45 protein-coding genes and 1 pseudogene (1 of these 46 running past the window's edge) are annotated in these 49,344 nt (G+C 32.6%); 26 read left to right on the top strand and 20 right to left on the bottom strand.

Annotated elements, in window-relative coordinates; genetic code table 11:
* Positions 1-39 precede the first annotated feature (39 nt).
* Together HMPREF3134_RS10140 and HMPREF3134_RS10135 are read right to left on the bottom strand one after the other, a co-directional pair.
* Positions 40-1,389, bottom strand: coding sequence for a carboxylesterase family protein (locus HMPREF3134_RS10140; RefSeq protein ID WP_033079727.1), 1,350 nt, complete (start codon positions 1,387-1,389; stop codon positions 40-42).
* Positions 1,390-1,516: 127 nt separating this feature from the next.
* On the bottom strand, positions 1,517-3,181 hold the full coding sequence (locus tag HMPREF3134_RS10135) for an APC family permease (protein ID WP_011274928.1): 1,665 nt from the start codon (positions 3,179-3,181) through the stop codon (positions 1,517-1,519).
* Between the two features lie 185 nt (positions 3,182-3,366).
* Between HMPREF3134_RS10135 and HMPREF3134_RS10130 the strand changes: the two genes are divergently transcribed.
* Positions 3,367-3,966, top strand: coding sequence for a YdeI/OmpD-associated family protein (locus tag HMPREF3134_RS10130; RefSeq protein WP_011274929.1), 600 nt, complete (start codon positions 3,367-3,369; stop codon positions 3,964-3,966).
* A gap of 95 nt (positions 3,967-4,061) precedes the next feature.
* On the opposite strand, the gene HMPREF3134_RS10125 is transcribed toward HMPREF3134_RS10130, so the two are convergent.
* Positions 4,062-5,105: a 2,3-butanediol dehydrogenase gene (locus tag HMPREF3134_RS10125; RefSeq protein WP_011274930.1), complete on the bottom strand. Its 1,044-nt coding sequence runs from the start codon at positions 5,103-5,105 to the stop codon at positions 4,062-4,064.
* A 431-nt stretch (positions 5,106-5,536) separates the two neighbouring features.
* Here HMPREF3134_RS10125 and HMPREF3134_RS10120 point away from each other — a divergent pair, with 431 nt between their 5' ends.
* From HMPREF3134_RS10120 to HMPREF3134_RS10105, 4 genes are read left to right on the top strand one after another with little or no spacing between them, the layout of a single operon-like run.
* Complete coding sequence (locus tag HMPREF3134_RS10120; protein WP_016930761.1) at positions 5,537-6,844, top strand: betaine/proline/choline family ABC transporter ATP-binding protein; 1,308 nt, start codon at positions 5,537-5,539, stop codon at positions 6,842-6,844.
* Positions 6,844-7,479 carry an ABC transporter permease gene (locus HMPREF3134_RS10115; RefSeq protein WP_011274932.1) on the top strand — a complete coding sequence of 212 codons (636 nt, stop codon included), beginning with the start codon at positions 6,844-6,846 and terminating at the stop codon, positions 7,477-7,479. Before HMPREF3134_RS10120 ends, HMPREF3134_RS10115 begins: the two co-directional genes overlap by 1 nt.
* Before the next feature lie 24 nt (positions 7,480-7,503).
* On the top strand, positions 7,504-8,451 hold the full coding sequence (locus tag HMPREF3134_RS10110; protein WP_011274933.1) for an osmoprotectant ABC transporter substrate-binding protein: 948 nt from the start codon (positions 7,504-7,506) through the stop codon (positions 8,449-8,451).
* On the top strand, positions 8,451-9,137 hold the full coding sequence (locus HMPREF3134_RS10105) for an ABC transporter permease (RefSeq protein ID WP_011274934.1): 687 nt from the start codon (positions 8,451-8,453) through the stop codon (positions 9,135-9,137). The genes HMPREF3134_RS10110 and HMPREF3134_RS10105 overlap by 1 nt, the downstream gene beginning before the upstream one ends.
* A gap of 59 nt (positions 9,138-9,196) precedes the next feature.
* Here HMPREF3134_RS10105 and lrgB read toward each other — a convergent pair whose 3' ends face one another.
* From lrgB to HMPREF3134_RS10080, 4 genes are all read right to left on the bottom strand, one after another.
* Positions 9,197-9,898 carry an antiholin-like protein LrgB gene (gene lrgB, locus HMPREF3134_RS10100; RefSeq protein ID WP_011274935.1) on the bottom strand — a complete coding sequence of 234 codons (702 nt, stop codon included), beginning with the start codon at positions 9,896-9,898 and terminating at the stop codon, positions 9,197-9,199.
* Positions 9,898-10,353, bottom strand: coding sequence for an antiholin-like murein hydrolase modulator LrgA (gene lrgA, locus HMPREF3134_RS10095; protein ID WP_011274936.1), 456 nt, complete (start codon positions 10,351-10,353; stop codon positions 9,898-9,900). The genes lrgB and lrgA overlap by 1 nt, the downstream gene beginning before the upstream one ends.
* Before the next feature lie 272 nt (positions 10,354-10,625).
* On the bottom strand, positions 10,626-11,396 hold the full coding sequence (locus HMPREF3134_RS10085) for a response regulator transcription factor LytR (protein WP_011274937.1): 771 nt from the start codon (positions 11,394-11,396) through the stop codon (positions 10,626-10,628).
* Complete coding sequence (locus HMPREF3134_RS10080) at positions 11,397-13,151, bottom strand: sensor histidine kinase (RefSeq protein ID WP_046464668.1); 1,755 nt, start codon at positions 13,149-13,151, stop codon at positions 11,397-11,399.
* A 434-nt stretch (positions 13,152-13,585) separates the two neighbouring features.
* Between HMPREF3134_RS10080 and HMPREF3134_RS10075 the strand changes: the two genes are divergently transcribed.
* The 4 genes from HMPREF3134_RS10075 to HMPREF3134_RS10060 all read left to right on the top strand — a co-directional run bounded on the left by HMPREF3134_RS10075 (position 13,586) and on the right by HMPREF3134_RS10060 (position 17,758).
* Complete coding sequence (locus HMPREF3134_RS10075) at positions 13,586-14,980, top strand: MFS transporter (RefSeq protein WP_011274939.1); 1,395 nt, start codon at positions 13,586-13,588, stop codon at positions 14,978-14,980.
* A 183-nt stretch (positions 14,981-15,163) separates the two neighbouring features.
* A complete protein-coding gene (locus tag HMPREF3134_RS10070) occupies positions 15,164-16,096 on the top strand; it encodes a 2-dehydropantoate 2-reductase (RefSeq protein WP_016930758.1) in 933 nt (310 codons plus the stop codon).
* A 282-nt stretch (positions 16,097-16,378) separates the two neighbouring features.
* Complete coding sequence (locus tag HMPREF3134_RS10065; protein WP_037550159.1) at positions 16,379-16,852, top strand: DUF1440 domain-containing protein; 474 nt, start codon at positions 16,379-16,381, stop codon at positions 16,850-16,852.
* A 66-nt stretch (positions 16,853-16,918) separates the two neighbouring features.
* Positions 16,919-17,758 (top strand): NAD-dependent epimerase/dehydratase family protein, encoded by an 840-nt coding sequence (locus HMPREF3134_RS10060; protein WP_070442637.1) that lies wholly within the window; start codon positions 16,919-16,921, stop codon positions 17,756-17,758.
* Between the two features lie 262 nt (positions 17,759-18,020).
* Here the strand turns inward: HMPREF3134_RS10060 and yidC are convergent, their stop codons facing one another.
* Positions 18,021-18,854, bottom strand: a complete 834-nt coding sequence (yidC, locus tag HMPREF3134_RS10055) for a membrane protein insertase YidC (protein ID WP_053025067.1) — start codon at positions 18,852-18,854, stop codon at positions 18,021-18,023.
* 98 nt (positions 18,855-18,952) lie between these two features.
* Positions 18,953-20,446, bottom strand: coding sequence for a serine hydrolase domain-containing protein (locus HMPREF3134_RS10050; protein WP_070442634.1), 1,494 nt, complete (start codon positions 20,444-20,446; stop codon positions 18,953-18,955).
* A gap of 278 nt (positions 20,447-20,724) precedes the next feature.
* On the opposite strand from HMPREF3134_RS10050, the gene HMPREF3134_RS10045 reads away from it, so the two are divergent.
* Positions 20,725-22,551 (top strand): APC family permease, encoded by a 1,827-nt coding sequence (locus HMPREF3134_RS10045; RefSeq protein ID WP_011274946.1) that lies wholly within the window; start codon positions 20,725-20,727, stop codon positions 22,549-22,551.
* Between the two features lie 60 nt (positions 22,552-22,611).
* Here HMPREF3134_RS10045 and HMPREF3134_RS10040 read toward each other — a convergent pair whose 3' ends face one another.
* Both HMPREF3134_RS10040 and HMPREF3134_RS10035 read right to left on the bottom strand, forming a co-directional pair.
* Entirely contained in the window at positions 22,612-24,819 is a 2,208-nt protein-coding gene (locus tag HMPREF3134_RS10040) for a cation:proton antiporter domain-containing protein (RefSeq protein WP_070442632.1), read from the bottom strand.
* Between the two features lie 305 nt (positions 24,820-25,124).
* The gene (locus HMPREF3134_RS10035) at positions 25,125-26,525 is read right to left on the bottom strand and encodes an amino acid permease (protein ID WP_070442629.1); all 1,401 of its coding nucleotides are present in this window, start codon (positions 26,523-26,525) and stop codon (positions 25,125-25,127) included.
* Between the two features lie 310 nt (positions 26,526-26,835).
* Between HMPREF3134_RS10035 and HMPREF3134_RS10030 the strand changes: the two genes are divergently transcribed.
* Positions 26,836-27,654, top strand: coding sequence for a metallophosphoesterase (locus tag HMPREF3134_RS10030; protein ID WP_070442626.1), 819 nt, complete (start codon positions 26,836-26,838; stop codon positions 27,652-27,654).
* Between the two features lie 58 nt (positions 27,655-27,712).
* Here HMPREF3134_RS10030 and HMPREF3134_RS10025 read toward each other — a convergent pair whose 3' ends face one another.
* The gene (locus HMPREF3134_RS10025; RefSeq protein WP_070442623.1) at positions 27,713-28,336 is read right to left on the bottom strand and encodes a C39 family peptidase; all 624 of its coding nucleotides are present in this window, start codon (positions 28,334-28,336) and stop codon (positions 27,713-27,715) included.
* Between the two features lie 140 nt (positions 28,337-28,476).
* Here HMPREF3134_RS10025 and HMPREF3134_RS12565 point away from each other — a divergent pair, with 140 nt between their 5' ends.
* Both HMPREF3134_RS12565 and HMPREF3134_RS12560 read left to right on the top strand, forming a co-directional pair.
* Entirely contained in the window at positions 28,477-28,626 is a 150-nt protein-coding gene (locus HMPREF3134_RS12565) for a hypothetical protein (RefSeq protein ID WP_240556345.1), read from the top strand.
* 24 nt (positions 28,627-28,650) lie between these two features.
* On the top strand, positions 28,651-28,971 hold the full coding sequence (locus tag HMPREF3134_RS12560; RefSeq protein WP_240556347.1) for a GyrI-like domain-containing protein: 321 nt from the start codon (positions 28,651-28,653) through the stop codon (positions 28,969-28,971).
* 98 nt (positions 28,972-29,069) lie between these two features.
* On the opposite strand, the pseudogene HMPREF3134_RS10015 reads toward HMPREF3134_RS12560, so the two are convergent.
* The 5 genes and pseudogenes from HMPREF3134_RS10015 to HMPREF3134_RS09995 all read right to left on the bottom strand — a co-directional run bounded on the left by HMPREF3134_RS10015 (position 29,070) and on the right by HMPREF3134_RS09995 (position 34,108).
* Positions 29,070-29,833: pseudogene (locus tag HMPREF3134_RS10015) on the bottom strand (class I SAM-dependent methyltransferase).
* An 11-nt stretch (positions 29,834-29,844) separates the two neighbouring features.
* The gene (gene scdA, locus HMPREF3134_RS10010) at positions 29,845-30,513 is read right to left on the bottom strand and encodes an iron-sulfur cluster repair di-iron protein ScdA (protein ID WP_070442619.1); all 669 of its coding nucleotides are present in this window, start codon (positions 30,511-30,513) and stop codon (positions 29,845-29,847) included.
* A gap of 272 nt (positions 30,514-30,785) precedes the next feature.
* Positions 30,786-31,985 (bottom strand): putative multidrug effflux MFS transporter TcaB, encoded by a 1,200-nt coding sequence (locus HMPREF3134_RS10005; protein ID WP_070442616.1) that lies wholly within the window; start codon positions 31,983-31,985, stop codon positions 30,786-30,788.
* A gap of 159 nt (positions 31,986-32,144) precedes the next feature.
* The gene (locus tag HMPREF3134_RS10000) at positions 32,145-32,945 is read right to left on the bottom strand and encodes a hypothetical protein (protein WP_070442613.1); all 801 of its coding nucleotides are present in this window, start codon (positions 32,943-32,945) and stop codon (positions 32,145-32,147) included.
* 17 nt (positions 32,946-32,962) lie between these two features.
* Positions 32,963-34,108, bottom strand: coding sequence for a glycerate kinase (locus HMPREF3134_RS09995; RefSeq protein WP_070442610.1), 1,146 nt, complete (start codon positions 34,106-34,108; stop codon positions 32,963-32,965).
* Between the two features lie 146 nt (positions 34,109-34,254).
* Here HMPREF3134_RS09995 and HMPREF3134_RS09990 point away from each other — a divergent pair, with 146 nt between their 5' ends.
* From HMPREF3134_RS09990 to HMPREF3134_RS09980, 3 genes are all read left to right on the top strand, one after another.
* Entirely contained in the window at positions 34,255-35,727 is a 1,473-nt protein-coding gene (locus HMPREF3134_RS09990; protein WP_070442607.1) for a hypothetical protein, read from the top strand.
* A gap of 31 nt (positions 35,728-35,758) precedes the next feature.
* Positions 35,759-36,139, top strand: coding sequence for a GtrA family protein (locus tag HMPREF3134_RS09985; RefSeq protein ID WP_070442604.1), 381 nt, complete (start codon positions 35,759-35,761; stop codon positions 36,137-36,139).
* A 216-nt stretch (positions 36,140-36,355) separates the two neighbouring features.
* Positions 36,356-37,222 carry a cation diffusion facilitator family transporter gene (locus HMPREF3134_RS09980; RefSeq protein WP_053025054.1) on the top strand — a complete coding sequence of 289 codons (867 nt, stop codon included), beginning with the start codon at positions 36,356-36,358 and terminating at the stop codon, positions 37,220-37,222.
* Between the two features lie 624 nt (positions 37,223-37,846).
* Here HMPREF3134_RS09980 and HMPREF3134_RS09975 read toward each other — a convergent pair.
* Positions 37,847-38,425, bottom strand: a complete 579-nt coding sequence (locus HMPREF3134_RS09975; protein ID WP_070442601.1) for an aggregation-promoting factor C-terminal-like domain-containing protein — start codon at positions 38,423-38,425, stop codon at positions 37,847-37,849.
* A 430-nt stretch (positions 38,426-38,855) separates the two neighbouring features.
* Between HMPREF3134_RS09975 and HMPREF3134_RS09970 the strand changes: the two genes are divergently transcribed.
* Positions 38,856-39,542, top strand: a complete 687-nt coding sequence (locus HMPREF3134_RS09970; RefSeq protein ID WP_037550112.1) for a 2,3-diphosphoglycerate-dependent phosphoglycerate mutase — start codon at positions 38,856-38,858, stop codon at positions 39,540-39,542.
* A gap of 210 nt (positions 39,543-39,752) precedes the next feature.
* Here HMPREF3134_RS09970 and HMPREF3134_RS12100 read toward each other — a convergent pair whose 3' ends face one another.
* On the bottom strand, positions 39,753-39,866 hold the full coding sequence (locus HMPREF3134_RS12100) for a putative metal homeostasis protein (protein ID WP_107609856.1): 114 nt from the start codon (positions 39,864-39,866) through the stop codon (positions 39,753-39,755).
* Between the two features lie 167 nt (positions 39,867-40,033).
* Here HMPREF3134_RS12100 and HMPREF3134_RS09965 point away from each other — a divergent pair, with 167 nt between their 5' ends.
* From HMPREF3134_RS09965 to HMPREF3134_RS09950, 4 genes are all read left to right on the top strand, one after another.
* Positions 40,034-41,485 (top strand): MDR family MFS transporter, encoded by a 1,452-nt coding sequence (locus HMPREF3134_RS09965; protein WP_070442598.1) that lies wholly within the window; start codon positions 40,034-40,036, stop codon positions 41,483-41,485.
* Between the two features lie 251 nt (positions 41,486-41,736).
* A complete protein-coding gene (locus tag HMPREF3134_RS09960) occupies positions 41,737-42,537 on the top strand; it encodes a transporter substrate-binding domain-containing protein (protein WP_037550106.1) in 801 nt (266 codons plus the stop codon).
* A complete protein-coding gene (locus tag HMPREF3134_RS09955) occupies positions 42,518-43,237 on the top strand; it encodes an amino acid ABC transporter permease (RefSeq protein ID WP_037550342.1) in 720 nt (239 codons plus the stop codon). Before HMPREF3134_RS09960 ends, HMPREF3134_RS09955 begins: the two co-directional genes overlap by 20 nt.
* Positions 43,234-43,965: an amino acid ABC transporter ATP-binding protein gene (locus HMPREF3134_RS09950; protein WP_070442595.1), complete on the top strand. Its 732-nt coding sequence runs from the start codon at positions 43,234-43,236 to the stop codon at positions 43,963-43,965. The genes HMPREF3134_RS09955 and HMPREF3134_RS09950 overlap by 4 nt, the downstream gene beginning before the upstream one ends.
* Positions 43,966-44,029: 64 nt before the next feature.
* On the opposite strand, the gene HMPREF3134_RS09945 is transcribed toward HMPREF3134_RS09950, so the two are convergent.
* A complete protein-coding gene (locus HMPREF3134_RS09945) occupies positions 44,030-45,274 on the bottom strand; it encodes an aminoacyltransferase (protein ID WP_070442592.1) in 1,245 nt (414 codons plus the stop codon).
* 254 nt (positions 45,275-45,528) lie between these two features.
* Between HMPREF3134_RS09945 and HMPREF3134_RS09940 the strand changes: the two genes are divergently transcribed.
* The 5 genes from HMPREF3134_RS09940 to HMPREF3134_RS09920 all read left to right on the top strand — a co-directional run.
* A complete protein-coding gene (locus HMPREF3134_RS09940; protein ID WP_053025049.1) occupies positions 45,529-45,888 on the top strand; it encodes a DUF4467 domain-containing protein in 360 nt (119 codons plus the stop codon).
* A gap of 23 nt (positions 45,889-45,911) precedes the next feature.
* Positions 45,912-46,508 carry a DsbA family protein gene (locus HMPREF3134_RS09935; RefSeq protein ID WP_070442589.1) on the top strand — a complete coding sequence of 199 codons (597 nt, stop codon included), beginning with the start codon at positions 45,912-45,914 and terminating at the stop codon, positions 46,506-46,508.
* Between the two features lie 291 nt (positions 46,509-46,799).
* A complete protein-coding gene (adcA, locus tag HMPREF3134_RS09930; protein ID WP_070442586.1) occupies positions 46,800-48,350 on the top strand; it encodes a zinc ABC transporter substrate-binding lipoprotein AdcA in 1,551 nt (516 codons plus the stop codon).
* Positions 48,351-48,487: 137 nt separating this feature from the next.
* Entirely contained in the window at positions 48,488-49,003 is a 516-nt protein-coding gene (locus tag HMPREF3134_RS09925) for a YceI family protein (RefSeq protein ID WP_053025047.1), read from the top strand.
* 150 nt (positions 49,004-49,153) lie between these two features.
* Positions 49,154-49,344 carry the beginning of an SRPBCC family protein gene (locus HMPREF3134_RS09920; protein WP_070442581.1) on the top strand. Its footprint extends 289 nt past the window's final position, so the window shows 191 of its 480 coding nt (coding positions 1-191); the start codon lies at positions 49,154-49,156; its stop codon lies off the right edge, out of view.

Raw genomic sequence — 49,344 nt, 5'->3', positions numbered from 1 at the left:
ACGACGAATTTAAAAAGAATTCTGTCCCACTCCCTTTCTTTATTTATTTACATGTGGTTCTAAGTTATTTATCGAGTAAGGTTCATAGGGCATGGTGCCTGTTCTAGCGTAATGAACTAAGTCACTTATCATACGTTTGCTTAATTCGAACTCATTGTTTGAAAGTTTAATAGAGTGACCCTGTAGTATATCCATCTTACCGAACCAGAAGACTAAATCTAAAATATGATAAGCACTTGCAAAATGAACATGTTCAGGTCGAGCCCAATCAAAGCGTAACAACCAACGATAAGAATTATTACTCATTTGTTGAAGTAACGTGAATGTTGGCTGTTTAAAATATAATTCCGTCACGACATGTGCTTGTTGTTTTCCAGTTTGAACACGACTGAAATCGACGTGAATATGATTTAATTTCATGACATCAACGAAACGTTGAGGGCTCAGTTTTCGTGATTCATTTCGGATATAACAATCACCTTCATCTTTCGTATAGCTTAATACAATGGGTTTGTTGAATTCAGTTAGAGGCCTACACATCTTGCTATCTTTAATCGGTTGATATATCAATTCTAAGCCTTTAGATTTGCCACGTGCTTCCGCGTCATATGCCATTAATTGTAGAATTGCTTGATCATCTAAATCGTTTATACTTTTTCCGGAAAAGTGTTGTTGCATTAAATCATCAAAATGTTGTGCTTTCATCATGCCAGTTTTTGCTGAATCTAACTGCAATATGCCACTTAATAACATCACTTGATGATAATAGTGGTCAAGTTGTGGTTGCTGCATCAATGCTTGAATACTCATACTGCCTGCTGATTGACCCCATAATGTAACATTGTCAGGATCTCCACCAAAATACTTAATAAAATGTGCAACCCACTTTAATACCGCAATTTGATCAGACAGACCGTTATTTTTATCGTAGTGCGCGTTAAAGTAAGACCAATCTAGAAATCCCAATGCACCTAATCGATAGTTGAACGTAATCACAATGACATCATATTGCTCAACAATATGTTCTGGAGTATATAATTCTGCTGAACCATGACCATTTATAAAGCCACCACCATAAAAGTAAATGATTACAGGTTTCTTTGCTTTGCCAGTAGATTGACGCCAAATGTTTAAATGTAGGCAATCTTCATTAGGTTGAAATTTCTGTTTCGTAGTTGAAAAGAAAGTTTCTAATTTATTGAATGGTTGTGGAGGGATTGCTCTGAATTGTGTAGCATCAACCAATGTATCATAACTATAGATAGGACTAGCGTGTTTAAAACGACGATGTCCAATAGGGGGATATGCATAAGGAATGCCTAGAAATAAATCTAAATTCTTATGTGTCAAACCTTCGAAAGAACCATATTTCGTATTAATTATTACCATCAGATTATCACCCAACATTTATCAATTACTTTAACTATAGCATTATTTTATAAGTTGAAAGATATTGAATACTGTTCTATTCTAAAAAAACCTAAGTATGAACGTAGTCACACTTAGGTTTACAATATTAATCATTATGTTGTTGGATTGCTTCTTTTCTTTCAGGTTCCTGTTGTTCTGCTTCCAATGTATCTTCTTTCATTTGTTTATTAATCTTCTTAGCGCGTTTGTAATATACACTCTTGAAGTGGCTTGTAATACCAATTCTATAAAAGACAAGTGCTAAAACAATTATAACTAGGAAATCGTAAGGGTAGTGTATTAGGTTAATACCTTTAAACTCTTTACTACCGATAAATGACATACAAGCTAATAAGATTAAGTAGACAATAATCCACATACTTCCACCGATTTGTTTTTTAGTGTTTTTCCAATTCATTTTATATTCATAGAAGAAATAAATTGGTAATCCTAAAATAATAATCAATATAACTTCAGCTGTGGTTGGCCACATCGCCCAATAAATTGCTAATGAAGCAAGTACAAAAGATAATGGCGCCATTACTTTTAACATCGTGCCTCGGAATGGTCTGTGTAATTTAGGTCCCATTTCACGTAACGACATTACCGTAGTTGGTCCTGTTAAGTATGCGACTAATGTTGCTGTTGAAATAACAGCGGCTAATACACCCCAATCACGGAATAAGGTCACCATAACCATACTGATGATCGCATTAAATACGATGGCTACACGTGGAATATTATAAGTTGTATTAATTTTACCTAAGAACTTAGGAATATGACCATTACGTTCCATTGCATTTAATACACGACCAGTAATCGCAACAAATGATACGCCTGTACCAAATGGTGAAACAACCGCTTCGATGTATAGCAAAATAGCTAACCAGTTGATACCTAATAAGATTGCCATGTCTGCGAATGGTGAATTGAAGTTGATACCACTCCATCCATGCTCATGAATCATTGATTGTGGCATAGATGTAATAAATGTACTTTGTAGTATGATGTACAGAATTGCGCTCAACGTTAATGAAATTGCAATTCCACGTGCAATATTCTTTTCAGGATTTTTAATTTCAGATCCCATATTAATGATTGTTTGGAATGCATTAAATGAGAAGATGATTCCTGATGTTGTTGTTGCTGCAAAGATTGGTGCGCTACCGTACGGCATAAATTCGCCAATAGATGAACCGTAGTTACTAGTGTCGAAACCTGAAAGCATTAACATGATGATTGTTAGTAACGGTACACCTAATTTAAAGAACGAAATTAAACTAGTGAAAGACGTTAATAATTTAACTGACCAATAGTTTAATAAAGAAAAAATAATGATAATGACATAGACAGCGAATAATCCTGTCGTACTGATTGAACCATTATGCATTAATGCAGAAGTTGGTTTTGCCCAATCCCATGGCCATGAACTGATGTATTGTACAGCAGATACTGCTTCAATTGGAATGATAGTAACTAATGATACCCAGTTTGCCCATGCGGCAATAAATCCTAACAATGAACCGTGTGAGTATTGAGCATAGTTACTCATACCACCAGATTGCGGAAACATTGTTCCTATTTCGATATAGTTATAAGAAATCGTTCCTATAACTATAAACCCGATAATCCAAGATAAAATGGCTGCAGGACCAGCTGCAGAAGAAGCTTCCCATGCACCAAATAACCAACCTGAACCAATTAAACTTCCTAGTCCTAATAATACAAGTTGGACCAGATTGATCTTACCTTCGTTATTATTTTGTCCCATAAATACTCCTTTATGTTGTTTTAATATTCATCAAAAATGATACGTTATAATTATACGCTTATCATTTCATTAGTCAATTCATGATTTTGTAAATTTACAAATGATTGTGTAATTAATAGTTATTTATTGACTTAAATAATATAATGATTGTATTGTTATCAAACTAATGATATGAGGTGACTAAGGTGCCAGAGAAACAATCCGATAAACAGGTATTAGCTTTTTTAGAAAAAGAAAGTCAATGGAAGGAATCTTATCAATATTTAAGAAATTTAATATTTGATGAGTCAGAATTAGAAGAAGCATATAAATGGATGCATCCAACATATACCATTAATGATAAAAATGTTATAACGATTCATGGTTTTAAACATTATGTAGCGTTACTATTTCATAAAGGTGCAATTATAGAAGATAAATATGAAACGCTAATTCAACAAACAGAGCGAGTTCAAGCAGCAAGACAGATACGCTTTAAAACACTGGAAGAAATTAAAGAACGTCGAGATGAAATTTTATATTATATTAATGAAGCCATTGAAGTTGAAAAGGATGGCAAGAAAGTTGAAATGAAGAAGACAGAGGACTATGAAATACCTGAAGAATTACAGCAAGCATTCAATGATAATCCTAATTTAGAAGAGGCATTTTACAAATTAACGCCTGGTAGACAGCATCAATACATATATCACATTTCACAAGCTAAGCGTAGTCAAACAAGACAAAGCAGAGTTGAAAAATATATTGATCATATTCTTGATGGTAAAGGGATGCACGATAAATAGATTTAGAATGAAAGAAGCATTTAATCAACATCGCTAAAGATGAAGATTAAATGCTTTTTAAATGATGTTAACAATAGTTCAAATTAGATAGTCAATTAACCATTTAATTTAACTAAAATTTTAGCTTGAGATTTATCGTTTACTAATTGTTCGAATCCAGATTCAACAATGTTTTCTAATTCGATTTCATCTGTTACTACGCTCTTAACATCTAAACTACCGTTCGCAATTAAATCAATTGTTTGTTGGAATGTAGTAGGAGAGTATGCAATTGTAGAAGTTAATTGAACACCTGAGTTAGTTAATAACATTGGATCGAAATCTACTGCATGAGCAAAGATTGATACGATGACAACTGTACCTCTTGGACGCGTAACTTGTACAGATTGAGATAATGTTACACCAACACCAGCAACTTCAAATGTAACATCTACACCATTTTCTGTATGTTCGTTAATAAAGTCTACAGGATTTGTATTACCAGAGTTAACTACATGCGTAGCGCCGACTTCTTTAGCTTTAGCTAAACGTTCTTCAGATAAATCAAATACGAAGATTTTACTTGCACCAGCTGCTTTAGCTGCAACAATTGTTAATAAACCAATTGGGCCAGCACCAAATACTGCTACTGTATCACCAAATAATAATTTACCTTCTTTAACTGCTTGAACCGCAACTGCAGTAGGTTCTACTAAAGCACCTTCTTTATCAGATACACTTTCAGGTAATGCATATACATTTTCTTCTGGCGCATTTGTAAATTCGGCAAAGCCACCATCAGAGCCTAAACCGATAAATGAATAGCCATCATATAAATCAACGCTTTCATCTTTCTCGTGTTTAGATACAGTTGGGTTAACAACTACGCGGTCACCTTTTTTATATTTAGTAACGTCTTTACCAACTTCTTCAACAACACCAGCAAACTCATGTCCTAAAGTAACAGGTGCTTTTTGTCCAAGTAGTGGATCAGGTTTATCTGTAGAGATGAAGACTGGTCCTTCTAAGTATTCATGTAAATCAGTTCCGCAAATACCTGCCCATGAAACTTTTACTTTAACTTCATTGTCTTTTAATTGCTTAGGTTCACGATCTTCCACGCGAACATCTTTTTGACCATACCATACTGCTGCTTTCATTTTTACAACATCCCTTCAATAAATACTTATTACACCTATAGACTAATACTATTAATTTTGGAATGCAATTTTGAATTCAGCTTCAAATTATTTACTTAGAAAAGTTTGACAATTTGATGAATTTTATTGTGAGCAACTTTATTTTCGACAGTTTTTTAACTTGATCATGCTTGAAACAACTTTAAAAAAATGTAATTGTGAATTTTTTTAATCTTTTCATATAAGAAATGTTTCAAAAAATTATATAGGGTATATAGATATAAAAGATGGAAAAAACTTGAATTATATTGAAATTGAATTAATTAAAATTTTATGAAGCAAAGGCCATGAGGCTCTTGTTTAACTTATTACGTATTTGTTTAACAATGGGACTACTGGCCTTTTTGTTTTATGAGCTTTTTTATCTGGCAACAATAGGAAGGAGCAATATAATGACGCTAAGTATTAAGAACTTAACAAAAATTTACTCTGGCAATAAAAAAGCAGTAGATAATATTTCATTAGATATTGAATCTGGTGAATTTATTGCCTTTATTGGGACAAGCGGTAGCGGTAAAACGACAGCTTTACGAATGATTAACCGAATGATTGAAGCCACTGACGGCACAATTGAAATGAATGGGAAGAATGTTCGAAATATGAATCCAGTTGAATTACGTAGAAGTATTGGCTATGTTATTCAACAAATTGGATTGATGCCTCATATGACCATTAGAGAAAATATTGTCTTGGTACCAAAGTTGCTTAAATGGTCTAAAGAGAAGAAGGATGCTAAAGCAAAAGAATTAATCAAGTTAGTAGACTTACCTGAAGACTATTTAGATCGTTATCCATCTGAATTATCAGGTGGTCAACAACAACGTATTGGTGTCGTACGTGCATTAGCTGCAGAGCAAGATATCATCTTAATGGATGAACCTTTTGGTGCATTGGATCCAATTACGAGAGATACTTTACAGGATTTAGTTAAAGATCTTCAAAAGAAATTAGGGAAAACATTTATTTTCGTGACACATGATATGGACGAAGCGATAAAGCTCGCAGACCGTATTTGTATCATGTCTAAAGGGAAAGTTGTTCAATACGATACACCGGATAATATTCTTAGAAATCCTGCCAATGATTTTGTTAGAGAATTTATTGGACAGAATAGATTGATTCAAGATCGTCCGAATATGAGAACGGTTGAAGATGCGATGATTAAGCCTGTTACGGTAAATGCCAACGACACTCTTAATGATGCAGTCAATGTTATGCGACAAAGACGTGTTGACACAATATTTGTAGTCAACAATCATCATCATTTACTTGGATTCCTAGATATTGAAGATATTAACCAAGGGTTACGTCAACGTAAGGAATTAATTGATACAATGCAACGAGATGTTTACAAAGTCCATATTGATTCTAAATTACAAGACTCCGTACGTACGATATTAAAGAGAAATGTTAGAAACGTACCAGTCGTTGATAATGACAATGCACTTATAGGTCTAATTACACGTTCTAATCTTGTTGACATTGTCTATGACTCTATTTGGGGTGAAGAAGATGATGAGATGACATTGTCTGATTCGCACATGAATGATGTCGAACGTGAAAATGAGTTAGGTAACATTGAAAAAAATGAACATGCCGAAGACCGTCATAATGACGCTACATCGAAACAAAAAGATGTTACAGATAGATTAGACACACATGATGTGAAGGATTCTGACCATTCGGGAGTTGATCGTTAATGCGCCAATTTTTCCAAGAATATGGAAGCCAACTCGTATCGAAAACGATAGAACACTTTTACATATCAATTATCGCGTTATTAATTGCGATTGTAGTTGCGGTTCCGTTAGGCATTTTATTATCTAAGACGAAACGTATTGCAAATGTAGTGTTAACGATAGCGGGTGTGCTTCAAACAATTCCGACGTTAGCAGTATTAGCCATTATGATTCCAATCTTTGGTGTAGGTAAGACGCCAGCAATTGTCGCATTGTTCATTTATGTATTGTTACCAATTTTAAACAATACAGTTCTAGGGGTACAAAATATTGATAAGAATATCATCCAAGCTGGAACAAGTATGGGTATGACTAAGATGCAGTTAATGAAAGATGTCGAATTGCCATTAGCCTTACCACTTATAATTAGTGGTATACGTTTATCAAGTGTATACGTAATCAGCTGGGCTACATTAGCTAGTTACGTTGGCGCTGGTGGACTCGGTGATTTAGTCTTTAACGGATTAAATTTATATCAGCCACCAATGATTATTAGTGCTGCAATTCTTGTAACGTGTCTGGCTTTACTTGTCGATTTCATACTTTCTTTAATTGAAAAGTGGGCCGTGCCTAAAGGGCTTAAAGTATCTAGATAAATACAAAGGGAGGATTTTAAAATTATGAAAAAGTTAAAACTTACTTTCATACTTCTTGCAATGTCTCTCATCGTATTATCTGGATGTAGTTTACCAGGTTTAGGCGATGGTGACGGTAAAGATAGTGTGAAGATTACTGCCACAGAAACTAGTGAAACAAAAATTATGGCAAATATTGAAAAACTAATGATAGAACATTATACAAATGGCAAAATAAAACCTACTATTGTTGGTAATTTAGGTTCCAGTATTATTCAACATAATGCATTACAACGTGGAGATGTGAATATGTCAGCAGTAAGATATACTGGAACAGAATTGACGAGTGTACTTGATGCACCACCAACAAAAGATACTAAAAAAGCAATGTCAGAGTCACAAAGATTATTTAAAGAAAAATATAATCAGAAATATTATGACTCATTTGGGTTTGAAAATACGTATGCATTCATGGTTACTAAAGAAGTAGCTGAGAAATATCATTTAGAAAAAGTTTCCGACTTAAAAAAATATAAAGATGAATTACGTTTAGGCATGGATACACAATGGATGAACCGTGCTGGTGATGGATATCCAGCTTTCCAAAAAGAATATGGGTTTAAATTTGCGAGTGCACGCCCAATGCAAATTGGTTTGGTGTACGATGCTTTAAAAAATAAAAAATTAGATGTTGCTGTTGGTTATTCAACCGATGGACGTATTGCTGCTTACGATTTGAAAATCTTAAAAGATGATCGTAAATTCTTCCCACCATATGATGGAAGTCCATTAGCAACTGAAAAACTAATCAAAGATCACCCTGAAATTGACAAAGCATTGAAAAAATTACAGGGACAAATTAGTACTAAAGAAATGCAGAAATTAAATTATGAAGCGGATGGAAAAGGTAAAGAACCTGCCGTTATTGCAGAGGAATATTTGAAGAAACATAATTATTTTGAAGATGACAGTAAGAAAGGTGGTCAAAAATAATGAAAGGTAACTTGTTAAGCTCACTTTATGAATACTATACCTTGAACTTTGGCTATCTGATGGAACTCTTTTTCAAACATTTATTAATGTCTATTTATGGCGTGTTATTCGCTTGTATTATTGGCATTCCGATAGGGATTTTAATTTCAAGATATACAAAGTTATCATGGCCTATTATTACTATCGCGAATATTATCCAGACAGTTCCAGCAATCGCGATGTTAGCAATACTTATGCTAGCACTTGGGTTAGGGCCTAATACTGTAGTGTTTGCAGTATTCTTATATGCGTTACTTCCAATTATTAAGAATACGTACACTGGCATTACAGAAGTAGACTACAATATTAAAGATGCAGGCAAGGGTATGGGAATGACTAAGAATCAAGTCATGCGTATGATTGAATTGCCATTGTCATTATCAGTGATTATTGGTGGTATTCGTATTGCTCTAGTTGTAGCGATTGGTATCGTGGCAATTGGCTCATTTATTGGAGCTTCTACACTAGGAGATATTATTATACGAGGTACAAACTCTACTGATGGTACGGTTTATATACTTGCTGGTGCCATTCCAATTGCGTTAATTGCGATTATTATAGATTTAGGATTACGTTTATTAGAAAAGAAACTCGATCCAACGAATAATAGTAAGAAACGAGACAATAAAGTTCAAAGTATTAATTAATGGTTACAAATGAAAAAGAACCTGAGCACAACATTGTGTTCAGGTTCTTTTTAAAATGTTTAGAATAAAATTGAAGCTAATGGTGGAACAATGGCAACGATAATTACGCCAACGATAACAACGGCGATACTACCCATTGACTCTTCAGTTTCACCAAGTTCTTTGGCTGCAGCTACGCCAAGTGTGTGTCCACTTGTACCAAGGGCTAAACCACGAGCGATTGGATTTGAAATTTTAAACCACTTAACAATTTTAGTACCTAATGCAGAAATAACAACGGCATTTAGAATAACGGCTAATGACGTTAACTCTTTGACGCCACCAATACCTTGTGATACTGGAAGGGCGATCGCAGTTGTAGCAGCTTGTGGTAGCATTGAAGCACCAATTTGATCGCCTAATTGGAATACAATAGCTACTAAGTAAATTAAGATAAGTGCGATTAACGTTCCAATTGCGATACCCCCAAAAATTTGTAGCCAATATTTTTTAAGTACATCACGTTTTTTATATAAAGGGATGGCGAAACTAATTGTTGCTGGCTCTAAGAAGAAGTTAATAATGTCTCCACCTATTTTGTAATTTTCATAACTAATACCTGTTACTTTTAAAAATACGATCCCCGCAACCATTGCTACGAAAAGTGGTGCTAGTAAGAAGAAACCGTTCGTTTTTTTATAGAAATATTGTGCAATGACAAATGGTATTAATGAGACTAATATACCAAAATACGGTGTTGTAATTCCTAAATGATCTACCATTAGTTACCCTCCCCAAGTTTAGTTTGTTCATTTTGCTCTTTAGATGGGAATAATGTTTTTGTTACGAATAATTGTGAAACAAATCCTACACAGATAAGTAGTAATAACGTTGAAATAATAATTAATAGCAATATTAAAATAGGATGTTGGCTTAATATTGGTAAAGAATTGATAACCGAAATTCCGGCCGGTACGAATAAGAAACTAATATTATTCGTTAATGCTGTGCCGACACCTTCAACTTGACCTAATTTGACCACACCAGTGCATAATAGGATGAATAGTAATACGAGTCCTATTACTGACGCTGGCATAGGAAATGGTATGAAACTTTCAATAATTTTAGATATAAATAGTACGATAGCAATCGTTAATGCTTGCTGAAAGAAATTATACGTTTTTGCTAACTTATGATTTCCTTTATGAGCATTACTTTGTGATTGTTCATTTGCCATATTTTAACGCTCCCTTTCTCTTTCCCTTACAGATAGAATATTATGAAAACGTTTACTATTGTGAGTTTTGGCAGTGACTTACAAAAATTAGGACGTGAGTTGCAATATATTCAAGTTGAAAATCAAATAGTCAAAATAATAACAAATGATAAGACATTTATTTATAAAATAAAAAAGTATTTAACCTTATTTGGCGTATCAAATATTGATGTTTACCATAGATTAAATACTTATTAAGATGATTAATATGTTTACGTTGTATGTTTGACTGGTTAAGCAAGGCCAATTTCATGTTTAAATGCCTTCATAAATGATCGACTAACTTGAAATTTATCTCCCGATGTCATGGTTACTTGATAGGTATAATTGAACCAATGTTCAACGCTATCGATATGCGTTTTATTAATGATAGTCGCACGATGAATTTTAATAAATGTGTTATTCGATAATTTCTTTTCATAGTAGTTAAGTGGTTCATTAGTTTGATATGTGCGATGAGTGGTATTTATCGTTGTTATCCCATTGTTGACTGAAACTGCTGTGATGTCATCTTTTCGGATCACATAGATACGTTCATTCATTTCAATTGGTAGTACGGTTTGGTCTTCATTTTCTTGGCGATCATCTTGTTGCATTGATAGCGTAGATGGTTCACTTGTTATATGATCTATCTCATTGCTATTAGATATTTGATGCTTAACTTTATTGACTGCTTGCTCTATACGTTCAAGTTCAAAAGGCTTGAGTATATAATCAATTGCATCAAGTTCAAAGGCTTTAACTGCAAATGTATCGTGTGCCGTTGCAAAAATAATGTGTGGTGGTTGTTTCATTTTCTTTATTTTTTGTGCTAAATCTATACCACTTTCATCCATAAGATTGATATCTAAAAAGACTAAATCATATGTTTCTGATAAAAGTTTTTCTAACGTTTCTTCTATGTTTTCAGCTTCATCAATCACGTTAAATCCAGATATCTCATTTAATAAGTAATGAAGCTCATTTCGAGCTAATGGTTCATCATCAACGATTAACGTCTTCACTTAAATATCCTCCTTTATTGTGTGTGATGGTATATGGCAACTTACCGTCGTTCCTATTTCTGTTGATTCAAAATGTAAGGCGGCCTTTGTGCCGTAAAGTCCAATTAACCGTCTGTTTAAATTTTCTAAGGCACTACCAGTTCCTGTCTCTGAATCGACACTCATTTGTCCAATCAATGGTAACTTATCATCATCAATGCCACTTCCATTATCACGAACAGTTAATGTTAATTCTTCATTGTCATGGTGTGCAACTACATCAATAATATTATCTTTGCGACGGTGTTTAAAGGCGTGTTTGATAGCATTCTCAACTAGAATTTGAATGACGAAAGGTGGGATAAGCACATGCTTACATGATGAATCAATATGATATTGAATTGTGAATCGATCAGGGAAGCGTGCTTGTTCTAATGCCAAATAGGCCTCTACTTGTTGCAATTCTTTTTCCAAAGTAATGGTGTTATTTCGAGCTCCTTGCAAATTTGATCTAAAGAATTGGCTTAACTGCAATAATAACTTTCTTGCCTTTTCACTATCAATACGTACGAGGGCTGAAATGGTATTAATCGCATTAAAGAAGAAGTGCGGATTAACCTGTGCCTGTAACGATTTGATTTCAGCATCTTTTAAAAGTTTACTCTGCATTTCGGCCTGACCCAATTCTAATTGACTTGAGAAGATATCTGCTAGGCCACGTGCGAGTTGTTTCGTCGATGTTGTGTTTTCATATTCATTTGTAAAATAAAATTTTAATGTGCCGGCTACTTCTTGATTAATCATTAAAGGGATGACGATAGCAGATGTTAAAGAACAATTTGGATTGTTGCATCCGATTTCTTCTTTAGAGTGTGCTTCTTTTAAATGACCCGTTTTTATGACTTCTTTTGATAAATCGGTAATGATTGCTTTTTTAGCAACATGGTGGTCACTTGCAGCGCCCACATGTGTTAAAATATCTGTTCTATTTGTGATAGCAACCGCCGATACGTTCATCAATTTCAGAATGATTTCAGCAACGGAACGTGCAGACTGTTCAGTTAAACCAGACCTAAAATACGGCAACGTTTTATTCGCTATTTCGAAGACATCATGCGTTTGAATAGCACGGGTTTGCTCTTCTTGTTTTAATGTTGAAAGTATTATAGATAAGAAGATAGCTGTCCCAATACTATTGATTAAAATCATAGGTAAGGCGATAAATTGAACAAGCGACCATGCAGAAGCTGTATCGTTGGCAAAGATGAGTATGCATGCCATTTGAATTGCTTCATTAATTGCACCAATAATGGCACCCATTAAAACGGTTGGGTAAGTATAGCGACGCATTGTACGATAACCATAAAACCCTGATATAAGTGCGATGAAAATAGATGAAATGAGATAGGTGTATGCATTTGCACCGCCAATATAAAGGCGTGACAACCCTGATACAATGCCTACTATAATTGCGACGAAAGGTCCGCCAATTAAACCAGACATCCCTATTGTTAATACACGTGTATTTGCCATAGATGCATCGTCATTTAGGTGGTAATAAATATTACTAGATACAATATGTCCATTTTCAATTTCAATTCCAGTGAAATTTGAAGTTATAGCAAATAGAGCGAACAAAATTGTTAATTGCCATTGAGAACGCAATTTTTCGCGTTCGCCCATCATCGTTTTAAAGTGATTAATATTCATTAACATATAGGCGATAATAATGATTAACCCTACACGTTCAAGCAATAATATAAATAAATTAAACATAGTAAGCACCTATTCATTGTAGTTTCAGTTAAAATACTTATCCTTTCTATAATTATAATATGGATAATTTTAACTTAATAGTTTAAAATTAAAACTTATAATTTGTAGGTATCTAATTATTGATTTATTGCACTTTTGAGTATGTTGTTAAAAATATTTATTGAAAAAGTTAGAGTATTTTATTAAGTCATTTCTTCTTAATTATGATAAGGTTTTCAATGTAAACTAATTTCTTAAGTGAGTGTTGTATCTAACATAATCTAACGTCAAATAATGAAAGTCATGATGCACATGTTAATAAATTATAGAAATAGGGAACTTATTAATTAACGCTATAGACATAAAATTGATGACACTCATTATAGTTGCTTTATTAGGACTTAAATCAACTTGAGTAGATTAGTTTTAGGGTAATTTAGGAGGAATTTTTCGAGATGGAGTCTTCAAAACAATTTAGGGGAGATAATAAATTACTAATTGGTATTATAATCGGGGTACTCACATTCTGGTTATTTGCACAATCATTAGTTAACGTTGTTCCAACGTTACAATCTTCATTTAACACAGACATGGGTACGATTAACATTGCCATTAGTTTAACTGCATTGTTCTCTGGACTATTTATTGTAGGGGCAGGAGATATTGCAGACAAATTAGGTCGAGTAAAAATGACATACATCGGCTTAGCATTAAATATTATTGGTTCATTATGTTTAATCATCGCACCTGTCGCATGGTTGCTATTAGTAGGACGTGCGTTACAAGGTTTATCAGGTGCATTAATTATGCCGTCAACACTTGCAATAATAAATGAATATTACATAGGAAAAGAAAGACAACGCGCTGTTAGTTACTGGTCTATCGGTTCTTGGGGCGGTAGTGGTATTTGTTCATTATTTGGTGGTTTCATGGCCTCAACGATTGGATGGCAGTGGATTTTTATTGTTTCAATTGCACTTTCAATTTTAGCCTTTTTCTTAATTAAACATACACCCGAGACTAAAGTTGAACCTAGTGTAGATGAAACTAAAACAAAATTTGATGTGACTGGTTTAATACTATTGGTTATTACACTATTAAGTGTTAACGTGATGGTTACGCAAGCTGCAGATCGAGGACTGTTCTCGCCAATGATCTTATCACTTGGTGCTGTATTCTTAGTTGCAGGAATCTTATTTATTATTAGAGAATTAAAAACAGAGAACCCGTTAGTTGATTTTCATATTTTCAAAAATAAGGGTTATAGTGGTGCGACATTATCCAACTTTATGTTAAATGGTGTTGCCGGTGGTACACTTATTGTTGTTAATACGTATTATCAAAGTCAATTAGGTTTTAGCTCATTACAAGCAGGTTTAATTTCAATTACGTACCTTGTAGCTGTACTAATCATGATTCGTGTTGGTGAAAAATTATTACAAAAACTTGGTGCTAAAAAACCATTATTAGTAGGTAGTGGTTTTGCATTCTTAGGATTACTACTATTATCTTTAACATTCTTACCAAATGTTGCTTATATCATTTCAAGTATTATAGGTTACTTATTATTTGGTATCGGTTTAGGTACATATGCTACTCCTTCTACTGATACAGCGGTTGCAGAAGCACCTGATGATAAAGTAGGTGTAGCATCTGGATTGTATAAAATGGCGTCATCTTTAGGTAATGCTTTTGGTGTTGCTATGTCTAGTACCATTTATGGTTTTGGTGCATCATTCATGAATTTACAACTCGGCGGCGCTGCTGGCGTATTATTCAATGCCGGAATTGCTTTAACTGCATTTATAGTAATTTTAATTTTAGTTCCTAAGAAATTAAGAACAAATTAATATAAATATTAGTTTTTAATAGTGAGATATCGAATTCGATTAGAGTTCGATATCTTTTTTAATAAATTAAAGAACAATTTATATTAATTATCTTAAAATTGTGAATATTCCGTTTACAATATTGACGTTATAAATTTAAAGTAGTATTTTAAAATCATCATTAGGAAAAAGGGGTCGTGACATATGAAAATAGCAATTGCAGGTTCTGGCGCGTTAGGAAGCGGATTTGGTGCGATGTTATACCGTCAAGGGTATGATGTAACGTTAATTGATGGATGGGAGCCACAAGCGAAAGCAGTTATACAAGAAGGTTTACATATAGACATCAATGGTAAAAATCATCATCTTAACATGACGATGTATCAACATAACGATATTCCACAAGATGCTCAATTTGATGTTATCTTTTTATTCACTAAAGCGATGCAGTTACAAGATATGCTGGAACATATTAAAGCACACATTCATGACAATACAATTATGGTTTGTACGATGAATGGTTTGAAGCACGAACGTTTAATTCAACATTATGTTGACGAATCACGAATTGTGCGCGGTGTTACTACATGGACTGCAGGATTAGAATCTCCTGGACATACACATTTAATGGGGGCAGGTCCGGTTGAAATTGGTGCACTTGTACCTAAAGGTCAAGCTAATGTTGATGTCGTGTATGAACTGTTAGATCAATCTGGTCTTAATCCACATAAAAGTGAGCAGCTGCAACAATCAATTTGGAAGAAAATTTGTGTGAATGGTACTGCTAATGCACTTTGTACGATATTAGAATGTCGTTTATCAAATTTAAATGAGAGTGATTATGCGAAACAACTTATTTACAAGATTACACAGGAAATTGTACAAGTTGCAACGGTAGATGGCGTACATTTAAATGGAGATGAAGTTTACAATTATCTCATCGATTTAAATGAAAAGGTAGGCCCACATTATCCATCAATGTATCAAGATTTGATTAACAATAATCGTCTTACAGAAATTGATTATATTAATGGAGCAGTTGCTCAATTAGGTAAAGAACATCATATTGATGCGCCAGTTAACCAATTTGTAGCGAATATGGTACATGCGAAAGAGCAACAACGACATGCAAAATAATGTCCACTTAGAAGGTGTGAAGGACATGTTTTCATCTAATATGCTAATACAAAGTATGTTAGTTGTGACTTAAGATTGAAATATGAAACCAATTTAATATATAAGGCTTGGAGTGAGATGTTGAATTCAAATTGAATTCGGTCTCGCTCCATTTTGAGTCGAATAATTATATCTTTGTGATTAAAATTGATACGCTAAATCCTTAATTTAATATGAATGATTTTAAATTTTTCATAAAAGGGTAGAAGAAAGTTAAGTGAATTTGAAGGAGCTGTTATTAGAATGAATCGTTCAACGAAACGTGTCATCATTACGAGTATTGTAGGTGGATTGCTAAGTGGTGCAGTTAAGATTGGTTGGGAAGCTATCGTTCCGCCTAGAACACCTGACCGTGAGAAAGAAACCCCTCCAATGACATTATTGAATCAGGTGGGTTTACCAGATTCGATCAAAAAAGCAACCTATCACTATAATGGTAATGATATTCCAATAACGGTTATGGGTATTCATTATGGCTTCTCTGTAGCAAATGCTTTAGCATATGGCTTATTAGCTGAAAAATTCCCAAGAATCACAGCATTGAAAGGATCATTATTTGGCGTTGCTATACATATTGCATTTCATGAATATTTATTGCCAAAGTTGAATTTGACACCTCAGGTTAAAGACTTACCTTATGAAGAACGATTTTCAGAGTTGTTCGGTCATATTGTTTGGATGAATACTATTGATATGATTAGAGATTCAAGTAAGTAGGTTAGATTGAGATATTCATTTTCAGAAAAAGAGAAATAAAAAGGTGAGTACAATAAAGACTAAAATATTAATACAGGCGCAACAGGATTAATCGGAACAAGATTAACACAACGTTTGATTGAAGAAGGACACGAGGTTGCCGGATTTACTACATCTGAGAGAGGTAAAGAGAAATTAGAAGGACTAAACGCTAAAGCGTATATTGGCGATATCTTAAAAGCGGATACTATTGATGTAGCAATTGATGACTTTCGTCCTGAAATTATCATTAATCAAATTACAGATTTAAAAAATGTTGATATGGTAGCAAACTCAAAAGTGCGTATAGAGGGCGGTAAAAACCTAACTGATGCGGCACTTAAATATGATGTTAAAAAAGTAGTAGCTCAAAGTATTGGTTTCATGTATGAACCAGGAGAAGGACTTGCTACTGAAGAAACACCATTAGATAATCATTCAGATGGTGACAGAAAAATTACGGTAGATGGCGTGATTGGACTTGAAAAAGAAACCGCTCGTATGGACCAATATGTTGTGTTACGTTTCAGTTGGTTATATGGACCAGGTACTTGGTATGGTAAAGACGGTATGATTTATAATCAATTTAAAGATGGAGAAGTAACATTATCAGATGGTGTCACATCATTCATTCATTTAGATGATGCTGTTGAAGTATCTATTCAAGCGATGAGCTTTGATACTGGTATTTATAATGTTGCAGATGATGAGCCAGTAAAAGGATCAGACTTTGTAGCATGGTATTCAAAAGAAGTTAGTGCGGATCCTGAAGTCACTATCCAACCCGTACAACCATTTGAACGTGGCATCACCAATGACAAATTTAAAGAACAAGTTGGTACACTAATCTACAATACATGGAAAGATGGTATGCATCCTTTAAAATAAGATTGTAGAAATGAAATAAAGAGGCTGGGATATTATTCCTATAGAAATAGCTAGTAAATGAGTCTTAAAAACTTCATTTGCTAGTTTCTTTATTTACAATACTTCGAATTATTGGCTCGCTTTCTTAGGAGTTAGCCTCACCCTGTAGTCTTCAGCTTGTCCTATTTTCTCAAGAGTCTCGCCAAAATACTTAGTATTTTTTATTCTTATACAAGAACTTAATATCCCAGTCTCTTTTTAGTATGTTTTGCTCTTTTTTGAGTTAGTCATTGTGATTTGTAGACTTACTTCTTCGCTGTTCTTCAATTTGTTTACGTAACTGATCTCCAGCAGCTTTGCCTACTTTTGCATAATGGCTATGTGCAAAATGCATTTGAATAATTAAAAACGTTGCACTTATCGCCCAGTATAAACTTAAGGCTGAAGCAGATTGCAGTGATGCATAAATAATAAATAATGGAGATAACACCATCATGACATAGTATGTGCGGCGTTCTTCTTTTGGATAATGCATTGCATTGACCAAAGGTTGAATGAGGTAAAGTAAAGCTGCTATAAATGTCATGATTAAATCCGTATGCATTAAATTGAACCATAAAAAGTGAGGGTGCTCGATAATACCACCACTCGTTGGATATTTAATACAAGCGTATAAACCTAATAAAATAGGGATTTGGATTAATATTGGCAAAGTTCCAACTAGGCTTTTGAATGGATTAATACCATAGTTGTTGTACTTTTTCATTAATAATTTATTAGCTGCAGTACGTTCTTCTTGTGTATCAGCATTCTTTAGTTTATCTTGCAGTTTCTCAATTTCTGGTTTAACTACCTGAGTTTTACCTCTCATAATGTGAATGTTTTTCACTTGGATAAACATTAGTGGCATTAGTACAAGACGTATGATAAGTACAATGACAATAATGGCTAATCCATAATTCTCATGGAATGTTCGACCTAAGAAGTGAAGTAACATATCCATTGGCTTAACAAATATAGTATAAAAGAACCCATGTTGATCTTCTTTATGAGAATAGTCACATCCACCCAATAATATGACAACACTCATTATGAATAAGGACCATTTTTTTCTCATTTATAATCTCCTATGTGCTTGAGGTCTTTAATAATCTTAGTCTTTAATATGTTTAGCTTAACATATTCGCATGATAAGCGTAGCGGTTAATCTCAATTTTATGACTTTGATTTATTTGTAACTGTAATTATTTTTAAAAGAGTCAAACCAAAAAGACTCGTTAATAAAGTGATGAAACCTAGTATAGTGACTTTAGCTGGTGCCGGTAGCCAAGACATAATAAATTGCCAATCAGAGCCATTTAGTAACAATGAAGGCAATACATGTAGAAGACCTAAAATTAAAATAAAGCCGATTGAAAGTATGAGTATTCGATATTTCGTGTTTCTATGTTGAACGCTTAATAGGATCAGTTGATGACTGGTGATATGACGATATAAGTAAATCAAAGTTATAGCAACCATGATCCAAATCACGATTGTAACTACAATAATCATAGTTTTGTATTGATTGATGTAGTATTGTACCGTATCAATATGCTGTCCTTGACTTAATTGCGTATTTAAATGTTTGGCAAGCGTTGGAGTATGACTAGAATAAGCATTTGCGAGAACAACAATGCCATAGTCTTTCTTAGGATTCAAAATAATATAAGAAGAATAGTTCTCAAGCGTACCTGGATGATAGATAAGTGTTTCTTGATTATCCTTAGTGACAAACCAGCCTGTTGCATATTGAGAATCATCATCGTCATTTGTTTTAACCTTTGGTTTGTGTGTAGCTTCAACTAAAGATTTTAAATGTCTTGGGGGATGAAGTTGAAATTTTATCCAAGGTTCTAAGTCATGTGTGCTAGCCATTAAATAGGCTGACGGGTTATCACCGATATTAAACTTTGGATTATCTGAGTATGCTTTATTATGTTGAATATCATACCCCTGAGCATCATCTCCGCCCTTTTTATTACTCTCTTTAGTAGAAATATGTTTCATATTTAAAGGTTTGAAAATATGTTCACTCATATAAGATGAATAGGGAGAATGAGATATATTCTGAACAATTAAACCTAAAATATCGTAATTCATATTAGCATATTCGAACTGTTCTCCTGGTCGATGGTTCAGTGAACGACCATTAATACTGTTAACAATTCCATCTAGACTATCCGTCTTTTTTGTAATTTTATCATTGTCAGTGATATCTCCTGGAATACCACTAGTTTGAGATATTAATTGATTAATAGTGATTTCTACTTTTTTTCCTTTATATTTCATATGAAAGTTAGGTATGTATTTACTTATAGGGTCATTTAATTTGATTTTCCTTTCATTGACGAGTTGCATAATGGCATATCCCGTCATTGCTTTGGAATTAGAAGCAATTTCAAAGCGTGTATTAGAGGTTACTTTTTGTTTATTTTTAATGTTTGCATACCCATAACCTTTATTGAGTAACATTTTATTATCTTTAATAATTAATACAGAGACGCCTGGAATGTGACCATCATTCATTTCGTTTTCGACAATGCTGTCCAAATAATTTTGAGAAGTAGGGCTAATCATTGAATAGTTGGGTTGCCATTTAATCATGATTGAACAAATAAATAAGATAATAACTAATACGACTCCACTGAAAAGAAATGTCTTTTTCATTTTTAATCCTCTGATCATAAGATTTAAGTAGCGAACAATTTACACTGTTAACGACAATAGTATAGCAAGTTTTTTCATAAATTGCTCTTGTGTTTCTTTTGTGTTGCTATCTATTGATTTAAATAATTAATAATAGAAATTTTACAAATAAATATAACTGTAAAATGTAACTTTAATGGTAATAAATTACATTAAAATAGTGGGGGCATCTATACTTTTTATCAAAATGGGAGTATATTTTATCCATTGAATTTGAATATAAAGAGGTAAAGAGTATTATGTTCACTCAATTTAAAAGACTTTTAATTGGTAAACCTAAAAGAAATCGTGATTTAAAAAATGAAAGAATCAGTAATTTCAAGGCTTTAGCAATACTTTCTTCGGATGCATTGTCATCAGTAGCCTATGGTCCGGAGCAAATTTTGATTACACTCGCAGTCGTTGGTGCTATAGCGTCATGGTACACGTTACCAATTGCATGTGCAGTATTAGTACTATTAGCAGCTTTAATCTTATCATACCGCCAAGTCATTTATGCCTATCCTAAGGGCGGCGGTGCTTATATGGTTTCTAAGACTAACTTAGGAGAAAAATGGGGACTAGTAGCTGGTGGTTCATTACTTGTTGATTATATTTTAACTGTAGCGGTAAGTATCGCTTCTGGTGCAGATGCGTTTGTAGCTGCATTTCCGTCACTGTATCATCACAAAGTATTAATTGCATGTTTACTAGTACTATTTATTTTAATAATGAATTTACGTGGATTGACAGAATCTGCTACAGTATTGTCTTATCCAGTCTATTTATTCATTATCGGGTTAATTATTATGATTGTTGTAGGTGTATGGAAAGTTGCAACTGGCCAAGCTGAACCACATATGCACGCAACAGTGGGAACAGCTGTGCCTGGTGTTACGCTATTCTTACTATTAAAAGCATTCTCATCTGGGGCATCATCTTTAACAGGCGTAGAAGCTATATCTAATGCGGTAACAAATTTTAAAGATCCTGGTCCTAAGAATGCTGTTAAAACATTAGTTACAATGGGTGGCATCCTTGCATTTCTATTAGTAGGCATTGTAGGTTTAGCCTATTGGTACGGCGTAATGCCTGAGACTGAGACGACCGTATTGTCTCAATTAGCAATGAACATTCTAGGACACAATGCTGGTTATTATTTTGTTCAGGCTACAACAGTAATGATTTTAGTTTTAGCAGCGAATACAGGTTTTACAGCATTTCCAATGCTTGCCGCTAGCATGGCGAAAGATAAATATATGCCGCGTATGTTTAGTGTTCGAGGAGATCGCTTAGGTTATTCGAACTCTATCATCACTTTAGGTGTTGGGGCTATCTTGCTTATTATCATTTTTGATGGTAAAACTGAGAACTTGATTCCACTCTATGCTGTAGGTGTATTTATTCCATTCACATTAGCACAATATGGCATGGTACTTAAATGGATTAGAGGCAGAGAAAAAGGGTGGTCTCGCAAATTAATTGCCAACGCGATAGGTGGAACAATTACATTTATCGTATTTATGATTTTCTTGATCACTAAATTTAGCCATGTATGGCCAATATTGATATTTTTACCTTTAATTGTGATTGTATTCCTACGTATCAAAGGTCATTATAAAGATATTGCTAAACAGTTGAAATCGACTGCAATGGTACAAGATATGCCAATTGTTGATAAAAATTTAGCAATTGTTCCTGTAAGTACCATTACGTCAGCCATTGATAAATCAGTATATTATGCTCAAATGATTGCTGATGATGTCATAGCAGTTCATGTTTCATTTGGAGATGAAGCGGATAAATGCTTTGCTGAAAAATGGCAACGTCATTATCCGGATGTGCGTTTAGTCATCTTACATTCTGAATATCGTAGTGTCATTAGACCAATTTCAAGATTTATTGATAAGATCAATAAAAAAGCGAATGATAAAAATTATGTCATTACAGTTGTTGTGCCTCAGTTTATTACAAAAAAATCATGGCATAACTTCTTACACAATCAAACGAGTATTAGATTAAAAATGCACTTATTCTATCAAAAGAATGTTATTTTAGCAACTGTACCATTTAAATTACACAAATAAACTTATAGAAAAGCCCATAGATAATGCAAGGTTACATTATCTATGGGCTTTAATTGATTTTTAGTGAGCGTTGCTTACTTCATGTGCTAGAACGATTTCATTGTAATTGATGTTTTCTCGTAATTGGGTTGCAACTTCATTAGTTACTTTATTTCGTGAAATTAATTCATCTAAAATGGTACGTTGGATGTATAATGCTTCCAATTTTACATCTTGTTGTTGCTGTGTAGTAAGTTCATATACTTCTTTGTTTTGATTTTTTTGTTGCTTTCTATTCTTATTGTGACGAATCGTACGAGATAAGTTGTGATATTGGTTAATAATTAAACTCACTTCTAAGACATTTGAACTATTTTGTTCTTGACGCATTTTCATAAAAATATTGTGATTAACAACACGCATTAATTGTTGCACTTTGTTAAAGCTATTTGCACATTCTTCTCTTTGTGCCTTTTTCTCGTCTTTTACTTTTTGACGTTCAGCTTTATATTCTTCACGCTTAGCTTTAATATCCATTTTATTTTGTTCTGGTGTAGCATGATGTTCTTCTTTTAATAATCCTCGGTTTTCTTTATGGATGCGATGTGTCTCTTTTCGTGATTCTTTACGAGCTTTAAATCGTAAGCCGATTAATTTAAAGAAACGACTTATTTTTCTTATAATAGACATTTCACGATAAGATTGACTGAATTCCGTAATATTGCGATAGTCTGTTAAATCCTTCTTAGTAATTCTTTCTTTTTCGATTAATCGCTCTAGTGTTCTTGTTTCTTCTTCTTCAGCTATTTCTTGAAGGCGACGTAATTCTTTCGTATTTTTATTGTCCGGTTCCATATTGATTAAGAATGATAACTCATTAAAATATTGATTTAATATTGGTCGATAATCCATACTTTTTTCTTCAGAGTTTTTCTTTTTAAATGCATCGAGTACTTGTTGAACCATGAATATTTTAGCTGATTGATAGGACATACCTTTAAATTCTGAGATCTTTTCAGATGGTGTGATAAACGGTAGAACAACTTGAGCGAGAATTAAGCTAGTTAATACCATAAATGAAGCGATGAATAACAGATCATTACGATATATAAACTCTTGGTTACCATCCATCATATATGGAAGTGTTAGTGCCATTGATAAGGAAATGGTACCGTGTATCCCACACATTGTCATAATAAAGGCATAGTGATTACGCTTCGGTGGTCCAGCATCTTCTTCATCATCTAAATAGGATTGAACGTTGTTTGGATAATAAAAATCTTTAAATAATAAGTACACCCAAACAAATCTAAATACATAAATCGCTAGCGCAATTAATAGCGCGGTTGTAATTAAAAATACAATGTTTTGTGGTTCGTCATGAATAATTTCCATAACTACTTCGGGAACGATATATCCTAATACAACAAATACAAAGCCATTTAACGCATAACTTAGCGTATTCCATATTTGGTTATAGTTCATTTGTAATTCCGTTTGGGCACGAATTAAACGGTCGCGTTCTAAACCATGGATTAAACCAGCGACAACTACGGCTATAATTCCTGATGCGTGAAGCTCTTCGCCAATAAAATAAACGGCGAAAGGAGTAAGTAATTGAATGAATGTTAACGTATTACTATCTTTCATGCCTTTATTGGCAGTTAAATAAACTCTTAAAGTTACGACTAGTGCGCCAACAATGATACCAATTAACACACCTAAAATAGTTGAAATAATAAATTGGCCAATTGCATCAAATGCTGAAAAACTACCAGTTACAAGTGCAGTAACTGCAATTTTAAATGAAATGATACCTGCGGCGTCATTAAGTAATGATTCACCTTCAAGAATTGACATTGACCCTTTAGGTAATATCTTACCTTTAGTAATTGCGGAAACTGCGACTGCATCAGTAGGGCAAAGAATTGCAGCAATTGCAAATGCGGCTGGCATTGGTAAATCAGCCCAAATCCAGTGAATAAAGAAACCTACACCAATAACGGTAGTAAATACAAGGGCCATTGCCATAAGAACAATGGGTTTACGATACTCAAGTAACTTTGTTCTGGAAATATGAGTACCATCCACAAATAGCAGAGGGGCGATAACAGCCATCATAAAGACTTCCGATTCAAATTCAAAGTGCATTGGAATAGGTAGCACAAATAAGCAGACACCCAATGCGATTTGAATAAAAGCAGTAGGAATTTTAGGGAACCTATTATAAATAATAGAACTAATAATAACTGCGAATATAAATAATAAAAATGCCTCTAATAGCTCCATGAATAACTCCTTTATAAAATGAATACTAATAGTTTACCATGTGACATGATAGGCTACCAAAAATGGCAACCTATTTACCATATTTAAGTGTCTATAAACGGATATATGAATTAAAGTGGTTATCAATATAGAGTTGTTTGAAATGTTTAAAATTGGGAGTAGTTGAATAAAGTTGTATTATAGTGAGAACAGAGTTAAGATCATAAAAATATAAAAACTGAGAAAAGCTTGATTTAAGCATCTTCTCAGTTTAATTTGCTTATATAAATTGAAAAATTTCGTTTATCAATTAATTAATGTGATGATTAATAATTAATTGAATTACGACCTTGACTACGAGTTCGTTCTGCTAAGTCTTCTGCATTAGACTTGTATTTTCTATAAAAGATGAACAAGAAGATAAACCAAATTGGTGAAATGAAAATGGCCGCTCTTGTATCTTCGCTAAAGAATAGTAGTACAAACACAAACGCGAAAAATGCGAGTACGACATATGCTGTCTTAAGTCCGCCAAAGAGTTTAAATTTATTCTTATGGTGTTCTTCTAAATTCTTTTTAACGAAAACAATATAAGAAATGATAATCATTGCCCATACTACTAAAAATAGAACAGTTGACAGTGTTGTAACATAAATAAATAATTTAATGGCATCTGGGAAAATAAAATTAAGCAATGCTGCTGCTAATAAGGTACCAGATGATACTAACATAGATAAGTAGGGAACACTGCTATCATTTGTTTTGCTTAAAACTTTAGGTCCTAAACCTTGTTTAGCAAGTCCGAATAAAATACGACTATTAGAATAAATACCACTGTTTGTTGCTGATGCTGCGGCAGTTAATACTACAAAGTTTACTAGTCCGGCAGCGAATGGTAAGCCGATTAAACTAAACATCGTTACGAATGGACTACTATTTGAGTCTATTTTATTCCAAGGAATAACCGACATGATGACTAATAAACCACCGACGTAAAATAATAAGATACGTATAGGCACGTTATTAATCGCTTTAGGAATTACATTTCTAGGGTCTTTCGTCTCACCAGCAGTTACCCCGATAAGTTCAATACCAATAAATGAATAAACGGCAATTTGGAATGCCATTAAGAATCCAAATGGCCCATTAGGGAAGATACCGCCGTGATTAGTTAAGTTACTAAACGATGCATGACCATAAGATGTTTTAAATGAGAAGAATATCATGACAAGTCCAACGATGATCATCGCAATAATAGTAACAATCTTGATAATTGAGAACCAAAATTCCAATTCACCGAATAATCTTGCACCTAACATGTTAAAAGAGATTAACATTAATACTATGAACAAGACGGTAATCCAATGTGGAACTTGTGGGAACCAAAAACTAAAATATTGTCCCATTGCTGTTAAATCTGACATACTTGAAGCAATCCAAGCGAGCCAATATGTCCAACCAATGACAAATCCGGCAAAGGGACCTATGTATTCGTTCGCAATATCTACAAATGAATTAAAGCGTGTATTACTTAATAACAATTCTCCAAGTGCTCGCATGAATGCAAACATGACCATACCAATAATCATGTATGTTAGTAAAAGGGAAGGTCCTGTTAAAGCAATTGTTTGTCCTGAACCTAGGAATAATCCTGTACCAATTGCGCCCCCAATCGCAATTAATTGAATATGCCTGTTGTTTAGTTCTCTTTCCAACTGTCTAGCCATATACTTCCTCCTTAGAAAGCAATGATGCGATTTTTAATTTTTAGTTGTAAACGCTTTCTTTTTATGTAAAGAATTTTTCTTTTAACAAAGTATAGCGTTTGTTCAATAGTTGTTAAATTTTAGATAAAAAGCGATTTTGATAATAATTGTTCACAAATTATGTAACTTTGCTAAAAGGCAATTTTATTATACTCTTTATTGTATAGAATATAAACAAATTTCTGAAAATTTAATAAACAGATTTATTTATTATTAATAATAACTATGACATAATGATTTCAATTCAAAACAAGTAAGAGGGAAGACATTAATGAAGATAGGTGCAATTTCAGATTTACATATCGATCGACATCCTAAACTAGAGCCACAAGCATATCTTGATGCACTCGCCCATATTGCGGAACAAAGAAGTGTTGATTTATTATTAATTGCAGGAGATATGTCTAATCATTTTCAGCAAGGTTATCAATTTATTCAAGACTTAAAAGAAAAATGTCGTATACCAATCTTATTCGTGCCTGGTAATCATGACTATTGGACTTCAGAAGCATCACTCAGTTCAAAGCAAATTTATGAATTTTATGCTAGCAAGCCAGATTGTTTAATCGGAAAACCTTATATTATTAATAATAATTGGGCAATTGTTGGACATACAGCTTGGTATGATTATAGCTATGCGGATAGCAAATTTGATTTGGATCGAATTAAAAGAGGGAAATATTATGGTGCCACATGGCAAGATAAAGTGAAAATTGATTGGGATATTGATGACAGAGTGTTATCTAAAGAGGCGGCTAAACAAATACAAGAAGACTTAGAACAAGTGAAAGATAAACATGTTATTTTAATGACACACATTGTTACGCATCCTCAATTTATAGTACCTATGCCGCATCGCATTTTTGATTTCTTTAATGCTTATATTGGTACTAAGGACTTTGATGAATTTTATTCAACCTATTCCATTCGTTATAGCATTATGGGGCATGTGCATTTTCGCAAGATGATTAGTGAAAATGGCATCACATATATTTGTCCCTGCTTAGGGTATCAACGACAATGGAGAACGAGTGATATTAATCAAGAAATCAATAACGCTTTAGTAACATTTGATATTAGTGATGAATAAAATATATGTGAGATCGGGAAGTGTCTTAAATTATCTCGACCTCACTTAACAGTAACTATTAATCATTGGTGTTTACTTTAAGATAAATACATGTACGACCAGGAGCGTTAAAGCTACGTTCTAATTTCGACTTTGCAATTTTAATAATTTGAAAGCGATTAGGAACTATAGCAGGAAAGATAACAAATTTAAATAAATGACTCCATAAGGGATCTATATAATAGTAATATTTATTATCGTATCCAATTAATAGCGTAACATGAATGTTAGAAACGAGTTCTTTCTCATGATCATCAAATGTAAAGTGTTTTCGAAATGGTTTACGTCCTAAACTCGTGTGGTACATGATGACCGGTTGACCTGAATCGATTACGGTCTCTAACGATGTTAGGTCAGTACCTGTGCCATCAACAATACGTGAATCAATTGTTTGTAAATATGGAACATAAGCATCTGGAAAGATGGTTTGATGATGACCCAATTTGACAAGTAAGTGATGACCCACATAGCCTTTATAGGGATTATTAGGATGTTTGGGCCAATGTTTCATAATTTCAGTTGCTTTAATATTATGACTGTTATATTGAAGTAACATTGCTGCTGAAACACCTTCGCAGCCCATGACCATTGGAATTGGAAATAATTGGCTAATTGGTTTGATTGATAATATCGTTCTTTTCATCCTTATTCTCCTCAAAGACACTTTTATGATTTACATCACTTAATTTAAGTAAATTTATTATATACCTTAGTGGTCATCTCGTATATTAATATGGATTTTGACTTTATTGATATAGAATAAATGAAAAAGGGGACATTTGAATGGCAATACAATATAAATTGGAACAGTTAAATCATGTTCAACTCATCGGTGTCTTAAGAAAGTATGAGAGTGGCGATGAGATGCAAAAAGATATACCGTCATTTTGGCAAAAAGTAAATAATGATGGGGTTGTAGATGATTTAATATAACTTAGTAATCAAACATTATCAGGAATGTTAGGCGTCATTTTACAGAAAGAAGATAATCATTTCGACTATTTCATTGGTGTACCTTGTGATAATTCGAATAATAATGATTCGCACTTTAATACACTCGAATTGTCAGCTCATAAGTATGTTGTTATAGATGCGAAAGGAAAAGTTCCCGAAGCGATTAAATCGATAATGCCTAAAATCTATCAAGAGTTATTACCTCAAGCTAAATTTAAGACGATTAGAGCACCTATGTTTGAACATTATTTACCAGGAAATACCCAAAGTAGTGATTATATTACGGAAATTTGGATTCCTATAGAGGATCAGACAAAAGATTGAGATAAAATAGGTATTACAAAACTATAAAATACTGTAATTAAAAGAACTGAGGAGGCGCTCTTTTAAGCGTTTCTCAGTTCTTGTTATACTTTCACAATTTATTTTCTAATTGCATGAACGATATAATTCATATTCTTTTTATGTTTACGCATTGTTTTAAACATTTTGATAAACATTTTGCGATTAGTTAATTTTAGAGCGTTTTTAATAATTTTTAACGTACCAAGGAGGCCTTCATCTCGAATCATGCCTATTGGAGTCATTAAAGATAGTGGACCTACTTTAGACTCAATATTTGAAAAACCAGCTTCTTGATAGAGTTGATACCAATCTTCAGGCGATAAAGGTGTAACTTTCATATTGATGGCGTTACTTAATTCATCAATGACTGTTGGTGCCTCTTGTCTATTAATAATTGCAATGTCATGTGTAAGTATAATGCCATTCGGCTTTAATACTCGATAATATTCATTTAGCACTTTTTCCTTAATCTGATAAGGCAACATTGTTAGCATCGCTTCATTTAAAATAATATCAAAACTCTTATCTTCAAAAGGTAATTTCATAGCATTGGCTTGCGTTAAATGAATAAGCTTATCTAAATTGTGTTTCGAAACATTTTGTTTACCTTTTTCTAAAGCGGTTTTATTTAATTCTACGCCCTCAATGTGGCAATTATATTTTTGAGCTAATTCAATAGAAGTTGTACACATATTACAAGCTACTTCTAAAACACGTTTGCCACTGGTGAAGTGTCCTTTATTTATAAGCCAATTTGTTGCTAACACCCCCCTGGTCGTAAACGTTTCTTTCCTAATTGTGCTAAAAATGTATGGCCGGCTATTTTAGTTACCGTAGTCAACACTTCCTGTTCTAACTGAATTTGTTAAAGAGTACGTGATTTTCTAAATGTACATGCTCATGAGTTTCACGTTCTAAATTCTCTAGACGATGATATACTAATCTCCAAGTTTGGCAAGCTTCACTAGGAGGTTGATATTGGTTAGTTAATTCACGCATATCTTCAAGTACTTGTCCTGTTTGAGTGTGGTCGTCAACTAAGCTTTGAATGATATCAGATGAATGATCTACTTGTTCACCACGAGAAAGTTTAATTAACGCTGGGAAATCATGTTCATCTTCTTGAGCCATATGCTTAAGCATACCATCTCGATATTGACGATATAAATCTTGTAACTGAATTAGAAATGGATGGTTCGGTCCATGAACTTTAGCAATTTTTGTAACATAAGGGGATAGATTCTTAAATTCTTCACGTATTGTTTCGTGATAGCGAGATTGTATATATTGAATTAATGACGGTGCATCAAGATATTTCACATTAATGTTTCCTTGATCATGGTTTGGAAGTTCATTAATTTCATCTATTAAAGTTTCTGCATCAACTTTTTTATTTTTAACTGCCTCATTTATAGATATATTGCCACCGCAACAAAAGTCGATGCCATATTTTCTGAAAATATCAGCACTTAGTGGGATATCAGTAACAATTTCTGCAACGATAGATTCATTTGTAATCATTAAAACTCCTCCTTTATTTACTTTCATTATAATCGTTAATAATTATTATCAATTAGAAAAAATATAGCTGTCACCTATTTGTTGGAAAGTTATTAAAATATTGTGAACGAGTAACTTTGATTTTAAATTAATGGACTCATTTTAAAATGAAATGCAAAAACTGAGAAAAGCTCGATATGAGCATCTTCTCAGTTTAGTCGACTACTGCATGATTTTATGTAGCATTTTAATCCTTTGTCTTAATCTTCTAGTTATATTGAATAAAAGATTTATTATGCTGGGTTACGATGATTTCTAAAATAAATCACTTGTAGTGTTATTAAAATGACTGCTGTTATCATAATAACGAAAATGTATGGGGTTGCGTCATATTGTCCTTTGAGTCCTACAATAGGAGAGATAATACCACCAAGTATAAATTGGAATAGTCCTAATAAACTAGACGCATTACCACTACCACCAGTACGTTCTTCCATTGCCATTGAAAAACCAAGTGGCCCAATAGACGTAACAGGACATACATTTAAGAAAAATGCGATAAGTAAAATCCATAAGGGACCATGAACTGCAAGTGTAATCACAATTAAAATGACACCTACAACTTGTATTAAGGTTAAATAAATCATAAGTTTGAAACGATTAATATAAGCTACAAGAAGTGCGACGATCTGACTTACGATAATTAAACCGACACCATTAACAGCGACCATGATACTGAATTGTTGAGGTGTCATATTATAAATCTTTTGCGTAATAAATGGAGAAGCGGATGAAAAACTAAATAACATTACATACGTTAACCCCTGTAGAAACATTGGAATAATGAATCGTGGTTTTTTCATTAGACTACCGAAATCTAATAAAATGTCTTTAAAGTTAAGTGATTTGTGTTCCGATTTATGTGTCTTTGGCATCATTGTAGCGACGCCTAATAGTACAAATAGACTTATAAATGTTAGGATAATGAATACAATTCTCCATGATCCAAGTGTTAACGATAGTCCACCGAGTAATGGCATGATGATAGTAACAATACCATTCACGACCATTAATGATGCTAGAAATTTTGCTAATAAATCGCCCTCGTATCTATCTCCAGCGAAAGCTTTGGCTATAACGATAATACCACCGGCTGTAAACCCTTGGGTAAAACGAATACATAAAAATAAAATTAGGTTAGTAGCGAATACGCCACTAAGTGTGGCTAAGAAAAATATACATAATATGATAAGACCCATTCTTTTACGACCATATGCATCAGATAATGGGCCAAATAGGAATTGGCCAAGTGCTAAACCTATCATTGCAAATGATAATGTAAGTTGTATTTCAGATGTTGATGACCTAAATTGATGTTGTGCTTCAGGTAATGCGGGTAAATACATATCAATAATCATAGGTCCAAATGCAGTCATTACACCTAATACTATTAGAAGCAATAGGGGTAATTTTGTATGAGTTGAAGGTTGCATAATGTTTCTCCTTAAAAAGTGTGCAAACTACATTATAAAGGTTTTTTGTATATTTGTAATTTACAAAATAAAAAAGCGACACAGAATTCATTGTGTCGCCTAATATAGGTTGATTAACTTTCAAAAAGTTTTGAATTTAAGCTTTCTCAATCAAGCCAATTATTGTGAATTTGTATCACTTGAATTTCCAAGAATACTATTTAATTTCTCTTTAATTTCATCAAATTTTGTATTTACATCGTTGAGTAAGTCATTAACTTTACTTTGGCTTTCGTTATTTTGTTGAGCATTATTAGCTTCTTTTAATTTATTGACTTGCTCTTGATAAAATTTAGTTAATTTAGAATCTTCACCAGTTTGTTCACTATTTTTTAAGTTATTAACATCCTCTTGAATTTGTTTAATTCTTGAGTCAGTGTCTACTTTATCTTTAATGTCATTTTTAGCATCTTCTACTTGTTGTTTGATATTATCACTTTGATTTTGTACTTCATTTTTATAATCTTTAGATACATTGTTGTCATTAGAAGCATTATTCGTTTGTTGGTTATCACTACTATTGTTATTAAGTATTGCTCTTGTGGCAAATACCGCTACGATAATCAACAATATTGCAATAATAGCAATTAGCCATTTTTTAGATTTCTTATTTTTTTCGTTCTCTTCTTCTAACTGTTGTTCGCGTCTAAAGTCACGATCGTTATAGTATCTATTACCATCTTCATCGTATTCATCATTACGTCGGCGATAATCCTCACGATAATCATAATCATCTTGATATCGATGGTCATCATTACGATATCTCGGATCATCACCTCGATAACGTGAATTGTTACGATTGTATGCTTCTTGACTTTCGCGTCGTTCATGACGCGCACGTCCATCCGCGCTTTGTCGGTTAAGTTTGCGATATTGTTCATCATATTTGTAAGAATCTTTATATTTGTCTGTTCGTTTCAAGATAGTCACCTCATATTTTAAATAGTTAGTTTGAATAGTCTTGCAATATTTTCAGCAGTATGTGTCATGTTTCGTTTAGCGTTATTTAATAATGAAGGCAATGATTCTGGTTGCTCAATTAAACTAAATGCACTGTCAATGCCATGCTTATAAACATCTTGGTATCCTTCGGCAAGACTACCACAAATAGCTATAACAGGAACGTGATGTTCTTTTGCTGCTTTAGCTACTCCGATAGGTGTTTTACCAAAGACTGTTTGAGCATCCATCTTTCCTTCACCAGTTATGACAAGATCTGCATCCTGCACTCTTCTCGAAAAGTCAATTTCTTTTAATACAATATCAATACCGTTAGAAAGTGACGCATTGAAGAATGCGAGGATACCTGCACCTAATCCACCAGCAGCACCGGCACCTGGGATATCTTTGACACTTACATTTAGTTCTCGTTCTATCATATCATGATAGGTTGTAAGTGCGGAATCCAACTTTGGTATCATCTTAGCGTCAGCACCTTTTTGAGGACCATAGATTTCAGTTGCGCCATTAGCACCTAATAACGGGTTTGTCACATCACAAGCAACTTCAAATGTGACGTGCTTAAGTCTTTGATCTAAGTTTGAAAAGTCAATTTTTGCTAGCTCAGATAAGTAGCCGCCACCGAGTTTTAAAGGTTGATTTTTAGAATCAAGAAATTGAGCGCCTAATGCACATAACATGCCACTACCGCCATCATTGGTAGCACTTCCTCCAATGCCTAAAATGATCTTAGTAACATGATGATCAAGCGCATCTAATATTATTTCTCCAACACCGTAAGTAGATGTAATAAGTGGATTACGTTCTTCATCTGTCAATAAATCTAGTCCTGATGATGCAGCCATTTCAATGATAGCTACTTGATTATCCTGGGAAAGTGCATATGAAGCTTCAATGTTTCTATGCAATGGGTCATGAACTGGAATGGTGTACGTCTTAGCATTAAGCGCTTCCTTTAGAGCATCTGTTGTACCTTCACCACCATCTGCCATTGGGATAATGTCATAGTGAATATCTTCATGAAATATTTTCTTGAAACCATCTTGTATTGCTAAACCAGCTTCTTTAGCTGACATGCTCTCTTTAAATGAATCAGTGGCAATGACTATTTTTCTAAGATTCATCTTAGTAGACCTCCAATAGTTTATATATTTAAAATTAGTATAAAATAATGTTTGAATGTATAATTAATAAAAAAAGAATATAATATAATTAGTTGAGCCAAAACGAGTGCTAATTTAATTAACCTTATGACATAAAGGAGTTCGACATGCATAGACTTAAACATCATGAATTTTACATCTGGATGATTGGATTGATCCTATATTATGGCTATTTAGGCTACATTATCCCCTTACATAGTACAGATTGGTTTTGGGGTAGTGGCCACGGTATGCAAGTGGTCAGTAATACTTTTAATAATTTTAATGGAAGATACATTAGCAATTTATTAGAATTTGCAAGTGTCCATTCTATATTACTTCGTACATTATCATTTGCGTTTATATCAATTTTTATCGTGGTACTTTTATTAAGATTATTGAATCAGTTTGGTGACACAAATTATTTAATATTAAGCACTGTTTTATTATTTATTATACCCAATTCCTTGTTTGCACAAAGTTATGGTAATTTTGAATTTTTTTATACATATGTTTTTGGCACATGTTTTTCTTTATATATCTTAAGTTTTATAATAAAAGTATTACTTAATAAAGATGAATTTAGTCGTATTGAAGTTTTTATATTTTGGCTAATATGTACATTGGGACAGTGGTTTGCTGAACCTTTAGCTTTTTATAATGCCAGTATATTACTTGTAGGAATGATTTATTATGCCATACGCAATCATAAGTTTTATTATTGTCTGATACTTGGTTGGTTGCTTTCATTAAGTGGTGCGATGATGATGCTATTAAATGATAAATATATTTATATCTTTTCAAGTGTTGAGGCATTAAGAGGACACTTAGACATGCTTGGGTTAAACCATAAGTTCGAAATATCACTTCTAAAAGATATTCCAAGATATCTCTTTTTTAATAATATTATTATTTTATCCTTAATAGTGATTATTCTAATGATATTGCTATTAAAAAGTAGTGTGTTCTTAACTTTACCTACAATAAAGCGAATCATTTTACAAATAGGTATTTGTATATTGCCTATATATAAAATCTTTATATATGAACCTTTTAATTTGAAACAATTGTCAGAGACATTTACGTTTGAAGTCATTAATACTCTATTGTGTCTTATAATGATGGTTAGCATTGCAATTTCATGTAAGTTAGTCATTCAATTACCATATAATCGATTGTTGGTTTTTATGTCACTTGTTTCTATTCCAATTAGCGTGTTACCAGTTATTTTAATTACTGAAGTTTCAGTTCGACAATTTTATTTAGCATATTTACTTTGTATAATTGTACTCATTAGTTTAATTTCAGAATTAGGCATTTTGACGTTGAACCATTATAATCTTTTAAAAAGTTGTATACTTATCTTTGCGATTATAAATATAATTATTTTCACTGATGTACATATTCGTAGTGAACAACGACTAGAAGATGTAAAATCGCAAATTGATAGCAATAAGCGTCACATAACATTATCACATTTACCTTATGAAATTTACCTATTTGAAATTACACCAGCAGATGAAGCAGATTTAACTAACTTCAAAGAGTTTCATCATATTTCAGAAAAATATTCGTTTAAAATACTGCCGTTTGAAAATTAAAAAAGAAAAATGACGACAAAGGAGAAAGACGATGAAATTGAATCAAACCCACTTTGAGATTATTAAATTTATAATTGTGGGGGGGATTAATACCCTTAATTATTATATTGTGTATTTATTATTATTAAAATTATTTCACGTGAATTATATGATTAGTCATATTGCTGGTTTCTTAGTAAGTTTTGTTATTTCTTATTATTTAAATTGTTATTTCGTTTATAAAGTAAGACCAACGTTTAAGAAATTTTTAAGCTTTCCATTAACTCAAGTTATAAATATGGGTATGCAAACATTATTATTATATGTCTTTGTTAAGTGGTTTCAATTTCCATCTGAAATCGCACCATTTGCAGGTTTAATTATTACTATTCCAATTACATTTATTGTTTCAAAGTGGATTTTAAAGGATTAAATGACGTGCAACTTTAGGTGATTTATTTTTATAATACGAAACTTCAAATGACTTTAAAGAGTGACAATTTTATAGCTTTAGCTAAAGTGAAATTTAGGTTTTGCTAAAAATTTAATTAGATTAATTATACGGATTTTATAGAAATCAAAAAACGTTGTCATTCATATTTTGATAGTACATACTATTGATATTAAAGCATTTAAGGTGGTTAACAAAATGTCTCAAAGTGAAAATCTTAAATTGGCACAAAGAGGGGCTTATTTAAGTTTAGTAGTATACATTATTTTATCTGTTTCTAAATATATTACTGGATTTGTTTTTGATTCAGCAGCTGTTAGAGCAGATGCTTTGAATAATATGACAGATATTATTGTATCTATAGCTGTTATTGTTGGGTTGAAAATTTCAATAAAACCAGCAGATAAAAATCATCCTTATGGTCATTTGAAATCTGAAAATATTTCAACGTTGTTGGTATCATTTATTATCATGTTCGTGGGTATTCAAGTTGTGATTGAAAATGCACCTAGAATATTTACAAATGAGCACAATACACCAAATGTAGTCACAATATTTGTAAGTTTAATAAGTGGGTTAATTATGATAGGTGTGTTTGCAATAAATCATAGATTAGCTCAGAAAACGATGAGTAGTTCGTTAAAGTCCGCTGCAAAAGATAACTTATCAGATGGATTAGTTAGTATGGGTACGGCAATTGGTCTAGTATTTACTCAATTTGGTTTACCTATTGTCGATGTTATTTTAGCAACGATTCTAGGATTTTTAATTATTTATACCGGATTTGGTATTTTTAGAGAGTCAATTTTTGCACTTAGCGATGGATTCAATGAACAGGATCTTGAAGAATATCGTAATATTGTATTGGAAGTGGATGATGTCAAAGATGTGAACAATCTTAAAGGACGCTACCATGGAAGTAGTATATTTTTAGATGTTACGATTGTTGTTGATGCACATTTGTCTCTTCAACAAGCACATGATATTTGTGATCGAGTGGAGAATCACTTGCATAGTAAAGGTATATCATCAGTATATGTACATCCAGAACCGGATACTTTGTAAAAGTAAGATGAATAGATTCTGAACAAAAGCATTGTTAATTTTAATGATTTTTTTCTGAAAATAGTGATTACGAATAAAGAAGCCAGTAAATGACTCTTAAAAACTTCATTTACTAGCTTCTTTATTTATAATACTTCGTATTATTGGCTCAATTGCCTAGGGGACTGGGTTGTAAAGAAATTCTTAGATGAATTTTTACTCATTATAGTTGCGACACTTTCTTGCAGGAAAGGCTCGTGCCTGTAGTCCTCTAAAGGCGTTCTTAGATAGATGATTACTCACATAAGCTGCTTCGCGTTCCTGGGATGCCGTCTCAGCCTGTAGTCTTCGACTGGCACTGCTCTACCCTAGGAGTCTTCGCAACTATGTTTTGTATTCTATCTTAGAACGCCTTATACAAGTGCAACAGCACTTGTGTTCAATAATTAAAACGCCAAGAGTCGCACCAAAATACTTTGAATTCATATGGAATTCTACATTAAAATAAAAAAAGACAATTCCTATATTATTTCAATAGAAATTGTCTGTTATACTTATCCAGAAAATTTATGTCCCGGACGCTTTTCGAGTTATTTAAACATAAATTCTAAGCGTTCTGCCTCAGAACTTAAGCTCTGTTAAATTTTACCACCAACCGTTAGATTCACGGAAACTAATTGCAACTTCAATTGAACCATAACGTTCTTTAGCATATGAAATCATGCCTTTTGTTTGCGTTTCGACAGAGCCATAGCCCCAAGATTGATTTGTCTGTCCTAAACCATGATATTGTCCATTAGACGCATTAGGGTCTCCACCTGATTCAGGTAAGACAATTTTCTCCCATAATTCTTCTGTTCCGCCAGCTGCGATAAATTGTTTGTATACTGAAGATGTACTTTCACTTGATGAGCTTTCTTTAGATGAATTGTCATCACTTGAAGTGTTGCTAGATGAGCTATTATCGGCCGTAGATTCGGAGTTACTTGATGATGTATTAGTAGTAACATTAGTTGTATTAGCTTGTGTAGTTGCAGCTGATGCTACATTAGAATGTTGACTCTGATGAGATGGTTGATTGTGTTGTAATTGTGTATGTTGATTATATTGACAAGATTGATTTTGTTGACCATGTGTCATTTCACTCGCATGTGCTTGACCGGATTCTAATCCTGCGGCACCTAAAGATACCATTGTCATTAATGCAAAAATTGATTTCTTCATAATAAATAATCTCCTTTAGAAATTGGTTTTTTGTAAGTAATCTAAAATTGCTATTAAATTAAGTAAAGTCATAATTACGTATCTTTTAATATCCTTTTAGATTATGCATCCCAATATGTCTTGCTGTTGATTACGGTAGAATCACTATAACACCTCATTTAATGACATAGGTTACTACAATATCAAAAAATAGTATCAAAAATGAACTGAAGGTAACGAACATGACAAACTAACGTCATTTATGCCAAAAATGGCGTGAATTTAAGATATTATGAAAGTTAACGAAATAGTTTTATAATAAATGTAATAGAAAAAGAGTAGGTTACTTGTTGCAAAGCATAGGGAAGTAAATTTAGAGTTAGTGATTGGTTTTAAGTCATTTTAAACAAAATCATTCAATTAAAACTAACGTATAGGAAGGTGTTTTGATATGCCAAAATTAATATTATGTCGTCACGGTCAAAGTGAATGGAATGCTAAAAATTTATTTACAGGATGGGAAGATGTTCAACTATCTGAGCAAGGACGAAATGAAGCAATTACTTCAGGACATAAATTAAAAGAAAATGGCATTGAAATTGATGTGGCGTTTACTTCATTGTTAACGAGAGCATTAGAGACAACTCAATTTTTATTAGCTGAATCAGATCAAGAGTGGATTCCAGTGCATAAAAGTTGGCGTTTAAATGAGCGTCATTATGGTAAATTACAAGGTCTTAATAAAGATGAAGCGCGAAAAGAATTTGGTGAAGAACAAGTGCATCAATGGCGACGTTCATATGACGTTAAGCCACCAGCACAAACTGAAGAACAACGTGAATCATATTTAAAAGATCGTCGTTATAGACATTTAGATCATCGTATGATGCCTTATTCTGAAAGTTTAAAAACAACGTTAGAACGTGTGGTACCTATATGGACAGATAAGATTTCTCAACATCTATTAGATGGAGAAACAGTTCTAGTAGCTGCACACGGTAATTCAATCCGTGCATTAATTAAATATTTAGATAATGTATCTGATGAAGATATCATTGGTTATGAAATTAAAACTGGTGCACCACTTATTTACGAATTAGATGACAATTTAAATGTAATTGATCATTATTATTTATAATTATTAAATTAAAGTAGTGGGAGCGGGGCAGAAATTAAAATAAATTCGTGGTCCCATCCCGACGAGGATGAGTAGGTTTGAAAAAACTTGATTTAAGCGCATTTTCAAATCAACCAACTACTGCCAATATGGTAAAAGAAGGCTGAGACATTTTATTTAGTCACAGCCTTTTTTCTTTGTAGGAGTTATTTATGGAAGAAATAGATAACATTAAGCTGATTTACGATTACGTTTGTATTGTTTAATTATTTTTAATGCACGTTTGCGAGTTTTGATATTAGGACTATTCAAATTTCGACGTGCTGTTTGTAAATCTTGTTTCATATTTGATTCCTCCTTTTTAAAAAGGATAAAGGAAAGTAAGCTAAAAGTAAATAGTAATTATTACGATTTACAAAATAATACAAACAATTTATATGAAATTTAAAATTATATATGTATAATAGTCAAATGTATCTATTGAAAGCTTAGGTAGATAGGAGGGGAATAATATGTCACATAAACAAAAATTAGTAATGATATTTACGATGTTGTTAGGTGGCTTTTTCGGGTTGTTAAATGAAACGCTACTCACTACAGCGTTGCCGAGAATAATGAAAGATTTTAACATTGAATATTCACAAGTACAATGGCTAACAACTGCATTCTTACTAACTAATGGTGTAGTCATTCCATTATCTGCATTCATTATACAGCGATACTCAACAAGACAAGTGTTCCTAACTGGAATTCTGATATTCTTTATCGGGACGATGTTAGGCGGTTTTAGTCCAAACTTCACAATCCTTTTAATCGCGCGTATTATTCAAGCATTAGGCTCAGGTATTATGATGCCACTGATGATGACAACAATTCTAGATGTCTTTAAACCACATGAACGTGGTAAATATATGGGAATGTTTGGATTGGTCATAGGTCTTGCACCAGCAATTGGTCCTACATTATCGGGTTATTTAGTTGAATATTTTGACTGGAGATCACTTTTCCATGTCGTAGCACCGATTTCAGCAATAACATTTCTTATAGCTTTAAAAATTATTAAAAACGTTGGAACAACAGTTAAAACTCCTATTGACCTCATTTCTATAATATTATCTATATTAGGATTTGGTGGATTATTATACGGTGTTAGTTCTATTTCAAGTGATGGATGGGATGATCCACTAGTATTAATAACGATAATAGGCGGTATACTATTAGTCGGAATATTTATTTGGCGTCAAGAGAGACTTGAAACGCCATTACTAAGTTTCAAAGTATTTAAGAATAAAGAGTTTGCAGTTGGTTTAGCGATTATGGCTGCAACAATGATTTCGATGATTGGTTCTGAAACAGTATTGCCTATGTTTGTACAAAATCTTTTAGGAAGAACGCCTATCGATTCAGGACTCATCTTACTACCTGGAGCAATTGTTATGGCTATCATGTCTGTGATTTCAGGTTGGTTATACGAAACATTTGGTGCTAAAGTGTTAGCAATAATTGGTATGTCTATTGTTCTTATAACTACTTCTTACTTTGTAGTCATGGATGAACATACATCTACGATAATGTTGGCAACTGTTTATGCTATTCGTATGATTGGAATTGCAATGGGCTTGATGCCAATAATGACGCATACAATGAATCAGCTAACACCAGAACTTAATGCTCATGGCTCATCCATGACAAATACCATTCAGCAAATTGCTGGTTCAATTGGAACAGCAGGTTTAATAACAATATTAAGTACAGCAAGTAAGAATTTCCAACCGACGATGAGTGATTATCAAGGTATGGATAAAAAAGAAATGGCAGGACAAATACAAATTGATGCCATGCTTCATGGTTATCATTCAGGATTTTTATTTGCCGTTATTATTACAGTCATCAGTTTATTGCTTACATTTTTAATTAAAAGTAAGAAAAAGGTTAAGGCAGAAGCTAAATTACAAAATAATTAAATGAACTTTATATAGTTAAAATAAGAGATCAAGACGAACGTTGAAAATGTTTAAGCATTTTTTCATAGAAGGGATACCATAGAGGGCTCCTTTAACAAAAACGTTCTATGTCTAGGTCTCTTTTTTATTTTATTAATATCCAAACATTCTGAACACTTAGGCAAATGTAAAATAATGTTGACTATTCCCACCCATGAGATTAGAATTAATTTATTCTGACTAATCTAATAGGAATATGGAGGACAAGGTAGATGAAAAGACTTTTATTTGTTGCTTTAGCACTTATCTTTGTGTTAGCTGCTTGTGGTAATGGAGGATCATCTGATAAAAATAGTGATTCTAAATCAAGTAGTAGTAACAGCGATAGTAAAACACTGAAAGTGGGTACTGAAGGTACATATGCACCATTCACGTTCCACAATAAACAAGACAAATTAACTGGTTACGATATTGATGTAATCAAAGCAGTTGCAAAAGAAAAAGGTTATAAACTTAAATTTAATGAAACATCATGGGATTCAATGTTTGCTGGTTTAGATGCGAAACGTTTTGACGTTATTGCTAACCAAGTTGGTGTAAACAAAGATAGAGAGAAAAAATATAAATTCTCTACACCTTACACTTATTCAAGCGCAGTTTTAGTAGTACGTGAAAATGAAAAGAACATTAAATCATTTAATGACGTCAAAGGTAAAAAAATGGCTCAAACATTCACGTCTAACTATGGTCAATTAGCTAAAGATAAAGGTTCAGATATTACTAAAGTTGATGGCTTTAACCAAGCGATGGACTTATTATTATCTAATCGTGTTGATGGTACATTCAACGATAGCTTATCTTACTTAGATTATAAAAAACAAAAACCAAACGCTAAAATTAAAGCAATCAAAGGAAATGCAGAGCAAAGTAAATCAGCATTCACATTTAACAAAGATGTTGATGATAAAGTTGTATCTGATTTCAACGATGGACTTAAAACATTAAAAGAAAATGGTAAATTAGCGGAAATTGGTAAGAAATGGTTCGGTGAAAATGTTTCTGAGCCTAAATAGTCAACAACAACATGCATTAGATGCGGCAGGGCAAGCATTTGGACCAATGTTGGAAGGTTTATTAAAATATTCTATTCCAATAACAATAGTTACATTTATCTTAGGTTTGATTATTGCTTTATTTACAGCGTTAATGCGTATTTCAACGAGTAAAGTTTTAAAAGGTATCGCAAGAGTATACGTTTCAATTATTCGTGGTACACCGATGATCGTACAGTTATTCATAATCTTTTATGGTATTCCTGAATTAGGACGCTTAGTAACTGGTAATGCTGATGAACAATGGACATTATCATCAGTTGTTTCAGCTATCATCGGTTTGTCACTTAATGTTGGTGCGTATGCATCAGAAATTATCCGTGGTGGTATTATTTCTATACCTAAAGGTCAAACAGAAGCGGCTTATTCTATAGGAATGAACTATAGACAAACGATTCAAAGAATTATTTTACCTCAAGCGATCCGTGTTTCAATACCAGCTTTAGGAAATACATTCTTAAGTTTAATTAAAGATACATCATTACTTGGCTTTATCTTAGTTGCAGAAATGTTCCGTAAAGCTCAAGAGGTAGCGTCTACAACATATGAATATTTCACAATTTATATTCTTGTAGCGGTTATGTATTGGGTAATTTGCTTCATTATCTCAGTTATCCAAAGCTTCTATGAATCATATATTGAAAGAGGGTATAACTCATGATTGAATTAAGTGGTATCCATAAATCATTCAATGATAAAGAAGTCATTAAAGGCATTGATTTAAACGTAGAAAAAGGGGAAGTCATAACACTTATTGGACGATCTGGTTCAGGTAAAACGACATTACTACGTATGATTAATGCTTTAGAAATTCCGACTGAAGGTAATGTTAGTGTTAATGGTGAAAGTTACACCGCTAATAATAAAAAGTCTCAAATGAGCGTACGCAAGCAATCGGGTATGGTATTTCAAAGTTATAATCTATTTCCTCATAAATCTGCATTAGAAAATGTAATGGAAGGATTAGTAACTGTAAAGAAAATGAGTAAAGCAGATGCGAAAGAAAGAGCAATGGGATTACTCGAAAAAGTTGGTTTAACAAGTGTTAAAGATCAACGTCCACATGCACTTTCGGGTGGTCAACAACAACGTGTAGCAATTGCTAGAGCACTAGCTATGAATCCGCAAGTAATGTTGTTTGATGAACCTACTTCTGCATTAGATCCAGAATTAGTTAATGACGTATTAAGAGTAATTAAAGAATTAGCTGATGAAGGTATGACAATGGTGATTGTAACGCATGAAATGCGATTTGCACGCCAAGTCTCAAATAAAATCGTCTTTATACACGAAGGACGTATTGGTGAACAAGGTACACCAGACGAAATATTCGAACATCCTAAGACAGAAGAATTACGTCGTTTCTTAAATGTAATTAATGAAGATTAATAATGAAAAACACTTTTCTAAAGTTCATAAAGTTGAACTTAGAAAAGTGTTTTTTGCTTTATAGTTATTTACGTTCTAATAGTTGTTTAACTTTGTATGCAAGTGGGTGTATCGGTTTAATGAAATCTCCAATGTATTCGTAAACATTAGCATTGAAGCCTTTTTTAAATTGTTGCACACCATAATCTTCAGCATCTTCACTAAAGTCACCTGTAATACCGTAGAAATTATAACGATCTACATTATGTTCTTTTGCGAATTTAATCATATCCCATTGTAAACGATATGCGCCCATATACGCATTATATCTAGGATTTGAACCACTGGATAAATAATAAACTTCATGTTCATTATATAAGTATAAAGCCGCAGCTAGATTAAGTGTTTCGCCTTCTTCAGCAATTTTATCTTTCGTTTCATTTAATTTGCGTTCATTACTATCAACTTGTTGTTGTATTTGTGTGCGTTTATTTTTATTTTTCTTAGAGTTAGGGTTTTCCTCTAATACAGCATCGACTTCGGATAATTGTACTGTTAATGAATCGTGTTTTTGTTGGAGAGTAGATAAGTAATCCTTTAAATCAATATAGGCAAGTTTAAGCATTGCATGGTCTTTATACGTTTTTTGCATTTCATAAAAGTATGGTTTGTCTCTAAATTTGAAACCATGTTTTTCTTCGGCCATTTGGAATAATTCAAAGAACGTATCCGTTTCATCCATAGGTAGCGTTCTTACTTTTACGCCCATTTCATACGTTTTTTTAATGTTACGACGTGTTTGATAGTCCATTTCTTTTAATAATTGATCTTCTGACTTGTCTTTTAAATCTAAGACAGATAACCAACGTATTTGACTCATTGTGCTATAACCTACTGTCCATCCTTGATGTTTGTAACCTAAATCTTCCAACGTTTTGATGACTGCTCGGTTATCGTAACTTTCTAAAATTTCTCCATCAGCATTACGTAGGTTCTCCAAAATATAAGGATCAACTAATACATATAAGCAATTATGTTTTTTTAAATAACTTGTTAGTGATTTAAAGAAAAAGTGAACCAATTCAATATTACTGTAGTCCATGACAGGTCCACGATGTGTATAAAAGTATTTGAACACTTTTAAAGCACGTGCCTCAGTCATTAAAGTTGCAGCGATGACATTGTCGCTGTCATCTTTGACACCTACAACATGCACATCATCTTTTAATTCATTTCTGTTTTCAAAGTGAATTCGAGATTGTGTGTAATGAGAGAAATGACTGGATGTAAATTTCTCAAATTCCTCCGGTGATAAAGTTACGAATTTCATATTCATCTACTCCTCTGCGTTTTTAAGAATTATCCTTTATTTTAACAAATAACTACAACTATTACACAAGATAAGTTATTAAATCACACCGTACTTTAGTTGTGGGTTAAAATATATATTTAATTTATAATAATAAATATTTTTAGAAAACTAAATTTTTATGAACTAGCGCATATTTTAAAACCATTGTATGATAGTATTTGCAAAAGAAGTATTATGATAGATAGAGAGAACTGGGCAATAGGAGTGAATATATGAAACGTATATTAGTTATGTTAAGTGTCGGTATATTATTGCTAGCAGCGTGTGGTAACGATAAATATGTCGATAAAATAGATAAAGCTGTAAAAATCCAAGATCAAAAGCAAGAACAAATGTCTAAGAATGATACAGGAGATATGGTTAAACACTTTGATAAAAAAGATGCGAATATTTATGTTTATGAAGATGGAAAGTATGTTGTCTTAGCGTATAAACCTTTAAGTAATAATGAAGAAGTTCATTACTACACTTATCAATTTGATGGTAAAAAAGCGAAACGCATTGATAACTTTGATACAAAACAATATATCGAATCACATGATGCTGATTATAAGGAAGAAAATATGAATTAATATGTTATTACAAAGGAGCATCTATGAAAAAGAGAATTTTGTTAATAAGTATGATGATGGTTTTAATAATCATCATAAGTGCTTGTTCTAATGACAACAAGGAAAAGCAGCCACCTAAAACTGAGAATGGCAAAATTTTAATCGTTGAGTATGGAGACTTTAAATGTCCATACTGTAAAAAAGTGGAAAAGAATGTAATGCCAACAATTAAAAAAGACTATATTGATACGAATAAAGTAGAGTATCAATTTATTAATGCTGGATTTCTTGGTAAAGATTCAATCGTCGGCTCTAGAGCCGGAAACGCAGTGCAAAAAGTTGCACCTAATGAATACTTAACTTTTCAACGTAACGTATTCGCGAATCAAAAAGACGAGGATAAAAAGTGGTTAACAGAACAATTTCTTGATAAAGAAATTGATAAGTTAGATATTACGACGCAACAAAAATCTGACATTAAAAAGCAGTATAAGACTAAGAACAGTGAAGCTTGGAAAAAAGCAGAAAAACAAAAGGAACTAACAGAAGATAATAATATTGATACTGTTCCAACTGTTTTTATAAATGGAAAAAAAGTGAAAGATCCTTATAAAGTCGAAGAATGGAAGAAATACTTATAGTCACGATGTCATAGTGAGTAACGCTGACATTCATTTTGTGTTATATTGTAACCACTAAAGAGAAGTGGAATAAATTTAATAATGTTGATTCAAATAAGAATTGTAGTGTACTTCACTATGATTCTTCTTTTTTTAAAAATTTAGAAAGGTAGTAACTTAATCAATGATAGATATTTTTAATAAAAGATGATTTTTATTAAATTGAAAATAAAAAAATAAAAAACTATTGTAATTTTATACAAATAAAGTTATGCTTTTAAATCGTAAGTATTACTATTTAGGAGGTATAAAATGAAACGCTTTTTAAGTCTTACTGTTTTGATAACTATTATTGTATTTATATTAGTCGCTTGTGGAAAGGAAGATCGTTCTAATAAAGATTCTAAAGGTGATAACAAAATGAATGTGTCTACAACTGTATATCCTTTGCAATCCTTTATAGAGGAAATAGGTGGTAACCATGTCAATGTATCGTCTATTTATCCTGCTGGCACAGACCTACATGATTATGAACCAACTCAGAAAGACATGTTAAAGGTTAATCAATCTGATTTATTTGTATATACAGGTGATGATTTAGATCCAGTCGCTAAGAAAGTTGCAGCCACAATTAAAAATGATAAAAAGAAAGTTTCATTACAAGATAAACTAGATCAATCAACACTACTAACAGACCAACACGAACACGGTGATGAAGAACACGAGGATTCACATGGACACGAACACCATCATCATGGTGGGTATGATCCACATGTATGGTTAGATCCTGAGAAAAATAAGGTGTTTGCTAAAGAAATTAAAGATCAGCTAGTAACTAAAGATCCAGAACATAAAGATGAATACGAGAAAAATTTTAAAAAATTAGAAAAAGAGTTAAATGATATTGATAATAAAATGAACAACATTACTAAAGATAAACAAGGTAATGCTGTATTTATTTCTCATGAATCTCTAGGTTATCTCGCAGATCGCTATGGCTTTGTTCAAAAGGGAATTCAAAATATGAATGCTGAAGATCCTTCTCAAAAAAAACTTACAAACTTAGTAAAAGAGATTAATGAGAAAAATGTTAAATACATATTGTATGAGGATAATGTTGCGAATAAAGTAACTGAAACAATCAGAAAAGAAACAAATGCAAAACCGTTAAAATTCTATAATATGGAGTCACTTAATAAAGAACAATCTAAAGATGCATCGATAAATTATCAAACATTGATGAACAAAAATATTGAAGTATTAGATAAAGCATTGAGTTCCAATATAAAAGTACAAGACGAAAAAGCTGAACATAAATATGATAAAGCTATTTCAGATGGTTATTTCAAAGATGAACAAGTTAAAGATCGTGCATTATCAGATTATGAAGGTAAATGGCAATCAGTGTATCCCTATTTAAAAAATGGTGATTTAGATGATGTAATGAAACATAAATCTGAAGAAGATAGCACTATGACAGAAAAAGAGTATAAAAAATACTATGAGAAAGGTTACAAAACTGACGTTTCTAACATAAATATTAAAGGTGACAACATTACTTTTGAAAAAAATGGGAATAAGGTTACTGGAACGTATGAATATGTTGGTAAAAAAATCCTAGATTATAAGAAAGGTAATCGTGGAGTTAGATTTATTTTTAAATTGAAGCACTCTGACAAGCAAACATTACCTAAGTACGTTCAGTTTAGTGATCATAATATCGCACCTAAGAAAGCAGAACACTTCCACATTTTTATGGGTAACAACAATGAAACATTACTTGAAGAAATGGATCATTGGCCAACGTATTATCCTGCCTCATTAGATAAGGACGATATTAAAGAAGAGATGTTAGCACATTAATAAATTTAAAATTTGAGTCTTTTTACTTGTATTTCCATATAAGTTTCTTTATTATATTAAGTATAATAATTATACAAACTATAGTGCTGATTTTCAGTTACGTAGTTTCATAATTTAAATAATGGAGGTATGTACACATGGCTAATTTAAATTTAGATCCAGCACATTCAGGAGTTAACTTTTCTATTCAACATTTAGTTGTATCAAATGTTAAAGGACGTTTTAACGAATTTGACGCTAACATTTCAGGTGATTTCAATGATTTAAGTTCATTGCAAGGTACTTTTACTGTTCAAGCAAATTCAATTGATACTAAAGTAGCAGATCGTGATAATCATCTTAAAAGCGCAGATTTCTTAGACGCTGAAAACTACCCAGAAATTAAATTTGAAATTACTAAAGTAGATGATAAATCAGTTACTGGTAACTTAACTATGAAAGATCAAACACATGAAGAAACTTTTGATTTAGATTATAAAGGTACTAGTTTAAATCCATTAAACGGTAAAAACACTGCTGGTTTAGTAATTACTGGTAGCCTTAACCGTGAAAAATATGGCATTACGTTTAACCAACAACTTGAAACTGGTGGTTTCTTATTAGGAAAAGACTTAAATGTTGAATTTGATTTAGAATTTCCACTTGAAGACTAATCACTAGTTATACTACTTAATAAAAATACTCATATGGCTCCCTACAAAGTAGATATTAATGAATGTAAACTTTGAAGGGAGCTTTTTTGTAATTAAAATCAATAACTGGTAAATTCAGAGAGCATTTAACAAATAGATAGGGGGATTTAAATGTCAATTCAACTAAAAGATAATAAAATTATATTTAATAGAACGTTTGAGGCGCCAATAAATGAAGTTTTCGAGGCATACACTACGGAGACGTTATTCGAACAATGGTTTCATCCTCAAGGAGGTAAAACAAAAGTTTTTCGTTTTAACCCAGTAGTCGGTGGTGATGCCTTCTTTGCGATAGAAATGCC

It is taken from the genome of Staphylococcus sp. HMSC14D10 (genome assembly GCF_001808125.1).
Lineage (GTDB): Bacteria > Bacillota > Bacilli > Staphylococcales > Staphylococcaceae > Staphylococcus > Staphylococcus haemolyticus.
This window is presented reverse-complemented; position numbering and strand designations above follow the sequence as displayed.

Bases quoted from the DNA above. Each gene is read 5' to 3' on its own strand.
- HMPREF3134_RS10140 (WP_033079727.1), bottom strand. From the start codon at position 1,389: ATGGTAATAATTAATACGAAATATGGTTCTTTCGAAGGTTTGACACAT.
- HMPREF3134_RS10135 (WP_011274928.1), bottom strand. From the start codon at position 3,181: ATGGGACAAAATAATAACGAAGGTAAGATCAATCTGGTCCAACTTGTA.
- HMPREF3134_RS10125 (WP_011274930.1), bottom strand. From the start codon at position 5,105: ATGAAAGCAGCAGTATGGTATGGTCAAAAAGATGTTCGCGTGGAAGAT.
- HMPREF3134_RS10120 (WP_016930761.1), top strand. From the start codon at position 5,537: ATGACGCTAAGTATTAAGAACTTAACAAAAATTTACTCTGGCAATAAA.
- HMPREF3134_RS10115 (WP_011274932.1), top strand. From the start codon at position 6,844: ATGCGCCAATTTTTCCAAGAATATGGAAGCCAACTCGTATCGAAAACG.
- HMPREF3134_RS10110 (WP_011274933.1), top strand. From the start codon at position 7,504: ATGAAAAAGTTAAAACTTACTTTCATACTTCTTGCAATGTCTCTCATC.
- HMPREF3134_RS10105 (WP_011274934.1), top strand. From the start codon at position 8,451: ATGAAAGGTAACTTGTTAAGCTCACTTTATGAATACTATACCTTGAAC.
- lrgB (WP_011274935.1), bottom strand. From the start codon at position 9,898: ATGGTAGATCATTTAGGAATTACAACACCGTATTTTGGTATATTAGTC.
- lrgA (WP_011274936.1), bottom strand. From the start codon at position 10,353: ATGGCAAATGAACAATCACAAAGTAATGCTCATAAAGGAAATCATAAG.
- HMPREF3134_RS10080 (WP_046464668.1), bottom strand. From the start codon at position 13,151: ATGTTTAATTTATTTATATTATTGCTTGAACGTGTAGGGTTAATCATT.
- HMPREF3134_RS10075 (WP_011274939.1), top strand. From the start codon at position 13,586: ATGGAGTCTTCAAAACAATTTAGGGGAGATAATAAATTACTAATTGGT.
- HMPREF3134_RS10070 (WP_016930758.1), top strand. From the start codon at position 15,164: ATGAAAATAGCAATTGCAGGTTCTGGCGCGTTAGGAAGCGGATTTGGT.
- HMPREF3134_RS10065 (WP_037550159.1), top strand. From the start codon at position 16,379: ATGAATCGTTCAACGAAACGTGTCATCATTACGAGTATTGTAGGTGGA.
- yidC (WP_053025067.1), bottom strand. From the start codon at position 18,854: ATGAGAAAAAAATGGTCCTTATTCATAATGAGTGTTGTCATATTATTG.
- HMPREF3134_RS10050 (WP_070442634.1), bottom strand. From the start codon at position 20,446: ATGAAAAAGACATTTCTTTTCAGTGGAGTCGTATTAGTTATTATCTTA.
- HMPREF3134_RS10045 (WP_011274946.1), top strand. From the start codon at position 20,725: ATGTTCACTCAATTTAAAAGACTTTTAATTGGTAAACCTAAAAGAAAT.
- HMPREF3134_RS10040 (WP_070442632.1), bottom strand. From the start codon at position 24,819: ATGGAGCTATTAGAGGCATTTTTATTATTTATATTCGCAGTTATTATT.
- HMPREF3134_RS10035 (WP_070442629.1), bottom strand. From the start codon at position 26,525: ATGGCTAGACAGTTGGAAAGAGAACTAAACAACAGGCATATTCAATTA.
- HMPREF3134_RS10030 (WP_070442626.1), top strand. From the start codon at position 26,836: ATGAAGATAGGTGCAATTTCAGATTTACATATCGATCGACATCCTAAA.
- HMPREF3134_RS10025 (WP_070442623.1), bottom strand. From the start codon at position 28,336: ATGAAAAGAACGATATTATCAATCAAACCAATTAGCCAATTATTTCCA.
- HMPREF3134_RS12565 (WP_240556345.1), top strand. From the start codon at position 28,477: ATGGCAATACAATATAAATTGGAACAGTTAAATCATGTTCAACTCATC.
- HMPREF3134_RS12560 (WP_240556347.1), top strand. From the start codon at position 28,651: ATGTTAGGCGTCATTTTACAGAAAGAAGATAATCATTTCGACTATTTC.
- scdA (WP_070442619.1), bottom strand. From the start codon at position 30,513: ATGATTACAAATGAATCTATCGTTGCAGAAATTGTTACTGATATCCCA.
- HMPREF3134_RS10005 (WP_070442616.1), bottom strand. From the start codon at position 31,985: ATGCAACCTTCAACTCATACAAAATTACCCCTATTGCTTCTAATAGTA.
- HMPREF3134_RS09995 (WP_070442610.1), bottom strand. From the start codon at position 34,108: ATGAATCTTAGAAAAATAGTCATTGCCACTGATTCATTTAAAGAGAGC.
- HMPREF3134_RS09990 (WP_070442607.1), top strand. From the start codon at position 34,255: ATGCATAGACTTAAACATCATGAATTTTACATCTGGATGATTGGATTG.
- HMPREF3134_RS09985 (WP_070442604.1), top strand. From the start codon at position 35,759: ATGAAATTGAATCAAACCCACTTTGAGATTATTAAATTTATAATTGTG.
- HMPREF3134_RS09980 (WP_053025054.1), top strand. From the start codon at position 36,356: ATGTCTCAAAGTGAAAATCTTAAATTGGCACAAAGAGGGGCTTATTTA.
- HMPREF3134_RS09975 (WP_070442601.1), bottom strand. From the start codon at position 38,425: ATGAAGAAATCAATTTTTGCATTAATGACAATGGTATCTTTAGGTGCC.
- HMPREF3134_RS09970 (WP_037550112.1), top strand. From the start codon at position 38,856: ATGCCAAAATTAATATTATGTCGTCACGGTCAAAGTGAATGGAATGCT.
- HMPREF3134_RS12100 (WP_107609856.1), bottom strand. From the start codon at position 39,866: ATGAAACAAGATTTACAAACAGCACGTCGAAATTTGAATAGTCCTAAT.
- HMPREF3134_RS09965 (WP_070442598.1), top strand. From the start codon at position 40,034: ATGTCACATAAACAAAAATTAGTAATGATATTTACGATGTTGTTAGGT.
- HMPREF3134_RS09960 (WP_037550106.1), top strand. From the start codon at position 41,737: ATGAAAAGACTTTTATTTGTTGCTTTAGCACTTATCTTTGTGTTAGCT.
- HMPREF3134_RS09955 (WP_037550342.1), top strand. From the start codon at position 42,518: ATGTTTCTGAGCCTAAATAGTCAACAACAACATGCATTAGATGCGGCA.
- HMPREF3134_RS09950 (WP_070442595.1), top strand. From the start codon at position 43,234: ATGATTGAATTAAGTGGTATCCATAAATCATTCAATGATAAAGAAGTC.
- HMPREF3134_RS09945 (WP_070442592.1), bottom strand. From the start codon at position 45,274: ATGAAATTCGTAACTTTATCACCGGAGGAATTTGAGAAATTTACATCC.
- HMPREF3134_RS09940 (WP_053025049.1), top strand. From the start codon at position 45,529: ATGAAACGTATATTAGTTATGTTAAGTGTCGGTATATTATTGCTAGCA.
- HMPREF3134_RS09935 (WP_070442589.1), top strand. From the start codon at position 45,912: ATGAAAAAGAGAATTTTGTTAATAAGTATGATGATGGTTTTAATAATC.
- adcA (WP_070442586.1), top strand. From the start codon at position 46,800: ATGAAACGCTTTTTAAGTCTTACTGTTTTGATAACTATTATTGTATTT.
- HMPREF3134_RS09925 (WP_053025047.1), top strand. From the start codon at position 48,488: ATGGCTAATTTAAATTTAGATCCAGCACATTCAGGAGTTAACTTTTCT.